General features: G+C 69.3%; 56 protein-coding genes and 4 tRNA genes (1 of these 60 running past the window's edge). 37 read left to right on the forward strand and 23 right to left on the reverse strand.

All coding sequences use genetic code 11. From position 1 onward, the window contains the following. Positions 1–112 precede the first annotated feature (112 nt). The 4 genes from ACZ7GX_RS13980 to htpX are packed head-to-tail and all read left to right on the forward strand — an operon-like array spanning position 113 to position 2,457. On the forward strand, positions 113–532 hold the full coding sequence (locus tag ACZ7GX_RS13980) for an NADH-quinone oxidoreductase subunit B (RefSeq protein WP_498776455.1): 420 nt from the start codon (positions 113–115) through the stop codon (positions 530–532). Next, positions 529–1,104: an NADH-quinone oxidoreductase subunit C gene (locus ACZ7GX_RS13985; protein WP_498776457.1), complete on the forward strand. Its 576-nt coding sequence runs from the start codon at positions 529–531 to the stop codon at positions 1,102–1,104. The genes ACZ7GX_RS13980 and ACZ7GX_RS13985 overlap by 4 nt, the downstream gene beginning before the upstream one ends. Beyond that, positions 1,097–1,573 (forward strand): 4Fe-4S binding protein, encoded by a 477-nt coding sequence (locus ACZ7GX_RS13990; protein WP_498776459.1) that lies wholly within the window; start codon positions 1,097–1,099, stop codon positions 1,571–1,573. The genes ACZ7GX_RS13985 and ACZ7GX_RS13990 overlap by 8 nt, the downstream gene beginning before the upstream one ends. 20 nt (positions 1,574–1,593) lie before the next feature. Then, complete coding sequence (htpX, locus tag ACZ7GX_RS13995) at positions 1,594–2,457, forward strand: zinc metalloprotease HtpX (protein WP_498776461.1); 864 nt, start codon at positions 1,594–1,596, stop codon at positions 2,455–2,457. Positions 2,458–2,466: 9 nt separating this feature from the next. On the opposite strand, the gene rfbA is transcribed toward htpX, so the two are convergent. Continuing rightward, positions 2,467–3,339 carry a glucose-1-phosphate thymidylyltransferase RfbA gene (rfbA, locus tag ACZ7GX_RS14000; protein WP_498776463.1) on the reverse strand — a complete coding sequence of 291 codons (873 nt, stop codon included), beginning with the start codon at positions 3,337–3,339 and terminating at the stop codon, positions 2,467–2,469. Continuing rightward, positions 3,336–3,827, reverse strand: coding sequence for a YajQ family cyclic di-GMP-binding protein (locus tag ACZ7GX_RS14005; protein WP_498776465.1), 492 nt, complete (start codon positions 3,825–3,827; stop codon positions 3,336–3,338). Before ACZ7GX_RS14005 ends, rfbA begins: the two co-directional genes overlap by 4 nt. A 122-nt stretch (positions 3,828–3,949) precedes the next feature. Between ACZ7GX_RS14005 and ACZ7GX_RS14010 the strand changes: the two genes are divergently transcribed. Continuing rightward, positions 3,950–4,030, forward strand: a tRNA-Tyr gene (locus ACZ7GX_RS14010). A gap of 122 nt (positions 4,031–4,152) precedes the next feature. Here ACZ7GX_RS14010 and ACZ7GX_RS14015 read toward each other — a convergent pair. The 9 genes from ACZ7GX_RS14015 to ACZ7GX_RS14055 form a co-directional block, all read right to left on the reverse strand. After that, positions 4,153–5,556, reverse strand: coding sequence for a tyrosine-type recombinase/integrase (locus ACZ7GX_RS14015; protein WP_498776467.1), 1,404 nt, complete (start codon positions 5,554–5,556; stop codon positions 4,153–4,155). Beyond that, entirely contained in the window at positions 5,553–5,738 is a 186-nt protein-coding gene (locus ACZ7GX_RS14020; RefSeq protein WP_123745227.1) for a helix-turn-helix transcriptional regulator, read from the reverse strand. Before ACZ7GX_RS14020 ends, ACZ7GX_RS14015 begins: the two co-directional genes overlap by 4 nt. Positions 5,739–5,740: 2 nt before the next feature. Next, entirely contained in the window at positions 5,741–6,934 is a 1,194-nt protein-coding gene (locus ACZ7GX_RS14025) for a DUF3631 domain-containing protein (RefSeq protein WP_498776469.1), read from the reverse strand. A gap of 86 nt (positions 6,935–7,020) precedes the next feature. Next, positions 7,021–7,593, reverse strand: a complete 573-nt coding sequence (locus ACZ7GX_RS14030; protein WP_498776471.1) for a DUF2742 domain-containing protein — start codon at positions 7,591–7,593, stop codon at positions 7,021–7,023. 284 nt (positions 7,594–7,877) lie between these two features. Further along, entirely contained in the window at positions 7,878–10,046 is a 2,169-nt protein-coding gene (locus ACZ7GX_RS14035) for an FtsK/SpoIIIE domain-containing protein (protein ID WP_498776473.1), read from the reverse strand. Beyond that, positions 10,043–11,119: a DUF2637 domain-containing protein gene (locus ACZ7GX_RS14040; RefSeq protein ID WP_498776475.1), complete on the reverse strand. Its 1,077-nt coding sequence runs from the start codon at positions 11,117–11,119 to the stop codon at positions 10,043–10,045. The genes ACZ7GX_RS14035 and ACZ7GX_RS14040 overlap by 4 nt, the downstream gene beginning before the upstream one ends. Then, entirely contained in the window at positions 11,116–11,391 is a 276-nt protein-coding gene (locus ACZ7GX_RS14045) for a hypothetical protein (RefSeq protein WP_498776477.1), read from the reverse strand. The genes ACZ7GX_RS14040 and ACZ7GX_RS14045 overlap by 4 nt, the downstream gene beginning before the upstream one ends. Next, positions 11,388–12,461 carry a hypothetical protein gene (locus ACZ7GX_RS14050; RefSeq protein WP_498776479.1) on the reverse strand — a complete coding sequence of 358 codons (1,074 nt, stop codon included), beginning with the start codon at positions 12,459–12,461 and terminating at the stop codon, positions 11,388–11,390. The genes ACZ7GX_RS14045 and ACZ7GX_RS14050 overlap by 4 nt, the downstream gene beginning before the upstream one ends. Further along, positions 12,461–12,718 (reverse strand): hypothetical protein, encoded by a 258-nt coding sequence (locus ACZ7GX_RS14055; RefSeq protein WP_498776481.1) that lies wholly within the window; start codon positions 12,716–12,718, stop codon positions 12,461–12,463. The genes ACZ7GX_RS14050 and ACZ7GX_RS14055 overlap by 1 nt, the downstream gene beginning before the upstream one ends. Before the next feature lie 117 nt (positions 12,719–12,835). On the opposite strand from ACZ7GX_RS14055, the gene ACZ7GX_RS14060 reads away from it, so the two are divergent. Both ACZ7GX_RS14060 and cutA read left to right on the forward strand, forming a co-directional pair. Continuing rightward, positions 12,836–13,441 (forward strand): helix-turn-helix domain-containing protein, encoded by a 606-nt coding sequence (locus ACZ7GX_RS14060; protein ID WP_498776483.1) that lies wholly within the window; start codon positions 12,836–12,838, stop codon positions 13,439–13,441. Between the two features lie 14 nt (positions 13,442–13,455). Next, positions 13,456–13,779 carry a divalent-cation tolerance protein CutA gene (gene cutA / locus ACZ7GX_RS14065; protein WP_498776598.1) on the forward strand — a complete coding sequence of 108 codons (324 nt, stop codon included), beginning with the start codon at positions 13,456–13,458 and terminating at the stop codon, positions 13,777–13,779. Positions 13,780–13,790: 11 nt separating this feature from the next. On the opposite strand, the gene ACZ7GX_RS14070 is transcribed toward cutA, so the two are convergent. From ACZ7GX_RS14070 to ACZ7GX_RS14085, 4 genes are all read right to left on the reverse strand, one after another. Next, complete coding sequence (locus tag ACZ7GX_RS14070; protein ID WP_498776485.1) at positions 13,791–14,258, reverse strand: DUF3631 domain-containing protein; 468 nt, start codon at positions 14,256–14,258, stop codon at positions 13,791–13,793. 1,063 nt (positions 14,259–15,321) lie between these two features. Then, positions 15,322–16,716 (reverse strand): pentapeptide repeat-containing protein, encoded by a 1,395-nt coding sequence (locus ACZ7GX_RS14075; RefSeq protein WP_498776487.1) that lies wholly within the window; start codon positions 16,714–16,716, stop codon positions 15,322–15,324. 642 nt (positions 16,717–17,358) lie between these two features. Continuing rightward, the gene (locus ACZ7GX_RS14080; RefSeq protein ID WP_230566453.1) at positions 17,359–17,601 is read right to left on the reverse strand and encodes a hypothetical protein; all 243 of its coding nucleotides are present in this window, start codon (positions 17,599–17,601) and stop codon (positions 17,359–17,361) included. Positions 17,602–17,794: 193 nt separating this feature from the next. Then, a complete protein-coding gene (locus tag ACZ7GX_RS14085) occupies positions 17,795–18,586 on the reverse strand; it encodes a GNAT family N-acetyltransferase (protein ID WP_498776489.1) in 792 nt (263 codons plus the stop codon). A gap of 38 nt (positions 18,587–18,624) precedes the next feature. On the opposite strand from ACZ7GX_RS14085, the gene ACZ7GX_RS14090 reads away from it, so the two are divergent. The 7 genes from ACZ7GX_RS14090 (at position 18,625) to ACZ7GX_RS14120 (ending at position 23,619) form a co-directional block, all read left to right on the forward strand. After that, entirely contained in the window at positions 18,625–19,392 is a 768-nt protein-coding gene (locus ACZ7GX_RS14090; RefSeq protein ID WP_498776491.1) for a PhzF family phenazine biosynthesis protein, read from the forward strand. Positions 19,393–19,567: 175 nt separating this feature from the next. Beyond that, positions 19,568–22,171: a putative bifunctional diguanylate cyclase/phosphodiesterase gene (locus tag ACZ7GX_RS14095; RefSeq protein ID WP_498776493.1), complete on the forward strand. Its 2,604-nt coding sequence runs from the start codon at positions 19,568–19,570 to the stop codon at positions 22,169–22,171. Positions 22,172–22,237: 66 nt separating this feature from the next. Continuing rightward, a tRNA-Thr gene (locus ACZ7GX_RS14100) sits at positions 22,238–22,313 on the forward strand. A gap of 42 nt (positions 22,314–22,355) precedes the next feature. Beyond that, a tRNA-Met gene (locus ACZ7GX_RS14105) sits at positions 22,356–22,428 on the forward strand. 84 nt (positions 22,429–22,512) lie between these two features. Next, entirely contained in the window at positions 22,513–22,677 is a 165-nt protein-coding gene (gene rpmG, locus ACZ7GX_RS14110) for a 50S ribosomal protein L33 (RefSeq protein ID WP_015105301.1), read from the forward strand. A 73-nt stretch (positions 22,678–22,750) separates the two neighbouring features. Next, complete coding sequence (locus ACZ7GX_RS14115) at positions 22,751–23,200, forward strand: FAS1-like dehydratase domain-containing protein (protein ID WP_498776495.1); 450 nt, start codon at positions 22,751–22,753, stop codon at positions 23,198–23,200. Then, positions 23,197–23,619: a MaoC family dehydratase gene (locus ACZ7GX_RS14120; protein WP_498776497.1), complete on the forward strand. Its 423-nt coding sequence runs from the start codon at positions 23,197–23,199 to the stop codon at positions 23,617–23,619. Before ACZ7GX_RS14115 ends, ACZ7GX_RS14120 begins: the two co-directional genes overlap by 4 nt. Here the strand turns inward: ACZ7GX_RS14120 and ACZ7GX_RS14125 are convergent. The 3 genes from ACZ7GX_RS14125 to ACZ7GX_RS14135 form a co-directional block, all read right to left on the reverse strand. Next, complete coding sequence (locus tag ACZ7GX_RS14125) at positions 23,616–24,008, reverse strand: hypothetical protein (protein WP_498776499.1); 393 nt, start codon at positions 24,006–24,008, stop codon at positions 23,616–23,618. The genes ACZ7GX_RS14120 and ACZ7GX_RS14125 overlap by 4 nt on opposite strands. Positions 24,009–24,104: 96 nt before the next feature. Beyond that, positions 24,105–24,698, reverse strand: a complete 594-nt coding sequence (locus ACZ7GX_RS14130; RefSeq protein ID WP_498776501.1) for an MmpS family transport accessory protein — start codon at positions 24,696–24,698, stop codon at positions 24,105–24,107. Positions 24,699–24,821: 123 nt separating this feature from the next. After that, the gene (locus ACZ7GX_RS14135; RefSeq protein ID WP_498776503.1) at positions 24,822–26,063 is read right to left on the reverse strand and encodes a pyridoxal phosphate-dependent aminotransferase; all 1,242 of its coding nucleotides are present in this window, start codon (positions 26,061–26,063) and stop codon (positions 24,822–24,824) included. Between the two features lie 186 nt (positions 26,064–26,249). On the opposite strand from ACZ7GX_RS14135, the gene ACZ7GX_RS14140 reads away from it, so the two are divergent. The 5 genes from ACZ7GX_RS14140 (at position 26,250) to rplA (ending at position 29,013) form a co-directional block, all read left to right on the forward strand. Further along, positions 26,250–26,322: transfer RNA gene (locus ACZ7GX_RS14140), tRNA-Trp, on the forward strand. A gap of 31 nt (positions 26,323–26,353) precedes the next feature. Then, positions 26,354–26,758, forward strand: coding sequence for a preprotein translocase subunit SecE (gene secE / locus ACZ7GX_RS14145; protein WP_230566462.1), 405 nt, complete (start codon positions 26,354–26,356; stop codon positions 26,756–26,758). Positions 26,759–26,823: 65 nt separating this feature from the next. After that, on the forward strand, positions 26,824–27,687 hold the full coding sequence (gene nusG / locus ACZ7GX_RS14150; protein ID WP_498776505.1) for a transcription termination/antitermination protein NusG: 864 nt from the start codon (positions 26,824–26,826) through the stop codon (positions 27,685–27,687). A gap of 98 nt (positions 27,688–27,785) precedes the next feature. Then, positions 27,786–28,220 (forward strand): 50S ribosomal protein L11, encoded by a 435-nt coding sequence (rplK, locus tag ACZ7GX_RS14155; protein WP_106616850.1) that lies wholly within the window; start codon positions 27,786–27,788, stop codon positions 28,218–28,220. A gap of 76 nt (positions 28,221–28,296) precedes the next feature. Then, complete coding sequence (gene rplA / locus ACZ7GX_RS14160; protein WP_498776508.1) at positions 28,297–29,013, forward strand: 50S ribosomal protein L1; 717 nt, start codon at positions 28,297–28,299, stop codon at positions 29,011–29,013. Positions 29,014–29,076: 63 nt separating this feature from the next. Here the strand turns inward: rplA and ACZ7GX_RS14165 are convergent, their stop codons facing one another. Beyond that, positions 29,077–29,913, reverse strand: coding sequence for a hypothetical protein (locus ACZ7GX_RS14165; RefSeq protein WP_498776510.1), 837 nt, complete (start codon positions 29,911–29,913; stop codon positions 29,077–29,079). Positions 29,914–30,172: 259 nt separating this feature from the next. On the opposite strand from ACZ7GX_RS14165, the gene rplJ reads away from it, so the two are divergent. The 15 genes from rplJ (at position 30,173) to ACZ7GX_RS14240 (ending at position 50,534) form a co-directional block, all read left to right on the forward strand. Continuing rightward, the gene (gene rplJ, locus ACZ7GX_RS14170; RefSeq protein ID WP_230566465.1) at positions 30,173–30,730 is read left to right on the forward strand and encodes a 50S ribosomal protein L10; all 558 of its coding nucleotides are present in this window, start codon (positions 30,173–30,175) and stop codon (positions 30,728–30,730) included. A 63-nt stretch (positions 30,731–30,793) separates the two neighbouring features. Continuing rightward, positions 30,794–31,180, forward strand: coding sequence for a 50S ribosomal protein L7/L12 (gene rplL / locus ACZ7GX_RS14175; protein WP_230566466.1), 387 nt, complete (start codon positions 30,794–30,796; stop codon positions 31,178–31,180). 267 nt (positions 31,181–31,447) lie between these two features. Continuing rightward, positions 31,448–32,521: an ABC transporter ATP-binding protein gene (locus ACZ7GX_RS14180; RefSeq protein ID WP_498776513.1), complete on the forward strand. Its 1,074-nt coding sequence runs from the start codon at positions 31,448–31,450 to the stop codon at positions 32,519–32,521. 50 nt (positions 32,522–32,571) lie between these two features. Continuing rightward, entirely contained in the window at positions 32,572–33,303 is a 732-nt protein-coding gene (locus ACZ7GX_RS14185; protein ID WP_498776600.1) for an MlaE family ABC transporter permease, read from the forward strand. A 1-nt stretch (position 33,304) separates the two neighbouring features. After that, positions 33,305–34,144 (forward strand): MlaE family ABC transporter permease, encoded by an 840-nt coding sequence (locus ACZ7GX_RS14190; RefSeq protein WP_498776515.1) that lies wholly within the window; start codon positions 33,305–33,307, stop codon positions 34,142–34,144. Beyond that, positions 34,141–35,469: an MCE family protein gene (locus tag ACZ7GX_RS14195; RefSeq protein ID WP_498776517.1), complete on the forward strand. Its 1,329-nt coding sequence runs from the start codon at positions 34,141–34,143 to the stop codon at positions 35,467–35,469. Before ACZ7GX_RS14190 ends, ACZ7GX_RS14195 begins: the two co-directional genes overlap by 4 nt. Continuing rightward, positions 35,466–36,494: an MCE family protein gene (locus ACZ7GX_RS14200; protein ID WP_498776519.1), complete on the forward strand. Its 1,029-nt coding sequence runs from the start codon at positions 35,466–35,468 to the stop codon at positions 36,492–36,494. Before ACZ7GX_RS14195 ends, ACZ7GX_RS14200 begins: the two co-directional genes overlap by 4 nt. Further along, on the forward strand, positions 36,491–37,501 hold the full coding sequence (locus ACZ7GX_RS14205) for an MCE family protein (protein WP_498776521.1): 1,011 nt from the start codon (positions 36,491–36,493) through the stop codon (positions 37,499–37,501). Before ACZ7GX_RS14200 ends, ACZ7GX_RS14205 begins: the two co-directional genes overlap by 4 nt. Before the next feature lies 1 nt (position 37,502). After that, a complete protein-coding gene (locus tag ACZ7GX_RS14210; protein ID WP_498776523.1) occupies positions 37,503–38,672 on the forward strand; it encodes an MCE family protein in 1,170 nt (389 codons plus the stop codon). Then, positions 38,669–39,826: an MCE family protein gene (locus ACZ7GX_RS14215; protein WP_498776525.1), complete on the forward strand. Its 1,158-nt coding sequence runs from the start codon at positions 38,669–38,671 to the stop codon at positions 39,824–39,826. The genes ACZ7GX_RS14210 and ACZ7GX_RS14215 overlap by 4 nt, the downstream gene beginning before the upstream one ends. Next, positions 39,823–41,058, forward strand: a complete 1,236-nt coding sequence (locus ACZ7GX_RS14220; protein ID WP_498776527.1) for an MCE family protein — start codon at positions 39,823–39,825, stop codon at positions 41,056–41,058. The genes ACZ7GX_RS14215 and ACZ7GX_RS14220 overlap by 4 nt, the downstream gene beginning before the upstream one ends. Before the next feature lie 12 nt (positions 41,059–41,070). After that, entirely contained in the window at positions 41,071–41,583 is a 513-nt protein-coding gene (locus ACZ7GX_RS14225) for an Rv1363c family protein (protein WP_498776529.1), read from the forward strand. Between the two features lie 9 nt (positions 41,584–41,592). Beyond that, on the forward strand, positions 41,593–42,585 hold the full coding sequence (locus tag ACZ7GX_RS14230) for a hypothetical protein (RefSeq protein ID WP_498776532.1): 993 nt from the start codon (positions 41,593–41,595) through the stop codon (positions 42,583–42,585). Between the two features lie 469 nt (positions 42,586–43,054). Then, positions 43,055–46,537 carry a DNA-directed RNA polymerase subunit beta gene (rpoB, locus tag ACZ7GX_RS14235; protein WP_498776534.1) on the forward strand — a complete coding sequence of 1,161 codons (3,483 nt, stop codon included), beginning with the start codon at positions 43,055–43,057 and terminating at the stop codon, positions 46,535–46,537. A 100-nt stretch (positions 46,538–46,637) separates the two neighbouring features. Continuing rightward, positions 46,638–50,534 carry a DNA-directed RNA polymerase subunit beta' gene (locus ACZ7GX_RS14240; RefSeq protein ID WP_498776536.1) on the forward strand — a complete coding sequence of 1,299 codons (3,897 nt, stop codon included), beginning with the start codon at positions 46,638–46,640 and terminating at the stop codon, positions 50,532–50,534. Positions 50,535–50,727: 193 nt separating this feature from the next. On the opposite strand, the gene ACZ7GX_RS14245 is transcribed toward ACZ7GX_RS14240, so the two are convergent. The 4 genes from ACZ7GX_RS14245 to ACZ7GX_RS14260 form a co-directional block, all read right to left on the reverse strand. Continuing rightward, a complete protein-coding gene (locus tag ACZ7GX_RS14245; RefSeq protein ID WP_498776538.1) occupies positions 50,728–51,003 on the reverse strand; it encodes a hypothetical protein in 276 nt (91 codons plus the stop codon). A gap of 158 nt (positions 51,004–51,161) precedes the next feature. Beyond that, on the reverse strand, positions 51,162–51,602 hold the full coding sequence (locus ACZ7GX_RS14250) for a hypothetical protein (RefSeq protein ID WP_498776540.1): 441 nt from the start codon (positions 51,600–51,602) through the stop codon (positions 51,162–51,164). A gap of 97 nt (positions 51,603–51,699) precedes the next feature. Next, the gene (locus ACZ7GX_RS14255; RefSeq protein WP_498776542.1) at positions 51,700–51,963 is read right to left on the reverse strand and encodes a TFIIB-type zinc ribbon-containing protein; all 264 of its coding nucleotides are present in this window, start codon (positions 51,961–51,963) and stop codon (positions 51,700–51,702) included. 65 nt (positions 51,964–52,028) lie between these two features. After that, entirely contained in the window at positions 52,029–52,898 is an 870-nt protein-coding gene (locus ACZ7GX_RS14260; RefSeq protein ID WP_498776544.1) for a phosphotransferase family protein, read from the reverse strand. A gap of 535 nt (positions 52,899–53,433) precedes the next feature. Between ACZ7GX_RS14260 and rpsL the strand changes: the two genes are divergently transcribed. The 3 genes from rpsL to fusA form a co-directional block, all read left to right on the forward strand. Next, positions 53,434–53,808 (forward strand): 30S ribosomal protein S12, encoded by a 375-nt coding sequence (gene rpsL / locus ACZ7GX_RS14265; RefSeq protein WP_030473471.1) that lies wholly within the window; start codon positions 53,434–53,436, stop codon positions 53,806–53,808. Then, a complete protein-coding gene (gene rpsG, locus ACZ7GX_RS14270; protein WP_053715239.1) occupies positions 53,808–54,278 on the forward strand; it encodes a 30S ribosomal protein S7 in 471 nt (156 codons plus the stop codon). The genes rpsL and rpsG overlap by 1 nt, the downstream gene beginning before the upstream one ends. 94 nt (positions 54,279–54,372) lie before the next feature. After that, positions 54,373–56,005, forward strand: the 5' portion of a protein-coding gene (gene fusA, locus ACZ7GX_RS14275) for an elongation factor G (protein ID WP_498776546.1). Its footprint extends 470 nt past the window's final position; only the first 1,633 of its 2,103 coding nucleotides appear in the window; it begins with the start codon at positions 54,373–54,375; its stop codon lies off the right edge, out of view.

The following is a 56,005-nucleotide window of genomic DNA, read 5'->3' on the forward strand; positions in this document are numbered from 1 at the left end:
CTCCCCTCCTCTCCTTCTCCCCGCGCACCCCCCCCCCCCCCTCGCCCCCCCCCCCCCCCCCCCCCCCCCCCCCCCCCCCCCCCCCCCCCCCCCACGTATTAACCTCACCCGCGTGACGGTTTCCACCTTGGACTGGGGCACGACGTACCGGGTCACCGTGCTCGACCTCGGCCTGGCCTGCTGCGGCGTCGAGGTCATGGCGGCGCTGGAGGGCCACCGCCCGGAGCAGCTCGAAGCGCTGGGGGTCGATCCGGTGCACGCGGCGGGCGAGGCGCACGTGCTCGTCGTCTCCGGCACGGTCACCGACGCCATGTTGCCCGCGGTGATCGCGACCTACCAGGAGATGCCGGAACCGCGTTACGTGATCTCCGTCGGCGCGTGCAGCAACACCGGCGGGCCGTACTGGGACTCCTACAGCGTCACCAAGGGCATCGACCAGGCGCTACCGGTGCACGTCGCCGTGCCGGGCTGCCCGCCACGTCCCGAGGCCCTGCTCGACGGCCTCGCCGCGCTGCACCGGATGGTGTCGTGAGCGCCGCCTCGCAGGCCCTGGCCTCCCGCATCCCCGACGCCCAGGTCAAGACGGCGTTCGGCCAGACGACCGCGCACGTGCCGCTGCACGCGTGGTCCGAAGCCGCCCGCCACGCGCGCGAGGAGCTGGGCTGCGCGCAGTTCGACTGGCTCGGCGTCGAGGACGCGGGCCGTCCCGGCGCCGCGGGACAGCGGCACGCCGTGCTGCTGCACGTGCTCGACCCCGACACCAAGGACGGCGTGCTGCTGCGCACCGAACTCGGCCCGGACGACGTGCTGCCGAGCGTGGCCGCCCAGTGGGCGGGCGCGGCGTGGCACGAGCGCGAGGCCGCGGAGATGTTCGGCATCGCCCTCGCCGACGGCGAACCGGCGCACCTGCTGCTCCCGGACGGCTTCAGCGGCCACCCGCTGCGCAAGGACTTCGTGCTGGCCTCCCGCGTGGTGCGCCCGTGGCCGGGCCGGCTCGAACCGGGCGAGGACGGCACGTCGTCGCCCAGCCGCAGGCGGGCCGCGCCACCCGGCGTGCCCGACCCGTCCTGGGGCCCGCGCTACGAGGAGGACACCCGTGGCTGAGCTGCCACCACGCACCCGAGGCGTCATCGCGCTGCTGGAGGCCAACTGCACGGTGTGCATGATCTGCGCCCGCGAGTGCCCCGACTGGTGCATCCACATCGACTCGCACACCGAGGTCGAGCAGCAGCCCGGTTCGGCCCGGCCCCGTGCGCGCAACGTGCTCGACCGGTTCGCCATCGACTACGGCCAGTGCCTGTACTGCGGCATCTGCGTGGAGGCGTGCCCGTTCGACGCCCTGCACTGGGCGCCGGACTTCTCCTACCCCGGCACGGGCGGCCTCGACGGCGAGGGCGCGGTGGCCGAGCTCGTCCACGAACGCGACGTGCTCGCCACGTGGGTCACGCACGTGCCGCCGCCACCGCCGCTGGACGAGGGCGCCGAGCCGGCTCCCGAGACCACCGCCACACGCCCGGCACGCCCCGGTACCGGAACCCCGCGCCGACCGGGCGCGTTGAGGGAGGGGACGTAGGAGCAGGCCGGAGGCGAAGCGTGCACAAGCACTTCAACGCGTTGAAGACCGCGTTGCTGCTCGCTGCCATGAGCGGGCTGATCGTGGCGATCAGCTCGCTGTTCGGCCGCACGGCCCTCGTCGTCGGCCTGCTGCTGGCGCTGGCCGTGAACGCCTACGCCTACTTCAACTCGGACAAGCTCGCGCTGCGCGCCATGCGCGCCAGGCCGGTGTCCGAGGTGGAGCAGCCCGCGATGTACCGGATCGTCCGCGAGCTGGCCATGGCCGCGCGCCGGCCGATGCCGCGCCTCTACGTCAGCCCCACCATCGCGCCGAACGCCTTCGCGACCGGCCGCAACCCGCGCAACGCCGCCGTCTGCTGCACCACCGGCATCCTCGACCTGCTCGACGAACGCGAGCTGCGCGCCGTGCTGGGGCACGAGCTGTCGCACGTCTACAACCGCGACATCCTCATCTCGTGCGTCGCGGGCGCGCTGGCCGGCGCGGTCAGCACGCTGGCGAACCTGGCGATCTTCGCGAGCGTCTTCGGCGGCGAGGGCGACGACGACCGGCCCAACCCGTTCGCGATCCTGCTCATCGCCGTGCTCGGCCCGATCGCGGCGCTCATCGTGCGGATGGCCGTGAGCCGGTCCCGGGAGTACCAGGCCGACGAGTCCGGCGCGGAGCTGACCGGCGACCCGCTGGCGCTGGCGTCGGCGCTGCGGAAGATCGACGTCGGCACGCGTGCCGCGCCGCTGGCGCCGGAGCCCGCCGTGGTCGCGCAGTCGCACCTGATGATCGCGAGCCCGTTCCGGGCGGGGGAGAACCGGGTCAGGCTGTTCTCCACCCACCCGCCGATCGAGGACCGCGTGCGCCGGCTCGAGGAGCTGGCCCGCCGGCACTAGCGGCCGGTGCTAGCGGGCTTCCAGTGCGACGTTCATCACGTACTGGCCGTAGCCGGACTTCGCCAGCTTCTCGCCGAGCACGTAGCACTCCTCCGAGGTGATGTACCCCATCCGGAGCGCGATCTCCTCCAGGCACGCGATGCGCACGCCCTGCCGGTGCTCCAGCACCTGCACGAACTGGCCCGCCTCCAGCATCGAGTCGTGCGTGCCGGTGTCCAGCCACGCGAAACCGCGGCCGAGGTCGACCAGCTTGGCGCGGCCTTCCCGCAGGTAGGCGAGGTTGACGTCGGTGATCTCCAGCTCGCCGCGCGGCGACGGTTCGAGCGACCTGGCGATGTCCACGACCTGGTTGTCGTAGAAGTACAGGCCGGTGATGGCCTTGTTCGACTTCGGCAGCGGCGGCTTCTCCTCGATGCTGATCAGCCTGCCGTCCGCGTCGACCTCTCCGACCCCGTACCGCTCCGGGTCCTTCACCGGGTAGCCGAACAGCACGCAGCCGTCCAGCTCGGCGGCGTTGTGCTGCAGGAGCTTGGAGAAGCCCTGGCCGTAGAAGATGTTGTCGCCGAGCACCAGCGACACGTCGTCGTCGCCGATGAAGGTCGCGCCGATGACGAACGCCTCGGCCAGCCCGTTCGGGTGAGGCTGCACCGCGTAGGAGATGCTCAGGCCGAACTGCGAGCCGTCACCGAGGAGCCGCCGGAACAGCGGCAGGTCCATCGGGGTCGAGATGAGCAGCACCTCGCGCACGCCCGCCAGCATCAGCACCGAGAGCGGGTAGTACACCATCGGCTTGTCGTAGACGGGCAGCAGCTGCTTCGACACCGCCTGGGTGATCGGGTGCAGCCGCGTGCCGCTGCCGCCGGCGAGGATGATGCCCTTCATCGGTAGTTGGTGAACTGGAGGGCGATGCCGAAGTCGGAGCTCTTGAGCAGGGCGATCACGTCTTGCAGGTGGTCCTTCTTCTTGCCCGTGACGCGCAGCTGGTCGCCCTGGATCTGCGCCTGCACGCCCTTGGGGCCCTCGTCGCGGACCTTCTTCGCGATCTCCTTGGCCTTCTCGCTCGAGATGCCCTGGACCAGGTTGCCGGTCACCTTGAACACCTTGCCCGACAGGGCCGGGTCGCCGATCTCGAAGGCCTTCATCGAGATGCCGCGCTTGACCAGCTTCTCCTGGAAGACGTCGATCGCGGCCCGGCAGCGCTCCTCGGTCTCGGACTGGAAGGCGATCGCCTCCTCGCCCGCCCAGGACACCTGAGTCCCCGTGCCGCGGAAGTCGAACCGGGTGCTCAGCTCCTTGGCGGCCTGGTTGAGCGCGTTGTCGACTTCCTGGCGGTCGACCTTGCTCACCACGTCGAACGACGGGTCTGCCACGTGCTCGGTACCTCCGCGTAGGTGGGTCTGGAACCGCCCGGAAGCCTACCGGGGAACCCGGTTGCGCATGCCCCCACGGGCTTATGTATTGTCTGCACCGCACCCGGCACCACCGGGCGCGGGGCGGGTTGCCCGAGCGGCCAATGGGAGCGGACTGTAAATCCGTCGCGAAAGCTACAGAGGTTCGAATCCTCTACCCGCCACAGCAGGACGAAAGCCCCTGTGACCTGGAAGTTCAGGTCACAGGGGCTTTCTCGTGCAGTCCGGCTGTGTCCGGTCCCGGCCGGGCTTCTACGGGTGTCTGTGCCGAATACGTGCCGAAGTTCTAGGCGACCGTGCCCAGGCCCGCCTGGACGAGCTGACGGGCGCGTTCCTCTCCGCCGTCGATGCACTTCGCATAGACCCGCATCAGGACGTTGAGGCTGTGTCCGGCCCATTCGGCTACCCGCGGTGCCTCTACGCCTGCATTGAGCCACGTCGAGACGCAGGCGTGACGGAGGTCATACGGACGCTTCGCGAGCGGTGACGCCACCACGTCGGGCGTGAACGCTGCCTCTCGTGCCAGTGCCCACACCCGGCCGTAGGTCGAGCTGCCGATCCGGCCACCCCGCTCGGCGACGAACAGCAGCCCGTCAGGCGGCGTGCCGAACGCGTCGAAGTGCTCGTAGAACAGCAGCGCGAGTTCGGGCGAGAGCGGCACCGTGCGCCCCTCTCCGTCCTCACGGTGCTTCAGCCCTCGTTCCTCGCTCCGCTGCCCGCTGTCGGTCCACTCAGCCCCGATCTCCGGTGCTGCCGTCGACAGGTGGATGTCACCCCACTGAGTGACCCTCCAGTGGCCTGCCTCGTGGTCCCATTCGCGCGGGGGCATGACCAGGTGGCTACGGCGGAGCACCGACGCTTCCTCGGGGCGCAGAGCGGCGAAGTACATCGCGCCGAAGAACGCTACGAGCTTGCGCCCGGTCCGCCCGATGCCGGGAACGGCTTTGAGCACAGTCCGCGCCTGGACCGGGTTGGCCACTGAACGCCGGTCCACCTGGTGCAGGACGTTCTTCCGCTTCTTGGTCGTCACCTCCTTGGCTGGGTTCGCGTCCAACAGCTCTTTCTCCACCGCGTAGTCCAGCGCGCTGCCGAGCGTGATCCGCCGAAGCCGGATCGTGTCCGGCGCTGCCCGCTTGCCGTCCAGCTTGCGTTCGATATCGGCCAGCAGCGACCGTAGGACCTCCGGTTTCGCGAGGTCGCTCACCGGCCGAGTGTTCTGGGACAGCCACGCCAGCGCCTTGGCCACGTCCGCCGAGTGCTGTCCGTCCCTGCGGCTGGTGTTGAACGCCACCCGCATAGCCTTTCGCAGCACCTCTCCGTCCGGCCTGCCACGTGTCGTGGTCAGCAATGCCGAGGTGATGGGCGTCAACGCGTCGGCGATCGTCCGACGCTGGCCGGGTGACGAGTCGCGCCACTTCATGTCCACGAAGGCGCACGCGAACGCGAACCACGTCGACGTCTTCGTGTTCCGCATCATCGACAACGGGAGACCGGTCGCCCGGTCGAACGCCTCTCCCTCACGAGCTGCGGTGTTGAGCTTCGACCGGAAGCTCTCCGCCAGCGCCGACGTCTTGAACGGCTCTTTGAACCGCTCTCCGGCCACCGACCAGCGAACCCAATAGGTCGTGGTTTTCGCGCCCCTGTAGACGTCGGTCTTGTAGATCCGGACGTCAAAGCTCGTGTCGGTCACGCAGCCACTTCCTGTCCGTCGAACCACGTGTCGATGTCTCGGCGGTCCAGCCGCAACTGACCGTTCGGGAGCTTCCGCACGCGCGGCGCGACGCCCTTCGCCAACCAGTCGTAGAAGGTCGAACGGGCCACCTTGAACTCGGCGCAGAATTCGGCGACTGTCAGCAACTCACGTCGAGCCATGGCTAGTTCTCCCCCTCGTGCGCAGCGGGCAGGTACCGCGACCAGGCGTCGGCCAGACCGTTCTCGCCGTTGACCACGTAGCCCTTGGCCGAACCACCGTTGTGCTTGAACGTCTTCGCCTTCACGCCGTACGCACGCAGCTCGGCTGACAGCGCGCGGGCGTTCAGCGGCTTGCCGTGGAAGTCGGCCCACGGCGACTCGTCCAGCTCGTGGAGCGCTAGCAGGATCTCGACCGTGGTCATCCGGTCGTTGCGCCGCTCGGCGAACAGCGTCCGCAGGTCCGAGAGCAGCCGGACGCCGTCCGACACGGGCACGGCGGTCGCTTCCGCGACGAAGTACCGGCACGCGGCCCGCGCGGTCTCCGGCCAGTGCCCACCGGCCGCGTCGGCAATCGCCAGCAGCGGTTCCCAGATTTCCGCCGGTCGGTCGGTGACACCTTCGGGCATCACCGGCGTGGCCGTGCCGACCTGCTCACCGACGCTGGTCATCCACTCGGCGAGCGCTTCGCGGATCGGTGCCGACTCGATGGCCACCAGGCGTTCGCGGAAGGCGTCCACGCGCTCTTCACGACGTCGGCGACGCAGGTTGATCGTGATGGCGCGCGTGGTGATGGTGGCGGGCATCCCACCGGCGATCCCGGCCAGCGCAGCGGGTGCGTAGACCGCGAACCGCTCCACGATCATGTTGTTGGCGTCGCCCTTGCACCTGGCGACCGTGGCGGACCGCTTGTACCCGGCGTTGAGCAGCGCCCGGAGGTCTTCGTTCCCGCTGCCGTTGCGCGTGAAGATCGCGTCGACCTCATCGAACAGGATCGTGATCGGCGCATTGCTGACCATGCGGAACAGCGCGGCTGGACTCGCCGAGAACGTCATCTCCGGCGACTTGACCAGGTACTGAGCGACCTCCAGGACGCGAGTCTTGCCCGATCCGGGTTCGGCGGAGGACAGCACGAGCCGCGGCGTGACGTAGAACTGCTCCACAGCCCACGTGTGGGCGTACCAGAGCGCCAGCATCGGGGCGCAGTGCTCGTGCGGGAACGCCGAGAAGCGGGCCAGGAACTCCCGGACGTCGTCCAGCACCTTCGCGCCGTCGAGCTGCCGTGCGGCGCCGGTCGTCGTCTCCGACGTCAGCAGTCGCAGCCCTGGCCGTTCGGCCTCGTGGTGATCCGTCGCCGTGGTGCCGGTGGCGGTGCTCATGCCATGTTCCTTCCGGGCCTGGTGCTCGACGGTCTCCCAGGTGACGAGCGGCGAACCTGGTTTGGCGGAGTGCGGAGCGTTGCCGTTCACGCCGCCACCGCCAACTGCGTGGTGCCGTCGTGACGGGCGCAGCGCACCCACGACGTGTCCGGCAGGCGCGCGGCCAACTCGTCGGCCAGCGGGTGGACGAACCGCACGAGCGCCGTGCATCCGGCGTGTCCACAGGGGAGGTCGCTGACGAGCTTGCGCTTGGCGGACAGGCAGAACGGCTGGTGTCCGACGATGTGCGGGAGTTGGTCCGTTGCGGTGGCGACCGCACGGACGCGCTCGCGGTGGCCGACCTGTGCGTCGGCCCAGTCGGCGGCCACGCGCCGTGCAATGGCGTGCGCCGTGGACTCCTCCAGCCGCGCCAAGGCAGCCAGCACCAGGGCGGCGGGCTTGCGCGGGTCGGAGTCGGCCAGCGCGATCCACTCTGGACTACCGGCCAGCGGGATGAGGCTGTGCGGGCCGGTGAGCGGACGGCGGGGCGCGGCGGCGTAGGCGCGGCGCAACAGCGGCTCGACCCACCGGCGGACGGCGTCGAGGTCGAACCTCGGTGCACGGTTCCACGGGCGGACGGCGTCCGGGTCGCAGAACGGGCGTCGGGCGTGGGTGCTCATGATGACCCTTCTGTCACTGTGGGTGACGATGTACGGGTGCGCGGGGTCGGCACGAGCACCAAGAGCCGGTGTCGCGTCGGTCGCGCGGAGCGGTGTGGGGTGGAGTTAGCTCGCCGGGATCGAGTTAGGTTCGTAACTCGTGCTGCCCGGTGGCGTGATCATGGCGGTGAGCTGGAGTTAGTTAGCCGGTTAGCCGGGTTAGGTCCCGCCGTGGAAGCCCTGTTCAGGGCCGCTCTGGAGACCCGTGGAGAGGTCCGTGGGACCTAACCCGGCGGCCGTGGCGGCTAGTCCTCGTCGTCCAGGTCGCGGGTGGAGCGCTTGGCAAGAGCTTCACGCACCGTGACTGGATCGACGGGGTAGCGGTTACCGGTCGAGGGCACTTTGACGCCCTGGTCGGCCAGCAGCTCGCGCAGTTGCTTGCCGGTGAGCTTGCGGTACGGAGCCCAGTCGGGCGCGTGCTTGGCCAAGAGCGCGGGCACGTCAGCCGCGGGCACGGTGTCGTGGCCCAGCACCTCGGACACGTCCTCCAGCAGGTCGCGGGCAGCCGGCGGCGCGGCGCGTTCCGGCGTGCCGACGACCACGGCCGGGTGGACCTTCGTCATGGCGCGCTCGATGACGTCCGTCGCGGCGTCCCACCCGGTGTCGTCGTTGACCTGGATGAAGAACCACTTCAGCACCTCGAACCGCTCAGCGGTCGCGCCGGTGAGGATCGACGTACCCCGGTCCTTGCCCGGACGCAGCTCCGTCGCCCGGATACCGGCCTGGAACGACCCGTCACCGAGGAACCCGTCGTTGCTGCGCCACGACTTGACCGCGAAGCACGCGTTGAGCTGCACCAACTCCACGATCTTCGGCGGGATGGCGTCGGCCCGTGACGACTGGGTGTCGAAGCCGAGGATGATGCCGGTCTTGCGGGCACGGCGCAGCGTCTGCACCGCCAGTTCCGCGGCTTCCTCGCCCTGGACGCTGCCGAACAGCTCGTGGCACTCGCTGAACAGGGCCACGATCGGCCGCAGGTCCGGGTACTTCTCGGCGAGTCCGCGCGTGACCTTCTTCGCGCCCAGCTCGGCAAGCCGCGCCTCCCGGCGGCCGACCTCGTCGTACAGCTCCCGCAACGACTCCACCGCCGAGTCCACAACGGACGCGTCGGTGCCGCGCTCGTAGCGCGCCAGACGGGGCTGGTAGGCGTCGAAGTCGCCGTTGCCCGCGAACACGAACACCCACAGTTCGGCCAGCGGGTCCAGGGCCGCGCCGAGCATGAGCACGCGGGCGGCGTTGGACTTGCCCTGCCCCATCATCCCGCCGAACACCACGTTCGCCGAGACCAGCGGAGGCGCGACCACGTCACCACGCTGCGACACACCCAGCGGCACGCCGGTGAACACGTCGGCCGTACCCGCGTTGAGCAGCGGATATGCGGGCGCGGGCTTGGTGGACAGGCCGGGGTCGGCCACCCACAGGTCCACGAACCCGGCACGCTCCGCCGCGTTCGGCCACACCTCCATCGGGTCGCGGTGCAGGTTGCGCGCCAACACGTCCCGCTTGTCGCTGATCATGTCCGGGGTCACGCCGAGCGGCAGGGAGAACGTGGCCTGGTAGCCGCGCTGGTTCACCCGTACCGGCGGGGTGGCGAACTCGACCGTCCAGCCCGCCTTGACGGCCTTGTTCAGCGCCGGGATGCCCAGGTGCACCAAGGCTTCGCCGATACCACCAGGGGTGACAACGCGGTGCGTCTCCTCCCGCTGCGTCGGCGACATAGCCCAACCGGGCACGTCGGCGGCGGACGCTCCGGCGCGGTGCGCGGCCAGCAGCCACACGGCCGGAACGCCGATGATCGCGGCCTGAACGCCGAGCATGACCACGGTGCCGATGACGTCGCCGGTGGCGGTGACGAAGCCCCACCAGTCCGACCAGGTCCAGCCGCCTTCCCACAGGTGCACGGCCACGCCGACCATGAGCAGGACCGCGAACAGCACGATCACGGCCAGTAGCACCGTGCGCACCAGCGCCAGCACCGTCCGGGGAGCGCCGGTGATCCGGTCGCGCCGGTCGGCCTTGGCCTGCCGCAACCGGTCCTGCCACTCCGCGATACCGGCCGCGTCACCCTGCGCCCGTGCTGCCGCGATGCGCTCGCGGTAGTGGGCGTAGGTCGCGGCCTGCACCGCGTGCGTCAGCCACTGCTCGTGCCCCCGGTACACCCGGTAACCGGCGCGCATGACCGACTTCCCGAACGCCGTCGCCACCTGCCGCGCGACCTCGGCCCGCGTGCGGACGTCGGTGTCGGCGGCCCGCTGACGGGCCAGCTCGGCTTCACGTTCGGCCGTGAGCAGTTCCCCGGTCACCGCCGTGTCCGGTTCCACGTCGGCACCGGGCGTGATGGTGTGGGTGGACTCGGCGCGGCGCAGCGGCACCACGTTGCCCATGTCGTCACCGATCGGGTTGGGCGTGCTCATGCGGTCACCGCCTGACGGGGGTCGTCGTCGCCGGGGTCGGTGTCGGTCGGGAACAGCACGCGGTGCACCTCGACCGCGACCGCGCCGCGGATGCGGAGGAACTTCCGCACCTGGGTCTGCGACGGGCGGGCCGGAAGCTCCCCTGCGTCGATCGCGGCACGGACCTTGGCCGCGTACGTCGCCACCTTGTCCGTGATCTCCGCTGGGAGCGTTTCCGCACTACCCGCCCCTTTCCGGCCGCTCTGGTCGCTGCCCGGACGCGGCGCGGGGAGAGCGCTCAGGTACTCGCTGACCTCCGCCGTCCAGTCGTCGCCGGAGTCGGTGACGGGAAGACCGGGAACGGTGGTCGGCACCAGCCGGGCACGTCCCCACCGGCGCCGGTAAGCGACCAGTCCGGGCTGGTGCACGAGCGTGGCCGTGCCGTCCGACGACAGCTCCGCCACCGCCTGGTCCACCGCGGCGCGGCGGACCGCCAGCACCCGACGAGCGGCCTGCCGGTCGAGCCGCTGGGCGTCACGCTCGGCACGGGTACGACGCTTCCGGGCCGGGGCGGCGGTGACGAGCTGGTGGACGATGACGCCACCGACCGACACCAGCGCCATGACCACGCCGTGCGCGAAGTTCGAGCCGTGCACGTAGTTCAAGACAGCGGCCACCGCGGCGAACACCCACGTACCCAGGTGCAGCCACCCGGTCGACCGGCCCGCCCGCTGCGCCATCGGCACTGCGAACGCGAACGTCCACATCGCGCCTTCGGAGAACAGCGGCAACAGCGTGCCGACCGGCCCGAACACCTCACGGCCGTACTCGGCCATCGCGGTCCACGCCAACACCGCCGGCACCACGATCACCGGCACGAACAGCAGGTCGAGGGTGTGGGCACGCAGCCACCCGGTGAGCGCCGTCCACAGCGCGCCCCGGCGGGCACGAGCGGCGTTCTTCCGGGCCTCCGCCAGCTTGGCCGCAGCCTCCTGGTCGGCGCGCCGCTGCTCGAACAGCAACGCCTGGTCCGCGCGACGCTGCTCCGCCGCCACCACCTTGTCCGCGCGACGGTCCTCAGCCCACGTGCTCATCGAGTCGCCTCCTGACGGCGCAGGTGCAGCGGGGGACGGGAGAACGAGCGGTTGTGGTGCGCACGAGTGGCACGGCGCAGCAGAACTGCCAGCACGACGGCGGGCACACCGACCGCGACCAGGACGGCCGTCGTGTTCTCGGTCTGGGTGATCACGGTCCACTGCGCCAAGCCGATCAGGCCGGCGGTGACCAGCACCTTCCACAGCAGGACCACCGCGACCAGCGCCAACGCGACGGCCAGCAGCAGGACGGGAACGGGCACGGTGGTCATGCCGTCACCTGCCCGCACAGCAGCGGCGTAGCGGTGACCGTGGTCTGTCCCAGGACCATGCACCGCAGGTCGATGTCCTGTGGCAGCACGGGCGGCTGTCCGAGCAGGGCCGCGCCGACCGCGACCAGGAACACCCGGTTGACCGCGTCGCTGCCCTTCTTGTACTGCGGGGCCTGGTAGAGCAGGTAGGCGGCGTTCCACCACGCCGTCCAGTCCCCGTACTTGGCGGTGGCCAGCACGGTCATGGCTTCGGTGAACAGCTCCCAGCGGGACGGGGTGGTGGCGGTGATCGCGTAGATCGGCTCGCCACCGGTCTCCACCTCGGTGGTGCCCCGGCGGGCCGTGATCCGCTCCGCCAGGAACGCACCGACCTGCCGGGCGTCCTGACCACGCACCAACGTGTTGCCCCACACGGTGCCACCGCTGACCGGCAGTGCGACCTGGTTGCGCAGCGTGTCCAGGTCGGGAGCTTCGACGGCGAAGCGGCGCAGCGCGGCCTCCCCGTAGAGAGCCACGATCCGACTCGCCTGAGTCTCCTCACCACCAACGAATGTGCGGCTGGACTCGTCCCAGCGCGAGCCGCGCCGGAATCGACCGACCACGCCCAACCGGTCGTAGTTCGGGCCACCCTGCTCCAGGGTGACCGAGTACCGCTCCACCGCCGGACGCCCGGCCGTGTCGTAGCGGGCATCCTCGGCGACTGCGGCCACCGATCGCCGCCAGCGCACCACCGCGTCGTAGGCGGCGTTTAGTGCGGTCAGCCGCCCTGTGACGGTCAGACCGGCCAGGCCGGGGGCGACGTGGGCGTGCACCTGCCGCGCGGCACGGGCCTGCTCGTCGGCGAACGCGCGAACCGCCGTCTCGTCGGCCGTACCGCGCAACGCCAAGTGCGGCGTCGGGAAGTTCGCCGCGGTGAAGTCCTGGGTCGTCTGGTGCTCCGGTGCCCTGTCGGACATGCTGGTGCTCTCCTGCCTGCTTTGCTGGGTGCTGGAGACCTGGACCGGCGGTGTCTTCTTGGCCGGAGTCGGCCGCCGGTCCGAGGTGCTCAGGAAGGTGATGTGGCGGCTCATCACGCCGCCTCGGTCGCGGCCGTGTCGGTGACTGGGCCGTGCACGCGGAGAACCCGCACGATGCCGCCGAGCTTGCGGTCCGTGGTGCGCCGCACAACGCGGTTGCGCGTCGGGCCGTCCACCAGCGCCAACATAGCCGCGGCCAACTCTGCCGACTCGTCGGCAAGCTCGTCCGCGACGTCCCTGATCAACGCGTCGATCGCATCTTCCGTCAGCCCATCTGGGCTGCACCTTTGGCTGTCTTCGTCGATGTACACCGGGTGTCTCGCCACCTTCGATCGGACGTTTAAGTCCCCTGGGGGGACTCTTACGTCCCCTACTGTGGCGGACCTCTCGGTCCCCTGTCAAGGACTAAGAAGACCTATGATGGGTCCATGGAGATGGCAGAGGTCATGCGCCGGCGCAGGAGTGAACTCAACATGTCGCAGGCGGAGCTAGCCGCAGCGGCGGGCGTAGCCGTACGTCAGATCAGGCGCTACGAAGCAGGTGAGCAGCACCCGGTGTTGCCCGTTGCGGTGCAGATAGCTGACGCTCTCCGAGTCACGGTCGGAGAACTCGCGGGCATGCCGAGCCACCGGTTGAACCTCTCCGGCGACTGGTGGGCGTCGTGGCAAACGTTCAAAGACGGGGTAGAAGTCGTCACCGCTCAGGAGGTGCGTCTTAGTCAGCAGGGAGAACTGATCGACGTTCGTACCACCACGCGCGGCATCGCAGTGGAAGACGGTGGCTACCACTGGCATGGCGAGTTGAAGCTCTGGGACAATGAACTGCTTATGGGGTGGTATGCGGCCAATGATGGGGCCGCGCGGTCCAAGGGGACGATGTATTTTGTCCTGCATCCCCACGGCCTTTCGATGTCGGGCCGCTGGGTTGGCCTCAGCTATGACGGGAAAATCATGACGGGTTGGGGTGGCATGGGGAAAAGTGAAGGCGAGGCACGCGAGATCATCGAACAGCTCAAAGAATCGACTGTCTCGTGAAAGCTCCGGTCGATGTGTGCGAGGTTGTCATTACGGCTCCGGATCCGGAGTGGCTTGCAGCGTTCTGTCGAAGACTGCTTACTGATCGGCTCTGTGCGGCCGTTCATACCTTTGAAGCGATAAGGTCGGGCTACTGGTGGAAGAAGGAGTTGCACGACATCAACGAGGCAAGGGTGGTTCTACATACGCGAAGTAGCCTCGTGCCTCGAATTGTCGAACGGGTAGAGCGCGAGCATCCTTACGACGTGGCCTGTGTCGCAGAATTGCCGATAGTTGGAGGTAGCTCTAAGTATCTTGAGTGGATTATGGATGAGACCACACCTGAAGGCGTGGGGTAGCCTGATTGTGGTCACTCCTTAGACTCATGGAGATTGGTTTCGAGTTCGGAAGTTGATCCAAGGTGCTGCCGCCATGCTGCGGCTAGTCCAATCTGTGTCTTAGTGGGATAGGTGGCATAGCCTTTCATTGCCGATTCCCCGACCTTGAAGGTGATGGGTTGCACCCCATGACGGGCAAGCTCCCTTGAGAGTCGCCGAGCATCGAGCGGCACGTCCGGAGAGATACCGGCTTTTTCGAGTTCCCTCAGGATGTCTTTGGTCGTCATACGGTCGGTCTCGAACGTGGTGAACAAGCTTCTCAGTTGGAAAAGAATTTGCGTGTCGCCGCGCTCCAGTTCAGTCGCGCGTTCTTCGAGCGCTTTTGACGCGCGGTCAAGCGCTAGATTCCAGTCGTCGTTGCTCGGCTGTGCAGGCCTTAGCATGCTCCGTACGATCTGTGCTGCCTCTCGCCATGTGATGGCAACTGCGTCTGCATCCATGGTTGTACCTCCGGTGATCGAACCTGGAGTAAGGTTACCGAGGTTACGCAGGTTACCGCAACCTGTCGATCATGGGTGGCGCAGCCTGGGGCACGCTAGTCGGTCCGGGCGGCTTGCCACCTTCTGCGATCGGTAACTGCGGTGTCTGCGGTAACCGTGCAGGTCAGAGGCTCGTAGAAAGTAACCGGCCAAGATCGGGTTACCGATCGAACTGGAACCAGCGTTGATGCGACGGCCTGGCGGGCTCGGTTGGTCGCGGTGGCTCACCTCCGGCCGCTAGGGGCGTCATCGTGTCCCCCGGGCCTGGGCGTGGCGAAAGTTGGCGTGTGGAGGCCGGGTTGCCGTTCAAAAGGTAACCGGTCAAGATCAGGTTACTTTTTACAGCGCTCTGACCAGCAGGGTTACCGAAGACACCGCAGTTACCGATCGCTGAAGGGCGGGCTCTGCGGCAAGGCGCGAGACGCCGCCTAGGTCATACCAGCCCTCTCTTGGCGGATGGCCACGGTCGGACTTCGCAGGCGGCTCGGGCCAACAGCAGGGCCGAGCGTGCCTTCTAACGCCTTGCTGCGGTGACGCGAGCGCGAGACAGACTTCGGGCGGCCAGCGCACGACCGTTTCCGGGATCGGTAACTTCGGTGTCTTCGGTAACCGTGCAGGTCAGAGGCTTGTAAAAAGTAACCGGGCAAGATCGGGTTACCGATCGAACTGGAACCGGCGTTGATGTGACTGCGTGGCGGGCTCGGGCGGTCGCGGTGGCTCGCCTGGGCTGCTACAGCCGTCACCGTGGCTGGGTCTGGTCCCGGCAAGGGTTGCCGTTCAAAAGGTAACCGGCCAAGATCGGGTTACCTTTTGCAGGGCTCTGACCAGCAGGGTTACCGAAGACACCGAAGTTACCGATCGCGGAAGGGCAGGCTCTGCGGCAAGGCTCGAGACTCCGGCGGACGGTCACAGTCAGACTCTCCCCAGTCGGGTCATGCCGACAGTAGGGGCCGAGCGTGTGCCGAAGTGGCTGTGCCGAGAGGTGTAAGCGCTGGTTGGCATGGATCATGCGGCAGTCTGGGGATCAGTCACCAACTGTTCCGGAGATTGGGTCCGCGTAGTGGTCAGGTGCGGGTTCGACCTTCACTACGCGGTGCCATGTTCCTTCGCGTCCTTCGATGGCTGCGTGCCCGGATGAAGGGTGCCATCCGGCAGGCCACGATGAGGAGTCGGAAAATGACTTAGACGGGGAGTGGTGCACCGTCGCGTGGTCGAAACTGGACTCCTCGGTAAACGTCGCGCTGTAGAACACGGTGTCCTCAGTGAAGGTCACGTTGTTGAACACGGCGTTCTTGCTGAACGTAGCCTTGTTGAACCAGGCGTCCTGATTGAACGTCGCGTTGCCGAACCAGGAATTTTCCGTGAACGTCGCATCGCTGAACCAGGCGTCCTGGGCGAATGTTGTTCTGGTGAACACAGCCCGGCCGTTGAATGTAGCCTCGGAGAACCAGGCATCCTGGTTGAACATCGCCTTGCCGAACCAGACATCCTTGGTGAACGTGGCCTTGTTGAACCAGGCTGGCTCGGTGAACGTCGCTTCGTGGAATGACGCATCTCCGGTGAACGTCGCTGCCACGGACAGGGTGTCCCCGGTGAAGGTAGTTCGGTTGAACGTCGCATTGCGCAATAGGCAACCGCTCATGTCCCAGTCGATGAGGACTGCGGCAGTGAGGTCGAGGTCGGTATTTGGCCAGAAGGTCGCCGCAGGCTGGTCGGCATCGTCGCCGGGGCGCAGATGGGTAGCGAGAATGCGTTGGGCGGTTAACCGGACCTCGCGCTCCTGAACTCGTTCCCGGTGCTCGTCGCGGGTGGCCCGGTCGGCATCAGCGTCGAGCGAGTCGTCGGGAAGATCGAACGGAGCGCGGAGGTAGGCGCAGAGCACGTTAACCACGGTCTGACGTAGGGCAGGGTTGTCGGGGTGGTCTTGTGCGAGGCGTTCAAGTGCGTACAGGCCGCCGTGGCGGACTGGGGCCTTGTCCGATCCGAGCTGCTCGACGGACTTCGCGTATAGGTCGGTGATCCGGCGGGCTTCGGCGTCGCGTTCGGTTGTGGCTGCGACGCGTTCGGCGTGCAGGCGGGTGTGCTCGGCGGTCTCGCGTTGCAGTTCGTAGGCGCGGGCTACGTCGACTTGGTCGCGTTCCTTCTGCACCAGTCCGATCTCGGTGGCGTGCTGGCGTCGCCACGCCAGGTACAGCGCGAAGATTCCGCCTCCGCCTACTCCGATGCTCAGGCCAGTGCGCAGCGCGTTGAACCGCGCGTTCACCAGCTCCGCACCGGACAGTCCCGCGGTGCCTGCCCACCACAGGGCCACCACCAGGCCGATCGTCGCTACGGCGATCACAGTCGCCACGGTCGCGATCACCCTGCGCGGCATCGGCTCCAGTGGCGTGCGCGACGTGGTTGGTGTCGGCAGTGGCACGGGCGAGTGGTTGGCGGACTGCTCACCGGGTGCGGGACGGGGGAGCGGCGCGGGAGCGGGGCGGTCCTCGGGCATGTTCGGATCATCGTTGGTCGACGTGACTGTGTTCCGGAGGCACGCCAGTCGGGTCGGACGGCTTGCTGTGGACGAGGTCGCGGTGGATGCTGTGCCGAGGGCTTGCCGAAGTGGCTGTGCCGAGAGCTGTAAGTACTGGTCAGGTGTGGTTCGGGCGGGACTCTGTAAATCCGTCGCGAAAGCTACAGAGGTTCGAATCCTCTACCCGCCACGCAAAACAGGAACCCCTGCTCGCAGAAAGCGCGAGCAGGGGTTTTGCGTTGTGCCCTCTGGGGGTGCAACCCCCAGACCCCGCCCGGCGGGCGCTGCCCCCGGACCCCCGTTCGTAGGTGGTCGCGTCGGCAGGTGACGGCCGGTTCGTAGGTGGTCGCGTGGGCAGGTGACGGCCGGTTCGTGGGTGGTGGGGGCACGATCGGGTGGGATCGTCGGTGGGGTCTTGGCGATCGGCCCGGAGTTGGGTCCTGGTGGCTGGTGTGGACGTAGGTGAGGCCGACGCGCAAGCGCTTCCTCTCGCTTGCGTGCCGGCCTCGACTGCAGCATAACCCATATCGAACGCTTGTTCGAGGGTTACGCGATGGCGGCTCGGCCCGCCTCGGTCAGCTCGGCGTCCGTGCGCTCGTCCAGACCCACCGCCCGCCGGGCCCGCAGCAGCCCCGCGTGGACCAGGTCGTGCGTGACCATCTGGTCGCAGCACGGCAACCCGTCCACGTACAGGTCAGGCTCGCGTCCCCCCGACAGCTCAGCCCGACCAGCGGCAACGGCGCGGAGCATGGATTTCGCCCGGCCGGACAACTCCCTCGCAACGTTCATGGCGGCCCCCTCGCCCGTCCTTCCCGTACCTGCTTCCTCGTCATGTAAGAGGTCTGGACCTGCGCTTCGAGTACCCCGCCCGGACAAGTTCACTCGGGTGGACGAGGGTTGCACCCACTGTCCCCTCCTGCGCCGTTCGGACGACGGCGCCACGCCGGGCGGCTGCTCCGTTCAGCCCACCGGGCGAGCAGGGCTAACGGGCGGGCCGGCGTTGCCAGGTCGTCCACAGCGGCCGGTAGCCGTGGGAGTACCAGAACGGTGCGGACAGGGGGTTGGGCAGGGCGTGGTGCAGCAGCGTCACGCCGACGCCCGCCTCGTCCAGCAACCCGTGCGCGTGGTCGGCCAGCGCCGCGCCGATGCCGCCGCCACGCGCGTCCCGCCGCACGCCGAGCAACCCGAGGTAGGCCACCGGCCGCACGGACGTCCGCGGGGCGATCCACTCCGCGTGCCCGGGCAGGTCGTAGTAGACGAACCCGACGACCTCCCCGTCGCGCTCCGCCAACCACCCGCACGGCTCCGGCCGCTCCAGCAGCGACGCGATGTGCTCGCGCAGCCGCTCGGCGCTGGACGGCCGGGCGGTGACCATGCCGAACAGGCTGTCGAACCGGAGCGTCTCCACGTTCAGCTCCACGGCCGCGTCGAGGTTCTCCTGCGTCAACGGCACGATCCGCGCCGTCGAACGGCGGTCGAAGCCACGGCCGGGCAGTCGGGCGGCGGTCACCAGCAACGGCGCGTAACCGTGCCGCGCCAGCACGTCCGCGGCCTCGACCGCACGACTGGGCACGGTCGCCAGCGCGGCCGTGTCGTGATCGCCGCCTCCGCTCAGCGGCCACCGCCGCAGCAGGTCGTCCAGGTCCGCGCCGGGGTGCCAGTGCAACGAGTGCGTGCGCAGCGCGCCCCAGGAGGCGTTCAGGGCGTCCTCGGACAGCTCTGAGAAGGAGTACGGGTCGTCGACAGGAGTGATGTCGGGCAGTAACGGGTCCACGTCTGCCAGCTAACCCGTTCGCGACGTAGATTGCCGCCGTGGAGCTGTACGTGGTCGACGCGTTCACCGACCGCGCGTTCGCGGGCAACCCGGCGGGCGTGGTGCTGCTGGACGGTCCGGCGGACGAGCGGTGGATGCAGGCCGTCGCCGCCGAGATGAAGCACGCCGAGACGGCGTTCGTGCGGATCGACCGCGAGGACCCGGTGCCGCTGCGCTGGTTCACGCCGGTCGCCGAGGTGGACCTGTGCGGCCACGCCACCCTGGCCGCCGCGCACGTGCTCGGCGGCAGTCGCAGCTTCGACACCCGCAGCGGCGTGCTGACCTGCGCGGCCGAGGACGGCTGGGTGGAGATGGACTTCCCGGCCGACCCGGCGGAGCCGATCGAGATGACCACGCCGCTGCGCGCGGGCCTGCCGGGCGTCACGGTGAAGGCCGTCGCGCAGGCCGTGTCCGACGTCCTGGTGGAAGCCGCCTCCGCCGACGAGGTCCGCGAGCTCCGCCCGGACTTCGCCGCGCTCGCCGAGGTGCCCGGGCGCGGTGTGATCGTGACCGCACCGGGCGACCGGCCGGGGCTCGACGTGGTGAGCCGGTGCTTCTACCCCTCCTACGGAGTCCCGGAGGATTCCGTAACCGGTTCCGCGCACTGCACGCTCGCCTCGTGGTGGGCGCCGCGGCTCGGTCGGGCGAACCTGCTGGCCGAGCAGGCGTCGGCCCGCGGTGGGCTGGTCCGGACCACTCTGGACCAAGATCGCGTACGGCTCGCCGGACAGGCCGTGACGGTGATCCAGGGCCGACTGATCGTGTGATCCGATCTGTTACTTCTGGTGGCGTTGCGCTACACGACCTGCCATTTCGTCCCCCGACCGGGGTACATTGGCAGCCTTGGAGGGGTCCTGGTCGGTGTTCGGGGCCCCTCAGTCACGCCCGGAGCCCGTAGGCCGCGACCCGGCCCACCGCGACGACGGCCGACGAGGAGGCTGGATGTCCGACCACGCGTCGGCCACGGCGCCCAGCGCGCCGCCCCGGTCCACGAACCGCGCGTTCAGCGTGTTCGCGGTCCTGCTCCTCGTCGCGGGCGCGCTGTCCGCGTTCCTGGTGGGCAGCTGGCTGCCGGACACCGACCCCGACGTCGACCTGTGGTGGACCGGCCCGCTGCTGGTGATCGGGTTCCTGCTCGCCGAGCAGCTGGCCATCAACGTCGACGTGCGCAGCGGAGTGGCCTGGACCATCTCGTTCACCGAGATCCCGCTCGTGCTCGGCCTGCTGGTCGCGCCGTTCGAGATCGTGCTCGCCGCGCACGTGGTCGCGGGGGTGGGCACGCTGCTCGGCCGCCGCGTGCTCGACCGCGCCGTCTACAACGCGGGCCTGATGTTCATGGAGATCTCGGTCGCCTTCGCGGTCGCCGAGCTCGTGAAGCGGTTCCTCGGTGCGGAAGGCCCGTTCTGGGCGGGCGCGTTCATCGGCACGATCGCGGTGCCGCTGCTGGCCAGCGTGCTCGGCCTGACCGCGTTGCGGATGATGGGCAAGGGCATGCGGGTCGCGCCGAGCCTGCGCCTGGTGCTCCAGACCCTCGTGGTGGCCCTGCTGAACACCTCCGCGGGCCTGGCCGGCTACGAGATCGCCGACAAGGCGCCGTGGGGCGGCCTGCTGATCGGCCTCGTCTTCCTCGGCATCACCGCCATCTACCTGGCCTACTCCGGCCTGCTGCGCGAGCAGCGCGACCTGGAGGCGCTCAGCGAGGTGTCGCTGCGGGTGGCCCGCTCGGGCCGCCACGTCACCGGACCGCGCGGCGCGAACCAGGAGGAGGACGACGGCAGCGACGAGGACGACGACTGGCAGCTCATCGCCGAGCGCATCCGCGAGCAGCTGAACGCCAACCGCGTCGTGCTGCGGCTGCGCACCGACCCGCAGGCCCCGATGCGCACGCTGGTCTCGGGCGAGCCGCTGCCGCCGGGCATGCGCCGCGACGACCCGCGCGTGCTCCGCGAGGACGCCATGCTCCAACTGCCCGGCGCGCAGGTGCGGTACTTCCGCATCGTGGACGCCGGCGAAGAGGTCTCCGAGGCCCTGGTCCGCCGCGACGCGCAGGAAGCGCTGGTCGTGCCGCTGCGCGGGGCGACCCAGCTGCTCGGCGCGGTCGAGGTGCACGACCGGCTCAGCCGGTGGCGCGGCTTCGGCAAGGCCGACATCCAGCTCCTGCGCACGCTGGCGAGCCACCTGTCCACCGCCGTGGACAACCGCCGCCTGCTCGCCCGGCTGCGCCACGACGCCTACCACGACCCGCTGACCGGCCTGCTCAACCGGCCCGGCTTCCGCGAGGCCGCCAGCGAGCCCATGCGCGAGGCGAACACGGCCGTGGTGGTGCGCATCGACCTCGACGTGCTGTCCACCGTCTCCGACGCGCTGGGGCAGGCGTGGGGCAACCGGATGGTCGTCGCCGCCGGCCGCCGGCTGCGCGACGAGCTTGGTCCGGAGGTGCCGCTGGCCAGGCTGGAGGGCGGCGCGTTCGCCGCGCTGCTGCTGGACCGGCAGGCCGAGCAGATCCAGGAGATCGCCGAACGGCTCCGCGCCGCGCTCTCGGTGCCGTACCCGGTCGACCGGCTCACCGTCGAGGCGGGCGCGGTCGTCGGCTGGGCCACCACCGCGGACTGCGAGGTCGACGAGCCGGACCCCGACGCGCTGCTGCAACGCGCCGACGTGGCGGTCCGGGCGACCAGCGACAACGAGCCGCTGCGCCAGTACGCGCCGAGCATGGGCCAGATCTTCCTGCGCCGCTTCCAGCTGGTGACGCAGTTCCGGTCCGCGCTGGAGAACGGCCAGATCTCCGTGCACTACCAGCCGAAGGTCGCGCTGCCGAGCCGCCAGGTGGTCGGCGCGGAGGCGCTGGTGCGGTGGAAGCACCCCGAGTTCGGCCGCGTCGACCCGGACGAGTTCGTGCCGGCCGTCGAGGCGACCGGCCTGGTGGACGTGCTCACCGACTTCGTCATGGACACGGCGTTGGCGCGGGTGCGGCTGTGGATCGACCGCGGGCTGCGGATGTCCATCGCGGTGAACCTGTCCGTGCGGACGCTGGCCGACGAGGAGTTCCCGGACCGGGTGGCGGCGGCGCTGAAGCGCCACGAGGTGCCGCCGGAGCTGCTCACGTTCGAGCTGACCGAGTCCGGCGTGATGGCCGACCCCGAACGCGCCCTGCCCGTGCTGCGGCGGCTGCACCAGATGGGCGTCGTGCTGGCCGTGGACGACTTCGGCACGGGCTACTCGTCGCTGGCGTACCTGAGGCAGCTGCCGGTGGACGAGGTGAAGATCGACAAGAGCTTCGTGCTCGGCATGGGCACCGACCTCGGTGACATGGCGGTGGTCCGGTCGATCGTGGAGCTCGGCCACTCGCTGGGGCTCACGGTGGTCGCCGAGGGCGTCGAGGACGACGCCGCGCGCGACCAGCTCGTCGGCATGGGCTGCGACGTGGCGCAGGGCTACCTGATCTCCCGGCCGCTGTCCGAGGACCGCTTCGAGGCCTGGTTGCGGGCGCGGACGGTCCAGGTCAGGGGCGCCCGGGATGAGACGGTGCTCACCCTGGTCCACTAGGAGGACCCCCCGATTTCCTTTCCACGGCACGCCTGTTGTAGAGTTCTCATGGCTCCGCAAGAGCAAGCCCCTTTAGCTCAGTCGGCAGAGCGTCTCCATGGTAAGGAGAAGGTCTACGGTTCGATTCCGTAAAGGGGCTCCACAACTGGCCGCGGTGCACGAGCATCGCGGCCGTGTTGTGTAAAGCGGTGTAGCTCAGTTGGTAGAGCAAGCGGCTCATAATCGCTGTGTCGCCGGTTCAAGTCCGGCCACCGCTACTCAGCTAGATCCCCGCCAGGCGGTAAGCCCGCACTGGTCGCCCGGTCGGGTCGGGGCACACGAGCTCTAGGAAGGCAAGGACCGTGGCTGCAACCGACGTACGCCCCAAGATCACCCTCGCGTGCGAGGAGTGCAAGCACCGGAACTACATCACCAGGAAGAACCGGCGCAACGACCCGGACCGCCTGGAGATCAAGAAGTTCTGCCCGAACTGCAAGACCCACCGCGCTCACAAGGAAACCCGCTGAGCCGGTAGCCAGGCGCACGACGAGGCCCGTCCCGGGATCCGGGGCGGGCCTCGTCGCGTATAACCTGCTGCGCGTGCCTCTCGACCAGTCCTTCGTCGGACGTTCCTACCCGCCGTCGCCGCCCTACGAGGTCGGCCGCGAGAAGATCCGCGAGTTCGCCGAGGCGGTCGGCGAGACGAGCCCGCTGCACCGCGACCCCGAAGCCGCCCGCGCGGCCGGGTACCGCGACGTCATCGCGCCGCCCACGTTCGCGATCATCGTGTCGATGAAGGCGAACGACGTGCTGGTCGAGGACCCCGACCTGGGCCTGGACTACAGCCGCGTGGTGCACGGCGACCAGGCGTTCGTCCACCACCGCCCGATCGTCGCCGGCGACCGCCTCACCACCGTGCTGCACGTGGACGGCATCACGTCGCGGATGGGCAACGACATGCTGGCGATCCGGGCCGAGGTCGGCACCGAGGACGGCGAGCCCGTCACGACCGGTCGCTGCACGCTCGTGGTGCGGGGGGAGGACGCGTGATCCGCGCATCGGAGGTCTCCGTCGGCGACGAGCTGCCGCCGCTGTCGCTGCGCATCACCCGCGCCGACCTGGTCCGGTACGCGGGCGCGTCCGGCGACTTCAACCCGATCCACTGGAACGAGCGGTTCGCCCGCGAGGTCGGCCTGCCCGGCGTCATCGCGCACGGGATGCTCACCATGGGCATGGCCGTCCGGATCGTCACCGAGTGGGTCGGCGACCCCGGCGCCGTCGTCCAGTACGGCGTGCGGTTCGGCAGGCCCGTCCCGGTGCCCGACGACGACAAGGGCGCGTTGGTGGAGGTCACCGCGAAGGTGACCAAGGTCCTCGACGACGGGACGGTCAAGGTCAACGTGACGGCCTCGTTCGAGGGCAAGTCCGTGCTCGGCGGCGCGTCGGCCATCGTCCGGCTCGGCGCCTAGAACCCGCACAGCGCGCTGGTGTGCGGGCCCTTGGCGGTCGCCGAACGCCGCTCCACCTCGGCCACCCGCACCTCGCACGCCACGTCACCGCCGTCGGGCCCGATCGTGACGGTCAGCACGCCGTGGTCGGGCTCGCCGGTGGCGAGCAGCTCCAGCCGCCAGGGCAGCGCGGTCAGCTCCTCCTGGCGCGTCTCGCCGCCGCGGAAGGTCGAGTAGGTGACGGTGGCCCGTTCGGCCGTGCCGCTGACCTGGTAGACGACCAGGACGGGCGGTTCCGGCGCCGTGGTCCACAGCACGAGCGCGATCGCGCCCACCACGAGCGCCACCGAGGCCGTGACCACGAGCCACTTGCGGCGGCGTTCACGCTCGGGTGGGTCGGGTTCCGCCATGGTGGTTGCGCTCCTCGGGTGAAGATCAGTTCGACTGAATGGACCATCGGCCTAGTTCTACCGACGGTTACAGCGATCACCCAAAGGGGTTACCCGTCAGAAGTCCGAACACGTCGCGACCGCGTTCGGGCCGGACGCGGTCGCGGTCTTCCGCGCCTCGCCGTCCACGGTCACCTCGCACGTGACCGTGCCGCCGTCGGCGCCGGTCGTCACGTCGAGCGTCCCGCCGTGGAGCGTCCCCATGACCGTGAACTCCTTGGTCCACGGCAGCGCGGCGACCTCCTCCTCGGCGGTGGTGGCCGAGCCGCCGTCGCCGAAGGTGGAGTAGCTGACCGTGGCCCCCGGCGCGTCGCCGGTCACCTCGTAGCGGAGCACCGAACCCCGGTCGGCCTGCGCCTGGAGGTCGTCGAGCGCGTTCTCGGCGTCGGACGAGGCCCGACCGAACACCGCCACCCACGCGACGCAGACGACGAGGCCCGCTGCGGACAGCGCGACGCCGGCGATCGCGAGCCCCTTGTTGTCGGCCTGCCCGCGGGAGATCCGGACCAGGCCGAACAGCCCGAGGGCGAGCCCCGCGACGACCAGCGGCCACGCGACGAGGCCGACCACCGGGATGAAGCTGAGCACCAAACCCAGGAGCCCGAGCACGAACCCGGCGGTGCCCGGGCCGTTCCGCCGCGGGTCGGACATGGCGCCTCCACTCCGTCAGGGTGGTACACACCACAGTTACCCGCCGTGACGCGAATGAGTCTCAATACGACGAAAGGCACCCCATTTGAGGTGCCTTTCGTGACGGAGCGTCGAAACTGTGTGCTACTCGACCTCGGCCAGCAGCTCGGCCATCCGCGTCACACCGGTCTTCAGGTCGTCGTCGCCGAGCGCGTACGACAGCCGCAGGTAGCCGGGCGTGCCGAACGCCTCACCGGGCACCACGGCCACCTCGGCGTGCTCCAGGATCAGCGCCGCGAGCCGGACCGTGTCGGTGATCTCGGCGCCGCGCAGCGTCTTGCCGATCAACGCCTTCACCGACGGGTACACGTAGAACGCGCCCTTCGGGGTCGGGCACTGGACGCCGGGGATCGCGGACAGCAGGTCGACGATGGTGCGCCGACGGCGGTCGAACGCCTCGCGCATCTCGTGCGCCGCGTCCAGCGGCCCGGACACGGCCTCCAGCGCGGCCCGCTGCGACACGTTCGCCACGTTCGAGGTCAGGTGGGACTGGAGGTTCGCGGCGGCCTTGACCACGTCGGTCGGGCCGATCAGCCAGCCGACCCGCCAGCCCGTCATCGCGTAGGTCTTCGCCACGCCGTTGAGCACGATCGTGCGGTCGGCCATCGCGGGCACGGCCACCGGCAGCGACACCGACTCGGCGCCGTCGTAGACCAGGTGCTCGTAGATCTCGTCGGTGATCACCCACAGCCCGTGCTCCAGCGCCCACTCGCCGATCGCGGTGATCTGCTCGCGGGTGTAGACCGAGCCGGTCGGGTTGGACGGCGAGCACAGCAGCAGCACCTTGGTCTTCGGGGTGCGCGCGGCCTCCAGCTGCTCCACCGTGACCAGGTAGTCGGTCGACTCGTCGGCCGTGACCTGCACCGGGACGCCGCCCGCCAGCGTGATCGCCTCGGGGTAGGTGGTCCAGTACGGCGCGGGCAGCAGCACCTCGTCGCCCGGGTCGACGATCGTGGCGAACGCCTGGTAGACGGCCTGCTTGCCGCCGTTGGTGATCAGCACCTGGGCGGCGGTGACCTCGTAGCCCGAGTCGCGCTTGGTCTTCGCGGCTACGGCTTCCCGCAGTTCGGGCAGGCCGGCGGCGGGCGTGTAGCGGTGGTTCTTCGGGTCCGCGCACGCGGCCTGAGCTGCGGCTACGATGGCGTCAGGGGTCGGGAAGTCCGGCTCGCCCGCACCGAAGCCGATCACCGGTCGGCCCGCGGCCTTGAGCGCCTTCGCCTTCGCGTCGACCGCGAGGGTGGCGGACTCGGCGATGCCGCCGATCCGCTGCGAGATCCGCTGGTGCTCGGAGGTGGTGGTCCCGGTGGTCGTCTCAGGCGTGCCCATGCCGCCAATCGTGGCAGATCGCACAACCGGGTAAGCGCCCGGCACCCCCTCTGACCGGGCCAGTTGGAAGGAGGGGCACTTGGTGCCGTATGCTTCCGGTCTTGGAACGTCCAGTCGCTGCCTCACGGGCCACGTGAGGAAGGTGCGGGACGTCTCCAGCCAGGGTGTCCGGGTTCCGGGCGCCAAAGGGGTGTAGCTCAACTGGCAGAGCAGCGGTCTCCAAAACCGCAGGTTGCAGGTTCAAGTCCTGTCGCCCCTGCGTCGAAGCGCGATGGTGAGCGGAGGACGGCATGAGCGAGGGCCGCGAGCAGGACCAGCCGGAAGAGCGCGAGGGCGCGTCCCGGCCGGTTACCGCCGCAGCGCGGCGCGAGCGCCGTGGCTCCGCGCGACCGGCGGGCCGCAAGGACTCCGTGGAGGCGAAGAAGGCGGCCGAGGCCGACTCCGACGCCGAGGAGGCCAAGAAGGGCCGCCCCACGCGTTCGCGGGCGGACTCGGAGAAGCGGGTCGGTTTCTTCGCCCGCATCGTCCGGTACATCCGCGAGGTGGTCAGCGAGCTGCGGAAGGTCATCTGGCCGACCCGCAAGCAGATGATCACCTACACCGGAGTCGTGTTGGTCTTCGTGGCCTTCATGGTGGCGTTGGTGTTCGGCCTGGATTCGGCCTTCGCCTGGGGCATGTTCAGGGTGTTCGGCTGAGCCGAGCGCCTGCCGCCCCGGGTGGCGGCGGAACATGTGATGCATGAGAGGAAGCGAGACCCACAGTGACCTCCGAGAACGGCGGCGTTGACGCCCAGGAGCTGAACGACCTGACCGACGAGCGGGACTTCGACGGTGGCGTCGAGGACGTCGAGCAGGCGGAGGCGTCGGAGGAGACCGAGGAGTCCGCCCCCGTCGAGGCCGAGTCCGGTGGCGACGTCGAGTCGGGCGGTGACGTCGAGTCCGGTGGCGATGTCGAATCGGGCGGCGATGTCGAGTCCGGTGGCGACGTCGAGGCCGCCGTCGTCGACATCGACGCCGAGCCCGCGGACCCCGCCGAGGAGATGCGCGAAGCACTGCGGCGCGCGCCCGGCGACTGGTACGTCGTGCACTCGTACGCGGGCTACGAGAACAAGGTCAAGACCAACCTCGAGACGCGCATCCAGACCCTCGACATGGAGGACTACATCTTCCAGGTCGAGGTGCCGACCGAGGAAGTCACCGAGATCAAGAACGGCCAGCGCAAGCAGGTGCAGCGCAAGGTGCTGCCCGGCTACATCCTGGTCCGGATGGAGCTCAACGACGCGTCGTGGAGCGCGGTGCGCAACACGCCCGGCGTGACGGGTTTCGTCGGCGCGACCTCCAAGCCGTCGCCGCTGACCATCGACGAGGTGCTGAAGTTCCTGCTGCCCCAGGTCGAGCAGAAGCCCGCGGCCGGCAAGAAGAGCGCCGCGACGCCCGCGAAGTCGACCGTCGAGGTCGACTTCGAGGTCGGCGAGTCGGTCACCGTCATGGACGGCCCGTTCGCGACGCTGCCCGCGACGATCAGCGAGGTCAACGCGGACGGCCAGAAGCTGAAGGTCCTGGTGTCTATCTTCGGCCGCGAGACCCCGGTCGAGCTGTCGTTCAGCCAGGTCTCCAAGATCTGACCAGGACAACAAGACTCCGGCTCCCCTGAACAAGGGGAGCCGGCAGCCACGCTGCGGCTGGCAGGGCCGCGCGCGGACACCGCAATAAAGGAACCGAGATGCCTCCCAAGAAGAAGAAGCTCGCAGCGATCATCAAGCTGCAGATCAAGGCCGGGGCCGCGAACCCCGCGCCGCCCGTTGGTCCCGCGCTGGGTCAGCACGGCGTCAACATCATGGAGTTCTGCAAGCAGTACAACGCCGCGACCGAGTCGCAGCGCGGCACCGTGGTGCCGGTCGAGATCTCCGTGTACGAAGACCGCTCGTTCGACTTCAAGCTCAAGACCCCGCCGGCCGCGAAGCTGCTGCTCAAGGCCGCCGGTGTGGAGAAGGGCTCGGGCGAGCCGCACCGCCTCAAGGTCGCCAAGGTGACCATGGACCAGGTGCGGGAGATCGCGCAGAACAAGATGGTCGACCTCAACGCCAACGACGTGGACCAGGCGGCGAAGATCATCGCCGGCACCGCCCGCTCCATGGGCATCACCGTCGAAGGCTGACCTTTCTCTTTCGTAGTTCGTGGGAGAGCCGCGCGCTGGCTCGTCACCACAACTGATCCACTTTAAGGACAGAAGCATGAAGCGCAGCAAGGCGTACAAGAACGCTGCTGAGCTGGTTGACCGTGAGCGGCTCTACTCGCCGCTGGAGGCAGCCAAGCTCGCCAAGGAGACTTCCAAGGTGAAGCTGGACGCGACCGTCGAGGTCGCCATCCGGCTCGGCGTCGACCCGCGCAAGGCCGACCAGATGGTCCGCGGCACCGTGAACCTGCCGCACGGTACGGGCAAGACCGCCCGCGTGATCGTCTTCGCGACCGGTGACAAGGCCGCCGAGGCCGAGGCCGCCGGCGCGGACGCGGTCGGCTCCGAGGACCTGATCGAGCGCATCCAGGGTGGTTGGCTCGACTTCGACGCCGCGATCGCCACGCCCGACCAGATGGCCAAGGTCGGTCGCATCGCCCGCATCCTGGGCCCGCGCGGCCTGATGCCGAACCCGAAGACCGGCACCGTGACGCCCGACGTCGCCAAGGCCGTGAACGAGATCAAGGGCGGGAAGATCAACTTCCGCGTCGACAAGCAGGCCAACCTGCACCTCGTCATCGGCAAGGTGTCGTTCGACCCGGAGAAGCTGGTCGAGAACTACGCCGCCGCGCTGGACGAGATCCTGCGCGCCAAGCCGTCCGCGGCGAAGGGCCGGTACCTGAAGAAGGTCACCGTCTCGACCACGATGGGCCCGGGCATCCCGGTCGACCCGAACCGGACGCGCAACCTGCTGTCCGACGAGGTCACCGTCTGACCACGGCTCGTCAGAACCACCCGAAGCGCCCCTCGGCCTCCCGCCGAGGGGCGCTTCGCGTCGTCAGGGGCAACTCGGCTCGGCCACGTACCCGGTGATCGGCCAGCTCTTGCTCGGCTGAGCGGTGAGGATGAACTTCCCGAGCTTCGGGCCGTCGCGCACGGTCAGGTCGCACGAGCTGACCTCTACCGTGCCTCCGTTCGGCGTGCCGTACATCGTGGTGGGGAAGCCTGGTTGGCTGTAGGCCCGCACATTGGTGACTTGAGGCTTCAGCTTCGCCACCGCGTCGGCGCAATCGCTCGCCCCGAACGCCTCCGCGAACGCCCGACGCGCCGCGTCGTCGGAGAACAGTTGGCACGCTTCGCCCGCTTCACCGCGGCCGACGTTCTTGTAGAACAGGGCGACCGTGCCACTGATGCCGTACGGGGTCTGGGGCACCAGAGCGTTGTTCGCGACGCCACCGCTGTCGACCGCCACGCTGCCCGGGTCGTCGCCGCCGAAGTACTGCTCGTAGAAGTACGACAGCACGAGCAGGATCACGACGAGGTACACGAGGCGGCGGAACAGTTTGCTGCGCAGCAGGATCTGCCACAGCGGCTTGCGACGCGGGCCGGACGGTGGTGGCGGTGGCGCGGAGAGCGGGACACCCGGTGGCGGTGTGGCCCCCGGTGGGACGCCCGGGGGCGGTGTTGCGCCCGGCGGCAGTCCTCCCGGTGGTGGGATGGCGCCGGGTGGGAGGCCCGGCGGTGGGGTGGCGCCCGGGGGCAGGCTCGGCTGGTTGGCGCCTTGGGCCTGCTGGAAGCGCTGGAACTCCTGGAACCGTTGGAACTCCTGGAACTGCCGGAGCTGTTCCGGGTCGATGTCCGGTGGCGGCGGGTTCCTCGGCGGCTCTTCGGTCACGGGTCCCATCATGACCGATTTGGGTCGCCGTCAGCTCCCCTGCTAGGGTTGGCGACGGTTCACCAAAGACCGCTGGTCGTGCACGGCACTCGTCGTGCAGCGAAGGTCCCGCGAAGCGGGCGGCCCGCGCAGGAGAACGAGGAAGACCCAGGCGTGCTCGCGCGCCCGTCACGCCCCGTGCTGCTGCGCTGGGGCGTTTTTGCTTTTCCCGGCCTGATCGCACTCGACCGGCTGTCACCAGCCCAGAGAGGAGGCGATCATGGCGAAGCCCAGCAAGGTTTCGGCCGTCGCCGAGCTCACGGACAAGTTCCGTGGAAGCTCGGCCGCTGTCGTGACCGAGTACCGTGGCCTCTCCATGGCGCAGCTCACCACGCTGCGTCGCGCTCTCGGCGCGGGCACCACGTACACCGTTGCGAAGAACACGCTGGTCAAGCGTGCCGCTGAGGACGCAGGCGTCGAGGGCCTCGAGGCCCTGCTCGTCGGCCCGACCGCCATCGCCTTCGTCGAAGGCGAGCCGGTCGACGCGGCCAAGGCACTGCGTGACTTCGCGAAGGACAACAAGGCCCTGGTCATCAAGGGCGGCTACATGGACGGCCGCCCCCTCTCGGTCGAAGAGGTCACCGCCATCGCGGACCTCGAGACCCGTGAGGTGCTGCTCGCCAAGCTGGCGGGCGCGATGAAGGGCAACCTGGCGAAGGCCGCGGGTCTGTTCCAGGCCCCCGCTTCCCAGGTCGCTCGCCTGGCTGCTGCCCTCCAGGAGAAGAAGGCCGCGGAGGCGCCTGCCGCCGCCGAGTCCGACGCTCCGGCCGAAAGCTGATCACACCCAGACACTCCGCGTCCCGGCCGCAGTTCGGGCGTTGAAAGAGAAAGGACCGCCATCATGGCGAAGCTCAGCACCGACGAGCTGCTCGACGCGTTCAAGGAGATGACCCTCCTGGAGCTCTCGAAGTTCGTGAAGGACTTCGAGGAGACCTTCGAGGTCACCGCCGCCGCTCCGGTCGCCGTTGCCGCTGCCGGCCCGGCCGGCCCCGCCGCCGCCGAGGTCGAGGAGAAGGACGAGTTCACCGTCGTCCTCGAGGGCGCCGGCGACAAGAAGATCCAGGTCATCAAGGTCGTCCGCGAGGTCGTCTCGGGCCTGGGCCTGAAGGAGGCCAAGGAGCTGGTCGAGTCCGCTCCGAAGCCGCTGCTGGAGAACGTGGCGAAGGACGTCGCCGACGCCGCCAAGGAGAAGCTCGAGGCTGCCGGCGCCAAGATCTCGCTCAAGTGATCTAGCGTCACCGCTGCCGCGAAGGCGGGCACCCGAACGGGGTGTCCGCCTTCGTGCTGTCTACGGCCGGTGATCTTGACCGTGCCGACGGGCGTGGCCCACCATCGGTGGCCGGAGGGGCGACGGGATGACCCTGCTCACACCGTTACCCACCCGAGACCGCATTAACCCAACTGGTGAGTAACCACGACAGGGCGGCCTCGTTGCACCGGTATGACGCCGGCCTGTCCGGTGTCGGGCGAAGCCGGCCGCTGACCTGGAGGTGCGATGGGCGTCGAGGTGGTCGTCGAGGGCCTGACCAAGTCCTTCGGCAAGCAGACCATCTGGCGGGACGTCACGCTCACCCTCCCCCCGGGCGAGGTCAGCGTGATGCTGGGACCGTCGGGCACGGGCAAGTCGGTCTTCCTGAAGTCCCTGGTCGGGCTGCTGAAACCGGAACACGGCAAGATCGTCATCAACGGCGTCGACCTGGTCCGCTGCTCCGAGCACAAGCTCTACGAGATCCGGAAGCTGTTCGGCGTCCTCTTCCAGGACGGCGCGCTGTTCGGCTCGATGAACCTCTTCGACAACGTCGCCTTCCCGCTGCGCGAGCACACCCGCAAGACCGAGGCCGAGGTCCGGCGGATCGTGCTCGAGAAGATGGAGATGGTGGGCCTCGTCGGCGCGGAGAAGAAGCTCCCCGGCGAGATCTCCGGCGGTATGCGCAAGCGCGCCGGCCTGGCCCGCGCCCTGGTGCTGGACCCCGAGATCATCCTGTGCGACGAGCCGGACTCCGGCCTCGACCCGGTCCGCACGGCCTACCTCAGCCAGCTCCTCATCGACCTGAACGCGCAGATCGACGCGACGATCCTGATCGTCACGCACAACATCACCGTGGCCCGCACGGTCCCGGACAACCTCGGCATGCTGTTCCGCCGCGAACTGGTCATGTTCGGCCCCCGGGAGGTGCTGCTGACCAGCGACGAGCCGGTGGTCGAGCAGTTCCTCAACGGTCGCCGCATCGGCCCGATCGGCATGTCGGAGGAGAAGGACCAGGCGACGATGGCCGCCGAGCTGGCGCACCGCGAAGCGGGCCACTCGGACGGCTCGCCGGACGAGGACGTGCGCGGCGTGGTGCCCCAGCTGGAACCGACGCCCGGCCTGCCGCCGCGCGGCGCGGTGCGCCGGCGCAAGGACCGGGTGATGACCATCCTGCACACGCTGCCGCCCGAGGCGCAGCAGAGCATCATCGCCAGCCTCACGCCCGAGGAGCAGCGCCACTACCGGGTGCTGGCCGGCGCGGGCGACCGGACGGGCCCGATCACCCCGAGCCCGTGGCCCCGCCAAGGGGGCGTGCTGTGAGCTCACCGGCGACGTTCCCCGGCGTCGGCGCGCTGCGCGAAACGGGGCGGATGTTCGCGCTGGGCGTGGACGTCGTGCGCAACACGTTCCGCCGCCCGTTCCAGCTGCGGGAGTTCATCCAGCAGTGCTGGTTCGTGGTGAGCGTGACGGTGCTGCCCACGGCGCTGGTGTCGATCCCGTTCGGCGCGGTCATCGCGTTGCAGATCGGCTCGCTGACCAGGCAGATCGGCGCGCAGTCGTTCACCGGCGCGGCGAGCGTGCTGGCGATCATCCAGCAGGCGAGCCCGATCGTGACGGCCCTGCTCATCGCGGGCGCGGGTGGCAGCGCGATCTGCGCGGACCTTGGCTCGCGCAAGATCCGCGAGGAGATCGACGCGATGGAGGTGCTCGGCGTCTCGCCGATCCACCGCCTGGTCGTGCCGCGCGTGCTGGCCGCGATGCTGGTGTCCGTCCTGCTCAACGGCATGGTCAGCGTGGTCGGCGTGATGGGCGGCTACTTCTTCAACGTCATCCTGCAGGACGGCACGCCCGGCGCGTACCTGGCGAGCTTCAGCGCCCTCGCACAGCTGCCGGACCTGTGGATCTCCGAGATCAAGGCCCTGGTCTTCGGGTTCATCGCGGGCATCGTGGCCGCCTACCGGGGCCTGAACCCGGCGGGCGGGCCGAAGGGCGTCGGCGACGCGGTCAACCAGGCCGTGGTCATCACGTTCCTGCTGCTGTTCTTCGTGAACTTCGTGCTGACCACGATCTACCTCCAGGTCGTCCCGGCGAAGGGGAGCTGAGATGGCCGCGATCAACGACCGGTTCCGCAAGGCCGCGAACGCGCCGCTGTCCGTGCTGGACACGTTCGGCGACCAGCTGTGGTTCTACATCCGCGCCCTGTGCTGGACGCCGCGCACGCTGACCCGCTACCTGCGCGAGACGCTGCGGCTGCTGGCCGAGGTGAGCTTCGGCTCGGGCGCGCTGGCCGTCATCGGCGGCACGATCGGCGTGATGGTGGGCCTGTCGGTGTTCACCGGCACGGTCGTCGGCCTGCAGGGCTTCACCGCGCTGAACCAGATCGGCACGTCGGCGTTCGCGGGCTTCGTGTCCGCGTACTTCAACACCCGCGAGATCGCGCCGCTGGTCGCCGGCCTGGCGCTGAGCGCGACCGTCGGCTCCGGCTTCACCGCGCAGCTGGGCGCGATGCGGATCTCCGAGGAGATCGACGCGCTGGAGGTCATGGGCATCCCCAGCCTGCCTTACCTGGTCACCACCCGGATCATCGCGGGCTTCATCGCGATCATCCCGCTGTACGTGATCGGCCTGCTCACCTCGTACCTGGCGGCCAGGTTCATCACGGTCGAGTTCTACGGGCAGTCGGCGGGCACGTACGACCACTACTTCAACCTGTTCCTACCACCGGTGGACGTGCTCTGGTCGTTCGGCAAGGTGCTCGTCTTCGCCGTCGTGATCATCCTGACGCACTGCTACTACGGCTACCGCGCCAGCGGCGGCCCGGCGGGCGTGGGCGTCGCGGTGGGCCGCGCGGTGCGCACGGCGATCGTCACGACCAGCCTGCTGGACTTCTTCCTGAGCATGGCCATCTGGGGCACCACGACGACGGTGAGGATCGCGGGATGATCAAGCGGCGACTCCTGGGCGTCGTGTTCATCGCGGTCATCGCCCTCTTCCTCTCGGTCACGGTGGCGATGTACAACGACGCGTTCACCGAGGTCGTGAAGGTGACGCTGAAGACCGACCGGGTCGGCAACCAGCTGCTCGTCGACTCCGACGTCAAGGTCCGCGGCATGATCGTCGGCCAGGTGAAGGACATCCGGACCTCCGGCGACGGCGCCGAGCTCGAACTGGCGCTCGAACCGGAGCAGGTCAGGCACATCCCGGCCAACGTCTCCGCGCGCCTGCTGCCGAAGACCCTGTTCGGCGAGCGGTACGTGCACCTGGTGCTGCCCGACGAGCGCGAGGACCCGCTCACCGACGGCGCCGTCATCGAGCAGGACCGCTCCAGCAGCGCCATCGAGCTGGAACGCGTGCTCGACGACCTGATGCCGGTGCTCCAGGCCGTGCAGCCGGAGAAGCTCGCCACCACGCTGACCGCGATGTCGCAGGCGCTGGAGAACCGGGGCAAGCCCCTGGGCGAGACGCTCGTGCAGCTGGACGCCTACCTGGGCGAGTTCAACCCGCAGCTGCCCAAGCTCAAGGACGGCATCAGCCGCCTCGCCGACGTCTCGAACGTCTACGCCGACGCCGCGCCCGACCTGGTGCAGGCGCTGTCGGACGCCACCGTCACCAGCCGCACGCTGGTCGAGCAGCGCGACAACCTGCTCGCCCTCTACGGCACGCTGACCACCACGTCGCTCGACCTGAACAGCTTCCTCGCCGTGAACAAGAACAACCTGATCCAGCTCGCGGACGTCAGCAAGCCGACGTTGGAGCTGCTGGCCAAGTACTCGCCCGAGTACCCGTGCCTGCTCAAGGGCCTGGCGGAGTTCAGGCCGATCATGGACGAGGTGTTCGGCAAGGGCACGAACGAGCCCGGCCTGCACATCACGCTGGAGATCACCGCCAACCGCGGCAAGTACGAGCCGGGCAAGGACGACCCGGAGTACGCCGACAAGCGCGGCCCGCGCTGCTACGACATCGTGCCGCGGCCGGACCCGTTCCCGCAGTACCCGCCGGAGGGCCCGGTCAAGGACGGCTCGACGTCGCCGCCGGCCGCGCGCTCGGCCACCGACGGCGTGCTGCCGCCCAACACGGGGACCATCCGGGAGGACGGCACGGTCGTGTCGTCGTTCGGCGGCGTGCCGTCGCTGGCGAACTCGCCGGAGGAGCAGGACTTCCTGGCCGCGCTGCTCGCGCCGCAGTTCGGGGTGGAGAAGCGCGACATGCCGAGCTTCACCGCGCTGCTGCTCGGACCCCTGTACCGGGGAGCGGAGGTGACGGCATGAGGTCCCTGGCCGCGCCGCTGATCAAGCTCGCCGTGTTCGCCGTGATCACGATCCTGGCGACCACGCTGCTCGCGGTGACCATCTCGAACGTCAACTTCAACGGCGCCACCGGCTACACCGCCCGGTTCACCGACGTCACCGCGCTCAACGAGGGCGACGACATCCGCATCGCGGGCGTCCGGGTCGGCCAGGTCGACGGGATCCGGGTGGTCGACCGGCGGCTGGCGGAGGTGGAGTTCTCGCTGGAGGGCGACCGCACGCTGCCCGCGTCGGTCACCGCGACGATCAAGTACCGCAACCTCGTCGGCCAGCGGTACATCTCGCTGGAGCACGGCGTGGGCGACGCGTCCGCGCTCAAGCCCGGCGACGTGATCCCGCTGGAGCGCACGAAGCCCGCGCTGGACCTGACGGTGCTGTTCAACGGCTTCAAGCCGCTGTTCCAGGCGCTGAACCCGGAGGACGTGAACCAGCTGTCCAGCGAGATCATCCAGGTGTTGCAGGGCGAGGGCGGCACGATCGACAGCCTGCTGCGCCACACCGCGTCGCTGACGTCCACGCTGGCGGGCCGCGACCAGGTGATCGGCGAGGTGATCGCCAACCTCAACGCCGTGCTGGACACCGTGAACTCGCGGACCGAGCAGGTGTCGACGCTGGTCACGACGTTGCAGGAGCTGACGACGGGCCTGGCGGGCGACCGCGAGCCGATCGGTGACGCGATCAGCGCCATGGGCGAGCTGACCACGACGACCGCCGACCTGCTCGACCAGTCGCGGCAGCCGTTGAAGGACGACATCGCCAACCTCGGCCTGGTGTCGAAGACGCTGGCGGACCACGAGGCGGTCGTGGAGAGCGTCATCCAGCGCCTGCCGACCAAGATCGAGGCGATGTCGCGGACCGCGTCCTACGGGTCCTGGTTCAACTTCTTCCTGTGCGAGGGCAGCGGGCAGGTCGCCGTGCCGCCGATCATCAACGACCCGATCCCGATCACGGCTCTGCCGGTGACGCAGCCGAGGTGCCGCCGATGAACCCCCAGCGCAACCCGGTGGCGGTCGGCGTGGTGAGCCTGACCGTGATCGCCCTGCTGCTGCTCGCCGCCTTCAACTCCGACGACCTGCCGATCATCGGCGGCGGCACCACCTACTCCGCCGAGTTCACCGAGGCCGCGGGCCTGATCCCGTCGAACGAGGTGCGGGTGGCCGGGGTGAAGGTCGGCAAGGTGACCAAGGTCGAGCTGGACGGCGACAAGGTGAAGGTGTCGTTCCGGGTGAAGGACGCCTGGGTCGGCGACCGCACGACCGCGGTGATCCGGATCAAGACGCTGCTCGGGCAGAAGTTCCTGGCGCTCGACCCGCAGGGCTCGCAGCCGCTGGACCCGGGCGAGCCGATCCCGCGCGAGCGCACGCTGTCGCCGTACGACGTGCAGGAGGCGTTCAACGGCCTGGCGTCCACGGTCGGCCAGATCGACACCCAGCAGCTCGCGGACAGCTTCCAGGTGCTGTCGGAGACGTTCCAGGGCTCGGCGGAGAGCGTGCGCGGCGCGTTGGACGGCCTGTCGGCGCTGTCGAAGACGATCTCCTCGCGCGACGAGCAGCTGGCCGAGCTGCTGGCCAACACCAACGAGATCACCAAGACCCTGTCCGACCGCAACGAGCAGTTCGAGAAGCTGCTCGCGGACGGCAACCTGCTGCTGGAGGAGCTGCGCAAGCGGCGGGACGCGATCGGGGCGCTGCTCAGGGGCACCCGCGAGCTGTCCAAGGAGCTGTCCGGCCTGGTCGCCGACAACTCCGCGCAGCTGCGGCCGGCGCTGGAGCAGCTGGAGCGGGTGACCACGATGTTGCAGCGCAACCAGGACTCGCTGGAGCGCAGCCTGGCGCTGATGGGCCCGTTCTTCCGGGTGTTCGCCAACACCTTGGGCAACGGCCGCTGGTTCGACGTCTACATCTGCGGCCTGCTGCCGCCGTCGGTGAACCTCGGCGTGGTCGGCTTCAACGAAGAGGGCTGCCTCCCTCCCGGCGTGCAGAGGGGGAACTGACGTGGCGACCACGAGGACGGGCCGTGACCTGGTCCGCGCGGTGGCGATCGCGTGCGTGCTGGCGATCGTGGCCGCGGTGGCGATGTGGTGGGTGTTCGCGGGCGCCGACAGCCGCCGGGTAACCGCGCTGTTCGGCGCGGCCGTCGGCGTCTACCCCGGCTCGGACGTGCGGGTGCTCGGCGTGCGGGTCGGCACGATCGACGAGGTCGAGCCGCAGGGCGCGCTGGTCAAGGTGGTGATGTCGCTCGACCGGTCGGTCAAGGTGCCCGCGGACGCGCAGGCGGTCGTGGTCGCGCCCAGCGTGGTCAGCGACCGGTACGTGCAGCTCGCGCCCGCCTACACCGGCGGCGACGTGATGGGTGAGAACGCCACCATCCCGCGCGAGCGCACCGCCACCCCCGTCGAGCTGGACGAGCTGTACGCGAGCCTGGACGAGCTGACCACCGCGCTCGGCCCGAACGGGGCCAACAAGGACGGCGCGCTGTCGGAGCTGCTCGACTCGGCCGCGAACAACCTCCAGGGCAACGGGCAGGCGCTCGGCGACACCGTCAAGCAGCTCGGTGACGCCACCCGCACGTTGTCCGGCTCGAAGGACGACCTGTTCGGCACCGTGGACAACCTGCAGAAGTTCACCGGGATGCTGGCCGCGAACGACAGCCAGGTGCGCGACTTCAACCGGCAGCTCGCCGAGGTCGCCGGTTTCCTCGCCGACGAGCGGGAGAACCTGGGCGCCGCGCTGACCGAGCTGGCCACCGCGCTCGGCCAGGTGCAGGGCTTCATCCAGGACAACCGGGCCGTGCTGAAGTCGAACGTCGACAAGCTCGCCGGCATCACCCAGATCCTGGTCGACCAGCGCGCGTCGCTGGCCGAGGCGCTGGACGTCGGGCCGCTGGCGCTGGGCAACCTGCAGAACGCCTACAACGCGGCCTCCGGCACGCTCGACACCAGGGCCGACCTGAACGAGCTGAGCCAGCCGCCGATCGTGCTGATCTGCAAGCTGATCCAGGGCGTCGAGCCGGGCCGGGTGCCCGGCGTGCTCGCCGAGACGTGCCGCGGGCTGGAGCCGCTGCTCAGCGGCGCCGTGCCGTTGAAGACGCCCCAGGAGATCGCGACCGACCTGGCCCAGGGCAAGCTGCCGCTGCCCCTGCCGCTCGCGGGGGTGCCGCAGTGAGGCGGATCGCGGTGCTCGTGGCGAGCGCGCTGGTGCTGACCGGCTGCGGCTCGGGCGGCTTCGACGGCGTCTACAACATGCCGCTGCCCGGCGGCGCGGACGTCGGCGACCGGCCGTACGAGGTGAAGGTCCAGTTCAAGGACGTGCTCGACCTGGTGCCGCAGGCCGGGGTGAAGGTCAACGACGTGCCGGTCGGCCGGGTCGACCGGATCGACCTCGGCGCGGACGGCTGGACCGCCGAGGTGACCGTGCTGGTCAACGGCGACGTGAAGCTGCCGGGCAACGCGGTCGCCCGGCTGCGCCAGTCCGCGCTGCTCGGCGAGAAGTACGTCGAGCTGGCCGGTCCCGCCGAGGGGCGCGAGGAGGGCGCTCTCACCGGCGGTTCGGTCATCCCGGTCGAGCGGACCAACCGCAACCCCGAGGTCGAAGAGGTCTTCGGCGCGCTGTCCATGCTGCTCAACGGCGGTGGCATCGCCCAGCTCCAGGACATCAGCCGCGAGCTGAACGCGGCCCTGGAGGGCAACGAGCCGCAGATCCGATCGCTGCTGCACAACCTGAACGAGCTGGTCGGCGACCTCGACGCGCACAAGGGCGAGATCACCCGCGCGCTGGACGGCCTCAACCGGCTCGGCGGCACGCTCAACGCCCAGCGCGAGCAGATCACCGGCGTGCTGGACGGGCTCGAACCGGGCCTGAAGGTGCTCAGCGAGCAGCGCACCCAGCTGGTCACGCTGCTGCAGTCGCTGGACGCGCTGTCCGACGTCGCGGTGGACACGGTGAACAAGTCCAAGGACGACCTCGTGGCCGACCTGAAGGCGTTGACGCCGACGCTGCAGAAGCTCGCCGAGGCGGGCACGAACCTGCCCAACGGCTTCGAGCTGCTGCTGACCTACCCGTTCCCGGACTCGGCGGTGGACGCCATCAAGGGCGACTACACGAACCTCTACGCCGACATCGACCTGAACCTGGGCACGATCGTGGACAACCTGGGCCGGTCGCGGCAGTCGCCGCTGCCGAGCCTGCCCGGGCTGCCCGGCGTCGACGGCAACGCGCCGTCCCTGCCGCTGCCCCTGCCGAACCTGCCGCTGCCCGGTGTGTCGGGCCAGTCGGGGCTCGGCGACCTGCTCGGCGGACTGCTCGGAGGTGGGCGGTGATCCCCGGTCGGATCAAGCTCCAGATCGGCGCGTTCGTGCTGATCGCGCTGGTCGGCGTGAGCTACGTCGGCGCGCGGTACGTCGGGCTCGGCCGCGTGTTCGGCGCGTCCGGGTACGTGGTGACGATGCAGCTGGCCGAGTCCGGCGGCGTGTTCACCAACGCCGAGGTGACCTACCGCGGCGTCGCCGTCGGCCGGGTCGGGCAGATGCGGCTGACCGCGGACGGGCTGGAGGTCGACCTCGACATCGACCCGAGCGCCCCGTCGATCCCGGCCGACCTGGAGGCCGTGGTCGCCAACCGGTCCGCCGTGGGCGAGCAGTTCGTCGACCTGCGCCCGCGCGGCGAGGACGGGCCGTACCTGGCGGACGGGTCGGTCATCCCGCGGTCGGCCACCAGGACGCCGCCGCCGGTGGACACCCTGCTGACCAACCTCGACGCGTTCGCCAAGTCGGTGCCGACCGAGTCGCTGCGGACCGTGGTGGACGAGCTGGACCTGGCGTTCAACGGCACCGGGCCGGACCTCCAGGTGCTGCTGGACAACACGAAGGTGTTCACCCAGGCGGCGACGGAGCACCTGCCGCAGACCAAGGCGCTGATCGACAGCGGGTTGGTGGTGCTGAACACGCAGGCCACGCAGGGCGGCGCGATCAAGTCGTTCTCGGCGGACCTGCGGTCGCTCGCCGAGCAGCTGAAGAACTCCGACGCCGACCTCCGCCGGCTCATCGGCGTCTCGCCGCAGGCCGCGGAGCAGGTGTCGGCGCTGCTGCGGGAGACCGGGCCCAACCTGGGCGTGGTGCTGGCCAACCTGCTGACCACGGGGAACATCCTGGTCACGCGCCTGAACGGGCTGGAGCAGATCGCCGTCACCTACCCGATCATCGTCGGGGGCGGCTTCACCGTGGCCAAGGGCGACGGCACGGGCGCGCACTTCGGGCTGGCCCTGAACGTGTTCGACCCGCCGCCGTGCACGGTCGGTTACGACAGCACCACGATCCGGCAGGGCACCGACACCACCCCGGCCGAGTTCAACACGCAGGCCTACTGCGCGTTGGCCCGCGGCAGCGCCACCGGCGTGCGCGGCGCCCAGAACGCGCCTTACGGTGGGCTCCCGGTCACGACGCCGACCGGCGACGAGACCTCGCAGCCGGGTCGGGAGCCGACCGCGGGCGAGACCGCGGCCGAGGCGCCGCTGCTGACCAGCCTGGGGCAGTTGCTCGGTCTGCCGGGCTGAGGAGAGGGACGGATGGACGTTCGACGTTGGACGCTGCCGATCGCGGCCGTGCTCGCGGTCCTGGCCGCCGGCTACGCGGTGTGGGCCGGGGTGTCGTGGTGGAGCGCGTCGTCGAGCGACTCGGTGGCGTTCTCGCGCGAGCGGGACGAGGTGCTGCGGGTCGGGCAGGTCGGGATCGCGAACTTCACCACCCTCGACTACAAGAAGGTGGACGAGGACCTCGACCGGTGGCTGGACTCGTCCACGGGCGAGTTGCGCTCCGAGATCGAGGACGGCCGGGCCGAGCGGAAGAAGCAGATCGAGGACGCCAAGACGGTGACCGTGAGCCGGGTGCTGGACGCGGCCGTCACCGAGCTCGACGCACGGGCCGGGAAGGCGCACCTCATCGCGGTCGTGGAGACCACGGTGACGCCGGAGGGCGGGCAGGCGGTGAAGAAGGTCAACCGGTACCAGACGGACCTGGCCCGCACCGACGCCGGTTGGAAGCTCAGCGCGCTGGGGCCAGTCGCGGCCGGCGGCGCGTGAACCGAGGAGATGACGTCAGTGCCACCGCCCCGCCGCCGCCCGGTCCCGACCACGCCGACCACCCGGCCTCGCGTCGCCGGCCTGCGCAAACGCCCTGAGCCGACCGCCGCACCGGACGCCGAGGCGAACGGCGTCGACACCGGGGCCGCACCGGCCGAGGACACGCGCCCCGAGGGCGAGGCCGCCGAGCCGACCGCCGCCGATCGCGCCGAGACCCTGCCCTCCGACCGCGACGTCATGCGTCCGGCCGAGGTCACGGGCCTGATCGAGCCCCGCGAGGACGACCAGGACGACGAGGACGAGGCCACCGAGCCCGCGCCTCGCCCCCGCCCCACCGGCCGCCGCAAGCGCACCGGCGAGGCCGTCGCGCCCAGCGTCCTGACCGAGCCCGACGCGCGGCACTCGAAGTCCGAGTCCGACGAGTCGGCGGCCCGGGACGACGAGCCCGAGGACCGCTCGACCCGCCTCGGCGGGTCCGGCCCGACCCTGCCGATCGCCCTGGTCGTGCTGGCCGCGCTGCTGGTCGCCCTGGGCGTGTGGTTCCAGGACCAGGCGGGCGAGGTCCGCTACAACCAGGCCCTGGTCGACAGCGGTGGCACGACCGAGGTCGCCGGCCAGGCGCGCGAGGCGGTCGAGAAGGCGTTCTCCTACAACTACGCCGACGTCTCGGCCACCGAGAAGGCCGCCAACGAGCTGCTGGTCGGCAAGGCCAAGTGCCAGTACAACGCGATCTTCGGCCCGGTGCGCACGCTCGCGCCCGAGCAGAAGCTCGTGGTCACGGTGAAGGCCGTGTCCAGCGGCGTGACCACGCTCGACGGCGACCGCGCCACCGTGCTGCTGTTCCTCGACCAGGTCACCACCCGCACGACCGACAACCAGAGCGGCGGCGGCATCGCGATGATGCGGGTCGGCGCGCAGAAGGTCGACGACCGGTGGAAGGTCGACAACATGGAGATGTTCGGCCAGAGCGGCGACCAGGCGGCCGAAACCGCCAAGTGCTGACCGGGCGACGGCCGGACGGCCTCGCGGGACGTCCACTCAGGACTGCGAACCCGGTTTCATGCCCCAACACAAGGTGATCTGAGTCACACTTTTCGGTCGGTGACCGAACGAAATCGCCACGGTCTCCCTTCGGGGTCTGAACGCCCGTGAAAGGTCACGGTTGCTCACGTCCATGTATTTTCGCAGGTCACAGCGGTAACTCCGCGTTATCGCGCCTTGCGCCAGTGGAGTGATCGCCGCGTGGCATCTTGACTGTGGGCGTCGGCGGGGTCACTCTGTCGGTGAGCACGAGAAAGGTCCTTCCAGGTGCCTCTCGACAGTTGCCGCGCGCGTGGCTAGACTGCTCCTTTGCGCTGCCCTCTTTCCGTTTGCCCTTCGCCGAGAGCTGGATTGCCGGGCATCGCCGCACCCTTGACAGCCGTGCCAGTTCCGCTGACTGGCCAGCTACCTGTCCCTGGAAGGACGCATCTTGGCGATCTCTCGCGCGACCAAGGCCACTGCTGCGACCAACTCCACGTCGGGGATTCCCGGAGCGCCGAAGCGAGTCTCTTTCGCGAAGATCCACGAACCGCTTCAGACGCCCAACCTGCTCGACCTGCAGATCCAGTCGTTCGAATGGCTCACCGGCGACGAGGCGTGGTTCCAGCGCCGCGTCGACGAAGGTGACGAGGCGCCGACGGGCGGCCTCGAGGAGGTCTTGAACGAGATCTCCCCGATCGAGGACTTCTCCGGCTCGATGTCGCTCTCCTTCTCCGACCCGCGCTTCGACGAGGTCAAGGCCTCGACCGAGGAGTGCAAGGACAAGGACATGACGTACGCCGCCCCGTTGTTCGTCACGGCGGAGTTCACCAACCACACCACCGGCGAGATCAAGAGCCAGACGGTGTTCATGGGTGACTTCCCGATGATGACCGACAAGGGCACGTTCATCATCAACGGCACCGAGCGGGTCGTGGTTTCCCAGCTCGTCCGCTCGCCGGGTGTCTACTACGACACCGCGATCGACAAGACGACCGACAAGGACGTCTTCAGCGTCAAGATCATCCCGTCCCGGGGTGCCTGGCTGGAGTTCGACGTGGACAAGCGCGACACCGTCGGTGTCCGCATCGACCGCAAGCGCCGCCAGCCGGTGACCGTGCTGCTGAAGGCGCTGGGTTGGACCACCGAGCAGATCCGCGAGCGCTTCTCGTTCAGCGAGACGCTGCTGACGACGCTGGAGAAGGACCACACCGCGGGTACCGACGAGGCGTTGCTCGACATCTACCGCAAGCTGCGTCCGGGCGAGCCGCCGACGAAGGAGTCCGCGCAGGCGCTGCTGGAGAACCTGTTCTTCAAGGACAAGCGCTACGACCTGGCGAAGGTCGGCCGGTACAAGATCAACAAGAAGCTGGGCCTGGCCACCCCGATCTCCACGGGCGTGCTGACCGAGGACGACATCGTCACCACGATCGAGTACCTGGTCCGCCTGCACGCCGGTGAGACGACGATGCAGCCCGGCGACACCGAGGTGCCCGTCGAGGTCGACGACATCGACCACTTCGGCAACCGCCGCCTGCGCACCGTCGGCGAGCTGATCCAGAACCAGATCCGGGTCGGCCTCTCCCGCATGGAGCGCGTCGTCCGCGAGCGCATGACGACCCAGGACGTCGAGGCCATCACGCCGCAGACCCTGATCAACATCCGCCCGGTGGTGGCTGCGATCAAGGAGTTCTTCGGCACGTCCCAGCTGTCGCAGTTCATGGACCAGACGAACCCGCTCGCGGGCCTGACCCACAAGCGCCGCCTGTCGGCGCTGGGCCCGGGTGGTCTGTCCCGTGAGCGCGCCGGCATGGAGGTCCGCGACGTCCACCCGTCGCACTACGGCCGCATGTGCCCGATCGAGACGCCGGAAGGCCCGAACATCGGCCTGATCGGCTCGCTGTCCTCCTACGGGCGGGTCAACCCGTTCGGCTTCATCGAGACGCCGTACCGCAAGGTCGTCGACGGCCGGGTCACCGACCAGATCGACTACCTGACGGCCGACGAAGAGGACCGCTACGTCAAGGCGCAGGCGAACGCCAAGATCGACGACGAGGGCAACTTCCTCGAGGACAAGGTCCTGGTCCGCAAGAAGGGCGGCGAGGTCGAGCAGATCGACCCGGCCGACGTGGACTACATGGACGTCTCGCCGCGGCAGATGGTGTCGGCCGCGACCGCGATGATCCCGTTCCTCGAGCACGACGACGCGAACCGCGCCCTGATGGGCGCGAACATGCAGCGCCAGGCGGTGCCGCTGCTGCGCAGCGAGTCCCCGCTGGTCGGCACCGGCATGGAGCTGCGCGCCGCGGTCGACGCCGGTGACGTCGTGGTGGCCAAGAAGACCGGTGTGGTCGAGGAGATCTCCGCCGACTACGTCACGGTCATGGCCGACGACGGCTCGCGGCAGACCTACGGCCTGCACAAGTTCCGCCGGTCCAACCAGGGCACGTGCATCAACCAGAAGCCCATCGTGAACGAGGGCGACCGGGTGCACGAGGGCCAGGTGCTGGCCGACGGCCCGTGCACCGAGAACGGCGAGATGGCGCTGGGCAAGAACCTGCTCGTCGCGATCATGCCGTGGGAGGGCCACAACTACGAGGACGCGATCATCCTGTCGCAGCGCCTCGTGCAGGACGACGTCCTGACCTCGATCCACATCGAGGAGCACGAGATCGACGCGCGGGACACCAAGCTGGGCGCCGAGGAGATCACCCGGGACATCCCGAACGTCTCCGAGGAGGTCCTGGCCGACCTCGACGAGCGCGGCATCATCCGCATCGGCGCCGAGGTCCAGCCCGGCGACATCCTGGTCGGCAAGGTCACGCCCAAGGGCGAGACCGAGCTGACCCCGGAGGAGCGCCTGCTCCGCGCGATCTTCGGCGAGAAGGCGCGCGAGGTGCGCGACACGTCGCTGAAGGTGCCGCACGGCGAGTACGGCAAGGTCATCGGCATCCGCGTGTTCAGCCGCGAGGACGACGACGAGCTGCCCCCCGGCGTGAACGAGCTGGTCCGCGTCTACGTGGCCCAGAAGCGCAAGATCCAGGACGGCGACAAGCTCGCCGGCCGCCACGGCAACAAGGGCGTCATCGGCAAGATCCTCCCGGTCGAGGACATGCCGTTCCTCGAGGACGGCACCCCGGTCGACATCGTGCTGAACACGCACGGCGTGCCGCGTCGTATGAACATCGGCCAGGTGCTGGAGACCCACCTCGGGTGGATCGCCAAGCAGGGCTGGAGCATCAACGGCGACCCGGACTGGGCGAAGAACCTGCCGGCGGAGCTGTACGACGTCGAGCCCGGCACCAAGACCGCCACGCCCGTCTTCGACGGCGCCAAGGAGGACGAGATCACGGGCCTGCTCGGCTCGACGATCCCGAACCGCGACGGCGAGCGGATGGTCAAGGAGAACGGCAAGGCGGTGCTCCTGGACGGGCGCAGCGGCGAGCCGTACCCCTTCCCGGTGTCCGTCGGCTACATGTACATCCTGAAGCTGCTGCACCTGGTCGACGACAAGATCCACGCCCGCTCGACCGGCCCGTACTCGATGATCACGCAGCAGCCGCTGGGTGGTAAGGCGCAGTTCGGTGGTCAGCGGTTCGGTGAGATGGAGTGCTGGGCGATGCAGGCGTACGGCGCCGCGTACACGCTCCAGGAACTGCTCACGATCAAGTCCGACGACGTGCTCGGCCGCGTGAAGGTCTACGAGGCCATCGTCAAGGGCGAGAACATCCCGGAGCCGGGTATCCCGGAGTCCTTCAAGGTGCTGCTCAAGGAGCTCCAGTCGCTGTGCCTCAACGTCGAGGTGCTGTCCTCGGACGGCGCCGCGATCGAGATGCGCGACGGCGACGACGAAGACCTCGAACGCGCTGCGGCCAACCTCGGCATCAACCTGTCGAGGACCGAGTCGCCGTCCGTGGACGACGTCGTCAACTGACGCTCGCCGTCATCCGGGGGGATGCCTCCCGCGTCCCCCCGGATGACCAAGCCACCAGCACCCCAAGCAGCACCGAACCAAAAAGGGGAAGAGAGTAGACGTGCTCGACGTCAACTTCTTCGATGAGCTTCGCATCGGTCTCGCGACCGCGGACGACATCCGCCAGTGGTCCTTCGGCGAGGTCAAGAAGCCCGAGACCATCAACTACCGCACGCTCAAGCCGGAGAAGGACGGCTTGTTCTGCGAGAAGATCTTCGGTCCCACCCGGGACTGGGAGTGCTACTGCGGCAAGTACAAGCGCGTCCGCTTCAAGGGCATCATCTGCGAGCGCTGCGGCGTCGAGGTGACCCGCGCCAAGGTGCGCCGCGAGCGGATGGGCCACATCGAACTGGCCGCGCCCGTCACGCACATCTGGTACTTCAAGGGCGTCCCCAGCCGGTTGGGCTACCTGCTCGACCTGGCACCCAAGGACCTCGAGAAGATCATCTACTTCGCGGCCTACGTCATCGTGGGCGTGAACACCGAGCTGCGCCACAACGACCTGCCCACGCTCGAGAACGAGATGCAGGTCGAGCGCAAGCGGGTCGAGAACCGGCGTGACGCCGACGTCGAGGCCCGGGCGCAGAAGCTGGAAGCCGACCTGGCCGAGCTGGAGGCGGAGGGCGCCAAGTCCGACGTCCGCCGCAAGGTCAAGGAGGGCGGCGAGCGCGAGATGCGCCAGCTCCGCGACCGCGCCCAGCGCGAGCTGGACCGGCTCGACGAGATCTGGTCCACCTTCACCAAGCTCGAGCGCGCCCAGCTGATCGCGGACGAGCTGCTCTACCGCGAGCTGTACGACCGCTACGGCGACTACTTCACCGGCGCCATGGGCGCGGAGGCCATCCAGCGGCTGCTGGGTGACTACGACGTCGACGCCGAGGCCGACGTGCTGCGCGAGACCATCCGCAGCGGCAAGGGCCAGAAGAAGCTGCGCGCCCTCAAGCGGTTGAAGGTCGTGGCCGCCTTCCAGGCGACCCGCAACAACCCGCAGGGCATGGTGCTGGACTGCGTCCCGGTCATCCCGCCGGACCTGCGCCCGATGGTGCAGCTCGACGGTGGCCGCTTCGCCACGTCCGACCTGAACGACCTGTACCGCCGCGTCATCAACCGCAACAACCGCCTCAAGCGACTGATCGACCTCGGCGCGCCCGAGATCATCGTCAACAACGAGAAGCGGATGCTGCAGGAGGCCGTCGACGCGCTGTTCGACAACGGCCGCCGCGGCCGGCCGGTGACGGGCCCGGGCAACCGGCCGCTCAAGTCGCTGTCCGACCTGCTCAAGGGCAAGCAGGGCCGGTTCCGCCAGAACCTGCTCGGCAAGCGCGTCGACTACTCGGGCCGTTCGGTCATCGTGGTCGGCCCGCAGCTGAAGCTGCACCAGTGCGGCCTGCCCAAGCAGATGGCGCTCGAGCTGTTCAAGCCGTTCGTGATGAAGCGGCTGGTCGACCTCAACCACGCGCAGAACATCAAGTCCGCCAAGCGGATGGTGGAGCGCGCGCGCCCCGCCGTGTGGGACGTGCTGGAAGAGGTCATCACCGAGCACCCCGTGCTGCTCAACCGCGCGCCCACGCTGCACCGGCTGGGCATCCAGGCCTTCGAGCCGCAGCTGGTCGAGGGCAAGGCCATCCAGCTGCACCCGCTGGTCTGCGAGGCGTTCAACGCCGACTTCGACGGTGACCAGATGGCGGTCCACCTGCCGCTGTCCGCCGAGGCGCAGGCCGAGGCGCGCGTGCTGATGCTGTCGTCGAACAACATCCTCTCGCCCGCGTCGGGCAAGCCGCTGGCCATGCCGCGTCTGGACATGGTGACCGGCCTGTACCACCTGACCCGGCACAAGAAGGGTGACCTCGGCGAAGGCCAGGCCTACTCCTCGGCCGCCGAGGCGCTGATGGCGTTCGACCGCAAGGTCCTGGGCCTGCAGGCCATGGTCAAGATCCGGATCACGGACAAGAACCCGCCGAAGGGCCAGGAGCCGGAGGGCTGGGAGCCCGGTCAGGCGTGGCTGGCCGAGACCACCCTCGGTCGCGTGCTGTTCAACGAGGTCCTGCCGGCGGACTACCCGTTCATCAACGACGTCATGCCGAAGAAGCGGCAGGCGACGATCATCAACGACCTCGCCGAGCGGTACCCGATGGTCACCGTCGCCCGGACGCTGGACAAGCTGAAGGACGCCGGCTTCTACTGGGCCACCCGGTCGGGCGTCACGGTCGCGATCTCCGACGTGCTCGTGCCGGCTGCCAAGCAGGGCATCCTGGACGAGTACGAGAAGCTCGCGGACGCGGTCGAGAAGCGCTACCAGCGCGGTCAGCTCTCCCACACGGAGCGCAACAACGAGCTGGTCAAGGTGTGGACCAAGGCAACCGAAGAGGTCGCCGAGGTCATGGAGGCCAACTTCCCCGAGGACAACTCGATCCGCATGATCGTGATGTCGGGCGCGGCGGGCAACATGACCCAGGTCCGGTCGCTCGCGGGTATGCGTGGTCTGGTGACCAACCCGAAGGGCGAGTACATCCCGCGGCCGATCAAGAGCTCGTTCCGCGAGGGCTTGTCGGTGCTGGAGTACTTCATCGCCACGCACGGCGCCCGCAAGGGTCTGGCCGACACCGCGCTGCGCACCGCCGACTCGGGTTACCTGACCCGTCGTCTGGTGGACGTGTCGCAGGACGTCATCATCCGCGAGGTCGACTGCGGCACCACGCGCGGCGTGAACATGACGGTCGGCGAGCGGCTGGGCGACAAGGTCGTGCTGGCCGAGTTCGCGCAGACCAGCGTGTACGCGCGGACCATCGCCGAGGACATCACCGACGCCGATGGCAACATCGTGCTCAACCGCGGTGACGACCTGGGCGACCCGGCGCTGGCGACGCTCGTCGAGGCGGGCGTGACCAGGGTCAAGGTCCGCTCGGTGCTGACCTGCGAGTCCGCGGTCGGTGTGTGCGCGTCCTGCTACGGCCGTTCGATGGCGACCGGCAAGCTGGTCGACGTCGGCGAGGCCGTCGGCATCGTCGCCGCGCAGTCCATCGGTGAGCCCGGCACGCAGCTGACCATGCGCACGTTCCACCAGGGCGGTGTGGCCGGTGACGACATCACCACCGGTCTGCCCCGTGTGCAGGAGCTGTTCGAGGCTCGCGTGCCGAAGGGCAAGGCGCCCATCGCGGACGTCGACGGCCGGGTGCGCATCGAGGACGGCGACCGGTTCTGGAAGATCACCCTCATCCCGGACGACGGGTCCGAGGAGATCCTCTTCGAGAAGCTGTCCAAGCGTCAGCGGCTCGCGAACACGGCCACCGGCCCGTTGCAGGACGGCGACCACGTCGGCGTCGGCCAGCAGCTGCTGGAGGGCACGCCCGACCCGCACGAGGTGCTGCGCGTGATGGGCCCGCGTGAGGCCCAGCTGCACCTGGTCGGCGAGGTCCAGAAGGTCTACCGGGCCCAGGGCGTGGCGATCCACGACAAGCACATCGAGGTCATCGTCCGGCAGATGCTGCGCCGGGTGACGATCATCGACTCGGGTGCGACCGAGTTCCTGCCGGGCTCGCTGGTCGAGCGCGCGGAGTTCGAGTCGGGCAACCGGGCCGTGGTGGCCGAGGGTGGCGAGCCCGCCGCCGGCCGTCCGGTGCTGATGGGTATCACGAAGGCATCGCTGGCCACGGACTCGTGGCTGTCGGCGGCCTCCTTCCAGGAGACGACGAGGGTCTTGACGGACGCCGCCATCAACGGGCGTTCGGACAAGCTCATCGGCCTGAAGGAGAACGTGATCATCGGCAAGCTGATCCCGGCCGGCACCGGCATCAACCGGTACCGGAACATCCAGGTGCAGCCGACCGAGGAAGCGCGTGCGGCGGCGTACGCCATCCCGAGCTACGACGACGGCTACTACACGCCGGACGTCTTCGGCACGGGCACGGGCGCCGCGGTCCCGCTGGACGACTACGACTTCGGCCGCGACTACCGCTGAAGCAGCCAGTCGACTGAAAGGCCCCCGGAGCCTCCCGCTCCGGGGGCCTTTCCGCGCGTGTCGAACGCTCAGGTGTCGAACGTTCAGGTACCCCGAGTTCAACGCTCGGACGCGTGGTGGGGCACTGCACAGACCGGCCTGCGCGTCTTGAGCGCGGAACTCACGGGTCCTGAGCGTTCGACACGCGCGCGGCTCAGGTGGGGCGGCGGCGGGATTTGGCCAGGGAGCGGGCGCGGGCGACCAGGTCGTCCACGAGGTCCGAGTCCGCGACCGGGGGTGCCAGGTCGGAGCAGCACGGTGGCTTGGTGCGCTTCTCGGTCAGCTTCGGGCGGACGCCGGCCAGTTCGTACAGCGTTTCGTAGAGGTCGCGGCCGGGGTCGTCGTCGTGCGGGCCGACGAGCAGGATCCACGCCGTGCGCGGCGAGGGGAAAGCGACGACCACGCGGTCGGCGCCGCGCAGGTGCTTCACGCACAGGCGTGGCAGCGGTTCGGGGCCGGTGACGCGGTAGCCGAGCGCCAGGCAGCCGCTGTGGGCCAGTTCGTCCAGGAACCTGTCGTAGGCGACCCTGGCGGCGCCGCGCAGGCCGGCGGCCTGGCCGGCCGCGACGGGCGTTTCGACGACGGTGATCAGCGAACTACGCGTCCTTCGCCGCGGTGCAGCTGCTCCAGGCTGGTGACGAGGTCGTCGCGGTCGAGCAGCGCCGCGTCGCTCAACCGCCGGTGCACCTCGTCCAGCAACGCGCGGTTCTTGCCCGCCCGCCTCAGGTCCGACACGACGTGCAGCACCTCGTGCAGCCGCACGGCGTCCAACAACATCCGGGGCTCCTGGCTGTGGATCGCGAGCACGCCCTCGCGCGCCCACGCCTTGACCGTCTTCTCGGTCAGCTCCAGCAGCTCACCGGCCACCACCGGCCGCACCGGCGGGGCCTTGCGCAGGGCCTTCGCCACCACGCCGTGCAGCTTTCGCCGCCGCTCGTCGTCCTCCGACAAGCTCGACGCGACCTCTTCGATCTCCTCGATCTGGTCGAACAGGTCGCGGATCTGCGCAGCCTCCGTGGCGACGGACATGACGGGACCTCCTCGGGTCACTACCGATTATCACCCTGTTTTCCGGTAGTGACAACGGTGGCCCCGCACCATCGGCGCGGGGCCACCACCACGAGGATCAGGACGAGAAGAACAACCCGCCCAGGCCACGGTGCTTCCGGTGCCCGTAGTGGCCACCACCGCCGTAGCCCCAGCCCGGCTGCGGGGCCGGCTGCTGGACGTAGTGGACCTGAGCGGGCTGCGGCGCGACGGGCGGCGGGGGCGGGGGAGCCATCTGCTGCTCGAGCCGGGTGATGGCCTCCAGCTCGCCGTAGTCGAGGAAGACCCCGCGGCAGCCATCACACTGCTCGATGTGCACGCCCATGCGGTCGAAGGTGCGCATGTTCGCATGACACTTGGGACACTGCATCGTGTGAGCCTCCTGCTCTTGACGCGATGGTCCCGATATTAGCCGCGCCGAATGGGTTCGTGTGTCGACACGATCCGCGCGCACGCGTCGATCAGCGCTTCTTGAGCGTCGTTCAACTCCGTCCCGTCGCGCTCCGCAGCGGAAAGGGCACGGGCCGCCATCTGCACGACCAGTGCGCGCGCGGGCGCCTCCAGCACCGACCACGGGTCGTCCCGCGGCACGCCGGCGCCACCCGCGTCCAGGTACGCCCCGAGCAGCCGCCCCCACGCGTCGGCGTCGAGCACGCCCGCCGCGTGCAGCGCGGCCGGCCGTGCCAGATCCCACGCCGGATCACCCACGCCGAGGTCGTCCACGTCGATGAGCCGGTACCCGTCCCGCCACACCAGCTGGCCGAGGTGCCAGTCGCCGTGGATGAGCGTGACGCCGCCGTCGCCGAACTCCGGCAACGTCGCGAACGCCCGCCGCACCAGGTCGGCCGCCGGTGTGGCGAGGGTCAGCTCGCGCACCGCCCGTTCCATCCGGGGCCGGGCGCCGGCCAGGGGCACGGGCGGCGCGAAGTCAGCCGCGGTGAACCGGTGCAGCGCGGCCAGCATCCGCCCCGCCGCCTCCATGGGCAGGTCCTCGGGCTCGCTCTGGGGCACCGGCGTGCCCATCGGCCACGCCGTCACGGCCCGCCCCAGCACGACCGCGGGCGCCGAGCGCGGCGCGAGCAGGAGCTCGCCCAGCCGCGGGTCGGCCGCCAGCCGGAGCCGCTCGGTGAGCACGGCCAGGTCCGTGCCCCGCTCGTGCGCCTTGAGCACCACGTCCGCGACCCGGACCACCACCACGTCGCCGCGCACCGCGAGCACCTCGGGCGAGGCGTCGGCCGCCACCAGCGCGGCCATGCCCGCGATGAGTTCGGAGTTCACCCGACCAGTGTGACCGGCCGCCGGCCCGGCCCCGGCCACAGTCGCGACAGGCGCACTTCCACCCGAACGAGTGAATGGGTGGCCACTCCGACCTGCGCCCTCCGCCTATTCATGTTCTGATAACCCGTGAGTCGCTCCTCGGTCCCGCGGCCGGTCCCTTCGAGCGAACGGTTGCGAGAACCGTCACAAAACCACCCCCGAACTTGATCGGCGGGCGGCGCGCGTCCGCCCGACCAGGCGCGGCAGCGGATCCGTTTTGACCCGTGGGAACCAGGCGGGGTATCTTTGGTACTCGTGCCCGACCCATGTCGGGCCGCTCCGCGTGCCTACGCGCCAGTGGTGCTGGAAAGCCGGCCGCGGTGACCTCCACGCGTAGGGGCATCCTGGGATGTCGCCTGCGGACCTGGGGCGCTGTGTAGCACTTTCGGTACTGCCGAGAGCGGCGACACGCCCGACCTCGGGTGCAGAGAGGGACCAAGTAAACAGGGCTCGTCGCCCACGCGGCGGGCACGTAAAGGGAAGAAGCAGCCGGCGTATGCCAACGATCCAGCAGCTGGTCCGCAAGGGCCGGCAGGACAAGGTCGCCAAGCAGAAGACCGCGGCGCTCAAGGGCAGCCCGCAGCGGCGCGGTGTGTGCACCCGCGTCTACACGACCACGCCCAAGAAGCCGAACTCGGCGCTGCGCAAGGTCGCCCGCGTGAAGCTCACGAGCGGTATCGAGGTCACGGCTTACATCCCCGGTGAGGGCCACAACCTGCAGGAGCACTCGATGGTGCTCGTGCGCGGCGGTCGTGTGAAGGACCTCCCCGGTGTCCGCTACAAGATCATCCGCGGTTCGCTCGACACGCAGGGCGTGAAGAACCGCAAGCAGGCTCGCAGCCGGTACGGCGCGAAGAAGGAGAAGAGCTGATGCCCCGCAAGGGACCGGCCCCGAAGCGGCCGCTGATCTCCGACCCGGTCTACAGCTCTCCGCTGGTGACCCAGCTCATCAACAAGGTGCTGGTCGACGGCAAGCGCTCCGTGGCCGAGCGGATCGTGTACGGCGCCCTCGAAGGCGCCCGCGACAAGACGGGCACCGACCCGGTGGTGACGCTCAAGCGCGCCCTGGACAACGTCAAGCCCGCGCTCGAGGTGAAGTCCCGCCGCGTCGGTGGCGCCACCTACCAGGTGCCGGTCGAGGTGAAGCCGGGCCGCTCGACCACGCTCGCGCTGCGCTGGCTGATCACCTTCTCCCGGCAGCGCCGTGAGAAGACCATGATCGAGCGCCTGATGAACGAGCTGCTCGACGCGAGCAACGGCCTGGGCGCGAGCGTCAAGCGCCGCGAGGACACGCACAAGATGGCCGAGTCGAACAAGGCCTTCGCCCACTACCGCTGGTGACGTGACGCCAGGCGGGCAGCCCGAGCCGCCCGCCTGGCGCCTCCCAGCCCTAGTGAGCCTGCTACCAGCTAGCTCAAGACAGGGGAAGACACCCGTGGCACAGGACGTGCTCACCGACCTGGCCAAGGTCCGCAACATCGGGATCATGGCCCACATCGACGCGGGCAAGACCACGACGACCGAGCGGATCCTGTTCTACACCGGGATCAGCTACAAGATCGGCGAGGTCCACGACGGCGCCGCGGTGATGGACTGGATGGAGCAGGAGCAGGAGCGCGGCATCACGATCACGTCGGCCGCGACGACCTGCTTCTGGAAGAACCACCAGATCAACATCATCGACACGCCGGGCCACGTCGACTTCACCGTCGAGGTGGAGCGCAACCTCCGCGTCCTCGACGGTGCCGTTGCCGTGTTCGACGGCAAGGAAGGCGTCGAGCCCCAGTCCGAGCAGGTCTGGCGCCAGGCGACCAAGTACGACGTCCCGCGCATCTGCTTCGTCAACAAGATGGACAAGCTCGGCGCGGACTTCTACTTCACCGTGAAGACCATCCAGGACCGCCTGGGCGCGAAGCCGCTGCCGATCCAGCTCCCGATCGGGTCGGAGAGCGACTTCATCGGCGTCATCGACCTGGTCGAGATGCGCGCGCTGACCTGGCGCGGCGAGGTCCAGAAGGGTGAGGACTACACGGTCGAGGAGATCCCGGCCGACCTCGCCGAGAAGGCCGCCGAGTACCGCGAGCAGCTGATCGAGGCCGTCGCCGAGACCGACGACGCCCTGATGGAGGCCTACCTCGGCGGCGAGGAGTTCACCGTCGAGCAGATCAAGGCGGGCATCCGCGCGATCGTCAAGAACCGCGCCGGGTACCCGGTGCTGTGCGGCTCGGCGTTCAAGAACAAGGGCGTCCAGCCCATGCTCGACGCGGTGATCGACTACCTGCCGGCCCCGCTGGACCTCCCGCCGGTCGAGGGCACGCTGCAGGACGGCGAGACGCCGGCCTTCCGCGCGCCGAAGACCGACGAGCCGTTCGCCGCGCTCGCGTTCAAGATCGCCGCGCACCCGTTCTTCGGCAAGCTCACCTACATCCGGGTCTACTCGGGCAAGGTGGCCTCCGGCACCCAGGTCATCAACTCGACCAAGGACCGCAAGGAGCGCATCGGGAAGATCTTCCAGATGCACGCCAACAAGGAGAACCCGGTCGAAGAGGCCATGGCGGGCCACATCTACGCCGTCATCGGCCTGAAGGACACCACCACCGGTGAGACGCTCTGCGACCCGCAGGCGCCCATCGTGCTGGAGTCGATGACCTTCCCCGAGCCGGTCATCCAGGTGGCGATCGAGCCGAAGACGAAGGCCGACCAGGAGAAGCTGGGCACCGCGATCCAGAAGCTGGCCGAGGAGGACCCGACGTTCCGGGTCAACCTGGACCAGGAGACCGGCCAGACGATCATCGCCGGCATGGGCGAGCTCCACCTGGACATCCTGGTGGACCGCATGCGCCGCGAGTTCAAGGTCGAGGCCAACATCGGCAAGCCGCAGGTGGCGTACCGGGAGACGATCCGCCGCAAGGTGGAGAAGTACTCCTACACCCACAAGAAGCAGACCGGTGGTTCCGGCCAGTTCGCGAAGGTCCTCATCGACCTGGAGCCGCTGGAGAAGACCGAGGACGGCGCTCTCTACGAGTTCGTCAACGCGGTCACCGGTGGTCGCATCCCCCGGGAGTACA

Source organism: Actinosynnema sp. NPDC037264 (genome assembly GCF_055603705.1).

Coding starts and splice junctions, on each gene's coding strand:
- rfbA (WP_498776463.1), bottom strand. CDS start 3,339: ATGAAGGGCATCATCCTCGCCGGCGGCAGCGGCACGCGGCTGCACCCG.
- ACZ7GX_RS14020 (WP_123745227.1), bottom strand. CDS start 5,738: ATGGCTCGACGTGAGTTGCTGACAGTCGCCGAATTCTGCGCCGAGTTC.
- ACZ7GX_RS14025 (WP_498776469.1), bottom strand. CDS start 6,934: ATGAGCACCGCCACCGGCACCACGGCGACGGATCACCACGAGGCCGAA.
- ACZ7GX_RS14030 (WP_498776471.1), bottom strand. CDS start 7,593: ATGAGCACCCACGCCCGACGCCCGTTCTGCGACCCGGACGCCGTCCGC.
- ACZ7GX_RS14035 (WP_498776473.1), bottom strand. CDS start 10,046: ATGAGCACGCCCAACCCGATCGGTGACGACATGGGCAACGTGGTGCCG.
- ACZ7GX_RS14040 (WP_498776475.1), bottom strand. CDS start 11,119: ATGAGCACGTGGGCTGAGGACCGTCGCGCGGACAAGGTGGTGGCGGCG.
- ACZ7GX_RS14045 (WP_498776477.1), bottom strand. CDS start 11,391: ATGACCACCGTGCCCGTTCCCGTCCTGCTGCTGGCCGTCGCGTTGGCG.
- ACZ7GX_RS14050 (WP_498776479.1), bottom strand. CDS start 12,461: ATGAGCCGCCACATCACCTTCCTGAGCACCTCGGACCGGCGGCCGACT.
- ACZ7GX_RS14060 (WP_498776483.1), top strand. CDS start 12,836: ATGGAGATGGCAGAGGTCATGCGCCGGCGCAGGAGTGAACTCAACATG.
- ACZ7GX_RS14070 (WP_498776485.1), bottom strand. CDS start 14,258: ATGGATGCAGACGCAGTTGCCATCACATGGCGAGAGGCAGCACAGATC.
- ACZ7GX_RS14080 (WP_230566453.1), bottom strand. CDS start 17,601: ATGAACGTTGCGAGGGAGTTGTCCGGCCGGGCGAAATCCATGCTCCGC.
- ACZ7GX_RS14095 (WP_498776493.1), top strand. CDS start 19,568: ATGTCCGACCACGCGTCGGCCACGGCGCCCAGCGCGCCGCCCCGGTCC.
- ACZ7GX_RS14125 (WP_498776499.1), bottom strand. CDS start 24,008: ATGGCGGAACCCGACCCACCCGAGCGTGAACGCCGCCGCAAGTGGCTC.
- ACZ7GX_RS14130 (WP_498776501.1), bottom strand. CDS start 24,698: ATGTCCGACCCGCGGCGGAACGGCCCGGGCACCGCCGGGTTCGTGCTC.
- ACZ7GX_RS14135 (WP_498776503.1), bottom strand. CDS start 26,063: ATGGGCACGCCTGAGACGACCACCGGGACCACCACCTCCGAGCACCAG.
- secE (WP_230566462.1), top strand. CDS start 26,354: ATGAGCGAGGGCCGCGAGCAGGACCAGCCGGAAGAGCGCGAGGGCGCG.
- rplK (WP_106616850.1), top strand. CDS start 27,786: ATGCCTCCCAAGAAGAAGAAGCTCGCAGCGATCATCAAGCTGCAGATC.
- rplA (WP_498776508.1), top strand. CDS start 28,297: ATGAAGCGCAGCAAGGCGTACAAGAACGCTGCTGAGCTGGTTGACCGT.
- rplJ (WP_230566465.1), top strand. CDS start 30,173: ATGGCGAAGCCCAGCAAGGTTTCGGCCGTCGCCGAGCTCACGGACAAG.
- rplL (WP_230566466.1), top strand. CDS start 30,794: ATGGCGAAGCTCAGCACCGACGAGCTGCTCGACGCGTTCAAGGAGATG.
- ACZ7GX_RS14180 (WP_498776513.1), top strand. CDS start 31,448: ATGGGCGTCGAGGTGGTCGTCGAGGGCCTGACCAAGTCCTTCGGCAAG.
- ACZ7GX_RS14185 (WP_498776600.1), top strand. CDS start 32,572: ATGTTCGCGCTGGGCGTGGACGTCGTGCGCAACACGTTCCGCCGCCCG.
- ACZ7GX_RS14190 (WP_498776515.1), top strand. CDS start 33,305: ATGGCCGCGATCAACGACCGGTTCCGCAAGGCCGCGAACGCGCCGCTG.
- ACZ7GX_RS14195 (WP_498776517.1), top strand. CDS start 34,141: ATGATCAAGCGGCGACTCCTGGGCGTCGTGTTCATCGCGGTCATCGCC.
- ACZ7GX_RS14200 (WP_498776519.1), top strand. CDS start 35,466: ATGAGGTCCCTGGCCGCGCCGCTGATCAAGCTCGCCGTGTTCGCCGTG.
- ACZ7GX_RS14205 (WP_498776521.1), top strand. CDS start 36,491: ATGAACCCCCAGCGCAACCCGGTGGCGGTCGGCGTGGTGAGCCTGACC.
- ACZ7GX_RS14225 (WP_498776529.1), top strand. CDS start 41,071: ATGGACGTTCGACGTTGGACGCTGCCGATCGCGGCCGTGCTCGCGGTC.
- ACZ7GX_RS14230 (WP_498776532.1), top strand. CDS start 41,593: ATGACGTCAGTGCCACCGCCCCGCCGCCGCCCGGTCCCGACCACGCCG.
- ACZ7GX_RS14250 (WP_498776540.1), bottom strand. CDS start 51,602: ATGTCCGTCGCCACGGAGGCTGCGCAGATCCGCGACCTGTTCGACCAG.
- ACZ7GX_RS14255 (WP_498776542.1), bottom strand. CDS start 51,963: ATGCGCACCTTCGACCGCATGGGCGTGCACATCGAGCAGTGTGATGGC.
- rpsL (WP_030473471.1), top strand. CDS start 53,434: ATGCCAACGATCCAGCAGCTGGTCCGCAAGGGCCGGCAGGACAAGGTC.
- rpsG (WP_053715239.1), top strand. CDS start 53,808: ATGCCCCGCAAGGGACCGGCCCCGAAGCGGCCGCTGATCTCCGACCCG.